Origin of the sequence: Shouchella xiaoxiensis, from assembly GCF_016907895.1 — a bacterium.
Taxonomy (GTDB): Bacteria; Bacillota; Bacilli; order Bacillales; family Bacillaceae_D; genus Shouchella; species Shouchella xiaoxiensis.
Window position 1 is genome coordinate 57,672 of sequence record NZ_JAFBCV010000014.1, and the last position, 57,671, is coordinate 115,342.

Here is a 57,671-nt window from a genome sequence, read left to right on the forward strand (position 1 = left end):
TTTAGGATTATCGTATTTAAAACAAGCTAGTCAGCAAAAAGATGCTGAAGCGGAACGGTTGATGCAATTAATCAATCAAGGGCAACCTGAGCAAATTGCATTTTCTTTATTTACAATGGAGCGCCCTTTGAGCAGAACAGTAGACAAAGAGCCGGACTGTCCGCTACGATAAAATAGAAAAAACGTCTCTAATAGGAAATTAGAGACTGTATAGACTTGAAATGACTGCGTTAATAAGGAGTGCAGAGAATGTCTGAAGAAATGATTTATGATGTAATAATAGCTGGAGCGGGACCTGCGGGCATGACGGCTGCAGTGTATACGTCGCGAGCAAATTTAAATACACTGATGCTAGAAAGAGGTATGCCAGGTGGTCAGATGGCTAACACGGAGGAAGTTGAAAACTATCCTGGGTTTGATCATATTCTAGGGCCTGACTTATCAAACAAAATGTTTGAGCATGCCAAAAAATTTGGCGCTGTTTATGCGTATGGCGACATTAAAGAGATTATTGATGAAGGTGAAACAAAACGCGTGATCGCTGGTTCAAAAGAATACAGAACGAAAGCTATTATTGTTTCTACTGGAGCAGAATATAAAAAGCTAGGTATTCCAGGAGAGCAGGAGCTAGGCGGACGCGGAGTTTCTTATTGTGCCGTATGTGATGGAGCTTTCTTTAAACAAAAAGAGCTTGTTGTTGTTGGAGGAGGAGACTCAGCTGTTGAAGAAGCTGTTTATCTGACACGATTTGCTTCGAAAGTGACAATTGTACACAGAAGAGACCAGTTAAGAGCACAGAAAATTTTGCAAGATCGTGCGTTCGCAAATGACAAGATTAATTTTGTGTGGAACAAAGTTGCGACCGAAATTAATGAAAAAGACGGCAAAGTCGGCGGTATTACGCTCGAAGATACTCAAACAGGAGAAACCTCTACAATGAGTGCAGATGGCGTATTTGTATACATTGGTATGCTGCCATTAAACGAGAGTGTGCGTAACTTACAAATAACAAATCAAGAAGGTTATATCGAAACAAATGAAGAGATGGAAACAAAAGTTGCAGGTGTTTTCGCCGCAGGTGATGTAAGAGAAAAATCACTTCGTCAAATCGTGACGGCTACAGGTGACGGATCAATTGCCGCACAAAACGTACAGCACTATCTTGAAAAATTGGAAGACAGTAAAAAAGCGGTGCAATAACCGTCATCATTTTTTAAAGATGCTGTAACCAATTTGCAACAGCTTATGGTTTATAATAAGTATTGTAATTGACCCCCTTTTTAATAGAGTAAGACCTTTGGACGCAGAGAACTTCTGCGTCCCTTTTTTTGTTTTATGTATGTAGTCAGACAGAAAAAGAGGCAAACGTTGTAGCCTAACACATTTACTTGTATACTATAGAATTAGATACGTGAGGTGATTAGACTTGCAACGAATAACAAATTGTATTTTAGCAACAGAAAGTCAATGCCTTATGTTACAAAAGCCTAGTCGTGGTTGGTGGGTAGCTCCTGGAGGTAAAATGGAGCCTACGGAAACCATAAAAGAAGCAGCGATTCGAGAATTTAATGAAGAAACAGGCTTACGTTTAATTGACCCTGTTTTACGAGCTGTGACGACAATGGTTATTGTTGATAAAGATCATCAGCTAATGAATGAGTGGATGATGTTTACCTTTAAGGCTTCCCAATTTAGCGGGACGATGTTTACAAAGTCACCAGAAGGAAAGTTAGTTTGGCAGGAACGTCATGCGCATGAACAATTGCCAATGGCTGAGGGCGATCATCTATTGTTTCGTCATGCCTTGTCTAGCGACGATATTCTTTACGGGACTTTTTACTATACAGAAGATTATCAACTAGTTAACTACCGGCTTGATTCAAAGTCAACGGACGGGAAGGTGGAGACTGAATGAAGCAAGCGGACGTCGAAATTGTCATTATAACCGGAATGTCAGGTGCTGGTAAGACTGTTGCAGTGCAGAGCTTTGAAGATCTTGGATTTTACTGTGTTGATAATTTGCCACCGGCGCTTTTACCTAAATTCATTGAATTGATTGAGGGCGGGGTCGATAAAGTCACTAAAGTTGCTTTAGTAATGGACTTACGTGGGCAATCGTTCTTTGATGAATTGTTTAAAGCAATTGATGAATTAAATGAAACGCCGGTTAATCGGTTAAAAGTACAAATTTTGTTTCTCGACTCAAAAGATGCAAAGCTTGTTCAACGTTATAAAGAAACAAGGAGAACACACCCTTTAGCAAAAGGTGGTTTACCACTTGATGGCATTCAACGGGAGCGTCAGCTGTTGGAAGATATGAAAGGGAGAGCACAGCAGATTATTGATACAACTGATTTAAAACCGGTTCAATTGCGAACGAAGATTATGCAGCGCTTTGCTTCAAGCGATCGCCAAGCTTTCACGGTTCATTTTGTCTCTTTTGGCTTTAAATACGGCATTCCAATTGATGCGGATCTCGTCTTTGATGTACGTTTTTTACCAAATCCCCACTATATAGAAGATTTAAAGCCGAAAACTGGTTTACAGTCTGAGGTTTCTTCTTATGTATTAAAATGGAAGGAAACAAACCAGTTAATTGAGAAGCTGATTGATTTGTTTGAATTTAGTTTGCCACATTATAAAAGAGAAGGAAAAAGCCAGGTTGTTATCGGTATTGGCTGTACGGGTGGACAACATCGTTCAGTAACATTAGCTGAGTATTTAGCGACTCACTTTTCAAAAAGCTATGACGCCCATGCGAGTCATCGTGATATTGACAAACGAAAGGCCATTCAGTCATGAGGAAAAAAGTGGTTGTAATTGGTGGCGGAACTGGTTTATCCGTGATCTTAAGAGGGCTAAAAACGTTTCCAATCGACATCACGGCCATCGTAACGGTAGCTGATGATGGGGGAAGTTCAGGTATTCTAAGAAAAGAACTTGATATTCCTCCTCCTGGTGATGTACGAAATGTCTTAGTAGCTCTAGCTGAGGTCGAACCACTTGTTGAAGAGTTGTTTCAGCATCGATTTGCAAGTGGTGATGGACTAAACGGGCACTCTTTAGGAAATCTATTATTAGCTGGAATGACTTCAATAACCGGAGATTTCCAACAAGGCATCGCTACAATTAGTCGGGTCCTCAATGTTCGTGGACGAGTGCTGCCTTCTGCAAACGCTAGTATTATTTTACATGCGGAGATGGAAGACGGCACACATGTTTCAGGCGAATCACAAATCCCACTTGCCAAAAATAAAATTAAGCGTGTTTATTTAACACCGTCTGATATTTCACCGTTACCTGAAACATTAAAAGCACTTGCTGAAGCGGATTTAATTGTGCTTGGTCCAGGATCACTTTATACGAGTATATTACCAAACTTACTCGTTCCAGGTATTGTTGAGGCAATCCATGCTTCGTCAGCAAGTAAAGCGTATATATGTAACGTCATGACGCAAATGGGTGAAACGGATGGATATAGCGCGTCGGATCACCTACAAGCACTGGTGTCACATTGTGGACCACATATTGTGCAAACGGTTTTAGTAAACGGAGAGCCCATTTCAGCCGATGTGTTGGATCGCTATCAGCTTGAACAAGCGAAACAAGTTGTTGTTGATAAACAAAGATTAGAAAGCATGGGTATATCGGTCATTGAGGATCGATTTGTGTTAGAATCAGGTCAGAAGTTACGACATGATGCTATGAAGGTATCGGAAGCACTAATGGATTTGATCGTTGAAAAAGTGCAAGGTATCTAAGGAACAGAGTTATTGCTAGGGTGGCATACGTTTGCAGTAAGCTACCCTTTTAATAGAGAGGGTGAGGGGCGTGTCTTTTGCAGCAAACGCCAAAAAAGAATTAACACAGCTTGAAATTACGCCATGTTGTTCAAAAGCTGAACTATCTGCATTAATTCGAATGAACGGTTCGTTGGCTCTCAATAATCAACAAATCAGTCTTGATGTATCGACTGAGAATGCAGCGATTGCAAGACGTATTTATACATTGATAAAATATGTGTATCCAACCATTCATATTGAGCTATTGGTTCGAAAAAAAATGAGACTAAAAAAGAATAATGTGTACCTCGTCCGTATTTCGAAAGATGCTAGGACATTGTTGAAAGATTTGGCGATTCTTGATGATCCATTTCAATTTATTCGCTCCATTTCACCTGAAATGATTAAAAAACCTTGTTGTAAGCGTGCTTATTTAAGAGGAGCTTTTTTAGCAGGCGGTTCAATTAATCATCCTGAAACATCCTCCTACCACTTAGAGATTTTTTCGCTTTATGAGGAACATAATCAAGCAATATGTGAATTAATGAACGAATTCTCGCTTTCTGCTAAAACATTAGAACGCAAAAAAGGATTTATCACTTATTTAAAAGAAAGTGAGAAGATAACAGAATTTCTTAATATAATCGGTGCACATCAAGCATTGCTTTATTTTGAAGACGTGCGCATTTTAAAGGATATGAGAAACTCTGTTAATCGTCTTGTTAATTGTGAAACGGCTAATTTGAACAAGACGGTTGGAGCAGCATTGCGACAAGTAGAGAATATTCGCTATATCGAAAAAGAAATAGGACTGGAACAATTGCCACCTAAGTTAATGGAGGTAGCAATATTACGTGTAAACCATCAAGATGTTACCTTAAAAGAGCTAGGTGAAATGATGACAGGAGCGAAAGTAAGCAAATCGGGAATCAATCACCGTTTGAGAAAAATTGATGAGTTTGCGGACAAGCTACGTAATGGAACATACGATCAAAAACAAACCAAATAGGGGGATTAAAAATGGCGCAAAAAGAAATTACGATACAGTTAAAAACAGGTCTTCAAGCACGCCCAGCAGCGTTATTCGTTCAAGAAGCAAATCGATTTGCTTCCGAGGTCTATATTATAAAAGATCATTCAAAAGTAAATGCCAAAAGCATTATGGGGCTTATGAGCCTAGCCTTGGGCAAAGGAACGGTTATCACATTGCAAACAGAAGGTCATGATGAGGAAGAGGCACTCGAAACGCTTGTTGCTTATGTACAAAATGAAAATTGATGATTAAAACATAGTAGAGATACTATGTTTTTTTGAAACGTAAGTTCGGTTTGAACCGTATAGATAGATGTAAGCTGGAGGAGGTTATCTCATGAGAAAAGAGTACGATGAAGACATTATAGATTATCGTGAAGAAAATGAGCCGGATGGGCGAGCGATTGCAATGCTTATCTATTTATTAAGCTTCTTTGCTCCAATTCTTGCCCCACTCTTAATTTGGCTGCTTGCCAAAAAAGAGTATGAGTTTGTTGACTTTCATGGTAAGCAGTATTTTAACTTTCTTATTTCCTACACCATCTATACATTCGCTTCATCAATACTAGTAATTGTGGGCATTGGCTTTATCCTTGTGCCAATTGTATCGATTATGATGATTGTTTTTACCATTATCGGTGCAGTGAAAAGTTACAGCGGTGAAGAGTATGTCATACCACTTACTATACGCTTTTTAGGATAATAAAAAGCCGTTATGATTTCTCATAACGGCTTTACTTATGCTTATTTAGAAGATGTTTCGAATACTTTATCAATCAAACCATATTCTTTTGCTTCTTCAGCAGACATAAACTTATCACGATCTGTATCTTTGGCAACGCGATCGTAAGGTTGACCTGAACGTTCTGCCATGATTTCGTTTAATTTTTGACGCATTTCAATGATACGACGGGCGTGAATTTCCATATCCGATGCTTGACCTTGCATGCCACCAAGAGGTTGGTGAATCATCACTTCACTGTTAGGTAATGCCATGCGCTTGCCTTTTGCACCGGCAGTTAGAAGGAATGCTCCCATTGAAGCTGCCATACCAATACAAATTGTAGATACATCCGGTTTAATAAACTGCATCGTGTCATAAATCGCCATGCCGGCTGTTATGGATCCACCTGGGGAATTAATATAAAGTGAGATATCTTTCTCTGGATCTTCTGCTTGAAGGAAAAGAAGTTGGGCAACAATTGAATTTGCAACGTTATCATCAATTCCACTTCCGAGCATAATGATTCGGTCTTTTAACAGACGAGAATAAATGTCATAGGCACGTTCGCCACGATTCGTTTGTTCAATTACTGTAGGAATTAAGTTCACAGGGGATTCCTCCTCAGATTTGTTTGATTAGCTTAAGAAACTATGTAGTCATCATACTTGAAAGGTCAACAAAGGTCAAACTTAACGCTTTACTTTGCAAGCTTTCTGCTATAAGTATTCAGGATATCAGTCAAAAAGCCCTGCTTTCATGATAGCCTAATTTAATTTGTTGTAAACCTAATTGCATCGAGCTAATATAGTATAAGAGAAAACTTTTTTAGTAAACGCTTACATTTAAACGGTTTCAGTTTGTGGTATGATAAGAGTTAGGGGGTGTTCATTGATGGAGATGGGTCTTTTTCAAAAACAAACAAACCAGTTGGTAATGACTCAAGAATTGCGGCAAGCAATTCATTTACTGCAATATTCTACAATGGATGTTTGGTCGTATTTGGAGGAACTTGCACTTGAAAACCCTTTATTAGAATTTGTTCATAATAAATATGAGCATATCGAATCTGAGCTACCTTCTTCTTTTTCCAGTGATGATAAACATGCGGCGCTTGAGAATGTTTCGGTCGAAAGCAAGAATTTGCGGCAACATGTGAAAGACCAGCTCATTCATTTTCATTTATCTGCAGAAGAAGAGCACTTTCTGGTTTATTTGGCAAATAACCTAAGAGAAGATGGTTATTTAATTGATTTTAAAGAACTGTGTACGCAAGGAAATCTTGATATAGATCATGGTGAACGCTTGTTGTATCTCATTCAATCACTAGAACCAACTGGGGTAGGAGCACGTTCTTTGGGAGAATGTCTGGCGTTGCAATTAGTAAAGAGAATAGATGTTCACCCATGCGCGATTGATTTACTATTAAATGATATTGAAGATCTTGCTTCTCGAAAGTGGAAGCAGTTAGCTAAAAAATATGATTGCACGCTACTGGACGTTCAAACGATTTATGATCAAATTAAAAAATTGGATCCAAAACCAGGCTTCGCTTATATGAGTGAACCGATTATTTATATTGAACCAGACGTATACATTACACTTGCGAATAATCAATTACAGGTTCATTTAAATCAAGCAGCGTTTCCGATGTTACGTATACAAGCTGAGTACAGAGACTTACTAGAGCAAGAAGAGAACTCAAGAGAATACGCCAGGCAGCAAAGAAACCAAGTGAACTGGTTAAAGAAAAGTTTAAAACAGCGAGAACAAACTATTTTAAAAGTTACTGAGGCAATTGTTAATGTTCAGCAAGACTATTTACTTGGAACTACAGGGGTCCTCAAGCCACTTACGTTAGTGGATATAGCTGAGGAATTGGGGATTCATGAATCAACAGTCAGTCGTTCTACCGTTAATAAATACGCGCAAACTCCAAGAGGGTTAGTTGAGTTAAAAACGTTTTTTAGTAGCACACTTTCAAAAGAGAATCAAGGATTAACTCACCACTCTGTTAAGAAGTGGATCAGTGAATTTATTCAAGCTGAAAATAAACAAAAGCCATTATCCGATCAACAGCTTGTAGAGCAATTAAAAAAGGAACAGCAAGTGACTGTTTCAAGACGTGTTATTGCAAAATACCGCGATGAACTTGGAATATTATCTTCAACCAAGCGTAGAAGATATGAGGAAAGGATTGTCTGATGGAACTTCATTTTTATACAAAGCAAGGTTGTCCCTTATGCGATAAAGGGTATGAGATTGTCAAAGAGATCGCCAATGAGTATTCATTAAGCGTAAAAATTCATGATATATACGAAAATGATAAATGGCTAGAAGCGTATCAGCTAATGATTCCCGTTGTGCAGTTGGAAGCGGTTGAACTCGATTATGGTATGTTAAGCAAACAAAAAATAAGCATGGAAATTGATAACGTTACTAAATAAAAATAGTTTTAGCTTGTCTCTCATTCACTTACTTGTTACAATAACGGCGTAGGTGAATTTTTTTGCTTTAATTGGGACATAATTTGTCACAGGTGGACATAAAAAGTCCCATGATTCTTTAGGAGGTGATTTCCTGCGTACGCTAGTGGACCTGCAAAAACAACTTGTTCCAGAGTTAATGGATACAATGGCTGAACGGTATAAACTGCTCCAATATATAAGGTTGATGCAGCCTATAGGGAGAAGAAGTTTGGCAACAAATTTGCAGAAGTCAGAACGAATTGTTCGTAGTGAGGTAACCTTGCTAAAAGATCAAGGGCTGCTCGATTTAAGCACTGCCGGCATGACGTTGACCGCATTTGGCGAATCCGTCTTTTTGGATTTAGAATCAACGATGGATGAACTATTAGGTCTTCACTTTCTTGAAGATCAGGTTCAGCAGAAATTAGGTGTGGCAAGAGTCATCGTTGTTGCTGGTAACAGTGATCAAGATGAATGGGTGAAACAAGAGCTTGGTCGCGCGTGTGTCAATGAATTAAAGCGTGTTGCGAAGCCGCAAGATGTGCTTGCTGTTATGGGAGGCACAACGCTTGAAATGGTTGCTAGAATGGCATCCCCAGACACAACGTTGGCAAGTACAACCTTTGTTCCAGCTCGAGGAGGGCTTGGAGAAAAGGTAGAGATTCAAGCGAACACGATTAGCGCGGAATTTGCTAGAAGGACTGGAGCGGCGTATCGATTGCTCCATGTTCCGGACCAATTAAGTGAAGATGCCTACCATTCACTAGTATTGGAACGGTCCGTAAAGGATATTCTAGAATTAATTACATCTTCAGCTATTGTCATGCACGGCATTGGAGATGCGAAACGAATGGCCACGAGAAGGGATTCGACTGAGCCGTTTATTGAAACACTGAAACGGGAACAAGCAGTAGCGGAAGCATTTGGTTACTATTTTAATTCAAGTGGTGAGATTATTCATAAGCAGCGAACGATTGGTCTTCAGCTGAATGAATTAGAAGGCAAACATGTTATTTCAATAGCTGGAGGACATTCAAAAGCGAATGCGATCCTTGCTTATATGAAAAATCGACCAAGTGATGTTCTCGTCACAGATGAAGCAGCGGCGAAAGAGCTGTTATCACACTAAGTATGTTAAAAGGGCAAACGCCTTTTTCATAAATGAATAAATTGCTAGGAGGAAGATGAAGAATGGCAACGAAAATTGGAATTAATGGATTTGGACGTATAGGACGTAACGTATTTCGCGCGTCTCTTAATAACCCGGATGTAGAGGTAGTTGCAATTAACGATTTAACAGATGCGAATATGCTTGCACATCTTTTAAAGTATGACACGGTTCACGGTGTACTTGATGTGAAGGTAGAAGCTAAAGATAATTCATTAGTTGTAGATGGCAAAGAAATTTACGTTTCAGCTGAGCGCAATCCTGCCGACATCGGTTGGGGAGATCGTGGCGTACAAGTTGTAGTTGAATCAACTGGTTTCTTCACGAAGCGTGCTGATGCAGCGAAGCATATTGAAGCAGGAGCTAAAAAAGTTATTATTTCTGCACCAGCATCTGATGAAGATATCACTGTTGTAATGGGTGTAAACGAAGATAAGTATGATGCAGACAACCACCATGTAATCTCTAATGCTTCTTGTACAACAAACTGCTTGTCTCCATTTGCAAAAGTATTAAACGACAAGTTTGGTATTCGTCGTGGTTTGATGAACACAGTTCACTCATACACAAACGATCAACAAATTCTTGATCTTCCACACAAAGATTACCGTCGTGCTCGTGCTGCTGCTGAGAACATTATCCCAACATCAACGGGAGCTGCTAAAGCAGTTGCGCTTGTTCTTCCTGAACTTAAAGGGAAATTGAATGGTGCAGCTATGCGTGTTCCAACACCAAACGTATCACTTGTTGATCTTGTAGCTGAACTTGATAAAGATGTAACGGCTGAAGAAGTAAATGCAGCGCTTAAAGAAGCAGCAGAAGGCGATCTTAAAGGCATTCTTGCATATTCTGAAGACCCACTTGTATCTCAAGATTACAACGGCAACCCGCATTCTTCTACGATTGACGCATTATCGACAATGGTAATGGAAGGCAACATGGTTAAAGTTATTTCTTGGTATGATAACGAGTCTGGTTACTCAAACCGTGTCGTTGACCTTGTTGACTACATCGCTAAAAAAGGACTTTAAGAATAAATAGACAGCATGAGGAGGTAGGCCATTCGCCTCCCTCCTTTGCGCTGTTTAGCTGACCTGTAGGAGGATAAATTCATGAATAAGAAAACGCTTAAGGATTATGATTTCAAAGGAAAAACCGTTTTCTGTCGTGTGGACTTTAACGTACCAATGAAAGATGGTGCAATTACCGATGAAACGCGTATTAAAGCGGCGATTCCTACCATTCAATACCTAACTGAGCAAGGTGCTCGAGTGCTGCTTGCTAGTCATTTAGGCCGTCCTAAAGGACAGGTTGTCGAGGAGCTTCGTTTATCTCCTGTTGCAGAGCGTTTATCTGAGATTCTAGGAAAAGACGTACAGGCAATTACAGAAGCTCACGGTACTGTTGCCAAAGAAGCAGCGGCTAATCTTCAAGATGGTGATGTAGCACTGTTAGAAAATGTACGCTTTTATGCTGGCGAAGAAAAGAATGATCCTGAATTAGCAAAAGCATTTGCAGAGCTAGCAGATGTTTACGTTAATGATGCGTTTGGCGCTGCTCATCGTGCGCATGCTTCAACTGAAGGCATCGCGCATCACTTGCCATCTGCTGCGGGATTTTTAATGGAAAAAGAACTTGATGTACTTGGTAAAGCTTTAAGTAATCCTGAACGCCCGTTCACAGCCGTAATTGGTGGTGCAAAAGTAAAAGATAAGATTGGCGTTATCGATAACTTGTTAGACAATGTCGATAATCTTATTATCGGTGGAGGACTTGCTTATACGTTTGTAAAAGCTCAAGGCCATGAAGTGGGTCAGTCGCTTTTAGAAGAAGATAAGATTGAGTTGGCTAAATCGTTTATGGAAAAAGCAAAAGCAAAAGGTGTTCAATTTTACATGCCTGAAGACGTCATAGTGGCTGATGATTTCTCAAATGATGCCAACATCAAAGAAGTGGCTATTACAGATATTCCAGCTGATTGGGAAGCACTTGATATTGGTTCAAAAACACGGGCTACTTATGCAGAGGTCCTAAAGCAATCCAAACTTGTTATTTGGAACGGACCGATGGGCGTATTTGAATTAGATGCTTTTGCAAATGGAACAAAAGCTGTTGGACAAGCATTAGCAGACTCAACTGATACGTATTCTGTTATTGGTGGAGGCGACTCAGCCGCTGCTGTTGAAAAATTTGGCTTAGCTGATCAAATGAGCCACATTTCAACTGGTGGTGGAGCGAGCCTGGAGTTTATGGAAGGCAAAGAGCTTCCTGGTGTTACAGCATTAACGGAAAAATAAGATCAGATAAGATGATCTCCTAAACTTTGAAGATGAGGTGAAGAAAAGATGCGTAAACCTATCATTGCTGGTAACTGGAAAATGAATAAAACATTAAGTGAAGCAACGGCATTTGTTGAATCTGTTAAAGAAGATATCCCGCCAAATGTAGCGGTCGACACAGTTGTATGTGCTCCTGCTCTTTTCTTAGAGAAGCTTGTAACAGCTACAAAAGACACGGATTTGAAAATCGGTGCACAAACAATGCATTTTGAAGAAAATGGTGCATTTACAGGAGAAATTAGTCCGCTTGCCTTACAAGATCTTGCGGTTTCATATGTCGTAATTGGACATTCAGAACGCCGTGAAATGTTTGCAGAAACAGATGAGTCTGTTAATAAAAAGGTCCATGCTGCGTTTGCACACAATCTTGTCCCAATTATGTGCTGTGGTGAAACGGACGAAGAGCGCGAATCAGGGAAAATGGAATCTGTTGTTAAAGCGCAAGTTGAAAAAGGTCTTGCTGGTTTAACAGAAGAGCAAGTGAAAAGTACGGTTATCGCTTATGAGCCAATTTGGGCAATAGGTACTGGAAAATCAGCAACTGAACAAGATGCCAATGAAGCTTGTGCATTTGTTCGAAATGTCGTTGCTACACAGTTTTCTCAAGATGCAGCAGACGCTATTCGAATTCAATATGGCGGAAGTGTTAAACCAGGAAATATTAAAGAGTACATGGCACAATCCGATATTGATGGAGCTTTAGTTGGAGGCGCAAGTCTTGAAGCTGATTCGTTTAAAGAGTTGGCGGGTGCAGCGAAATGAGTAAGAAACCAGTAGCATTAATCATTCTCGATGGTTTTGGACTTCGTGAAGAAGAAAAAGGTAATGCGGTTGCGCATGCAAAAAAGCCGAATTTTGACCGCTACTGGAACACTTATCCACATGCTACTCTTCGCGCTGACGGTGAATATGTAGGTCTTCCAGAGGGGCAAATGGGAAACTCGGAAGTTGGCCATTTAAACATTGGTGCAGGTCGAGTTGTTTACCAAAGCCTCACCCGTGTGAACGTGTCAATTCGTGATGGTGAGTTCTTTGAAAATGAAACGTTTTTAAACGCCATGACCCACGTGAAGCAAAAGCAATCTGCTTTGCATATTTATGGGCTCTTATCCGATGGTGGAATTCACAGCCATATTGAACATATTTATGCAATGCTTGATCTTGCAAAGCAACAAGGTGTTGAAAAGGTATATGTTCATGGTTTCCTTGATGGACGTGATGTAGGTCCAACATCAGCAGAAGTGTATTTACGTGGATTACAAGCGAAGTTTGATGAACTTGGTTTAGGTGAGCTTGCAACGGTTCACGGGCGTTACTATGCAATGGATCGTGACCAACGCTGGGATCGAGTAGAAAAATCTTACCGAGCGATGGCTTATGGAGAAGGTCCAACGTATTCAAGTGGAATAGAAGTGGTTGAGGATAGTTATCGAAATGACATTGTCGATGAATTCGTCATCCCATCTGTTATTACAAACGATGATGGGACACCGGTGGCCACCGTGAACGATGATGATGCTATTATTTTCTGTAATTTCCGTCCTGACCGAGCAATCCAGTTGTCTCAAGTATTTACAAATGAAGACTTCCGTGGCTTTGATCGAGGCAATTCTCATCCGAAAAACCTTCATTTTGTTTGTTTAACGAAATTCAGTGAAACGGTAGATGGCTTTGTTGCTTTTAAGCCAACAAACCTTGATAATACATTAGGGGAAGTTCTTTCACAACAGAATTACCGCCAGCTTCGAATTGCTGAAACGGAAAAATATCCCCATGTCACATTCTTTTTTAGCGGAGGACGCGAAGAAGAATTTCCAGGTGAAGAGCGAATTTTAATTAACTCACCGAAAGTCGCAACCTATGACCTGCAGCCAGAAATGAGTGCTTATGAAGTGACCGATGCCCTGCTTGCAGATATTGAAGCGGAAAAGCATGATGCGATCATCTTAAACTTTGCCAACCCAGACATGGTTGGTCACTCAGGCATGCTAGAACCGACAGTAAAAGCAATCGAGGCGGTTGATGAGTGTTTAGGACGCATTGTTGATGCCCTTACTGCAAAAGGCGGTGTAGCGGTTATTACAGCAGACCATGGTAATGCGGATGAAGTGATTACGCTTGAAGGGAATCCAATGACGGCCCACACAACAAATCGAGTTCCTGTGATTGTTACTGAAAAAGGAACGTCGCTCCGTGAGAATGGAGTCTTGGCAGATCTAGCGCCAACGGTCCTAGATTTACTAGGGGCTAACAAGCCAAAAGAAATGACCGGTTACACATTAAAACAATCTAATTAATAGGAGTGAAATCATATGACAATTATCTCTGACGTTTATGCACGCGAAGTGCTTGATTCACGTGGAAATCCAACAATAGAAGTAGAAGTACATCTTGAAACAGGTATCATGGGCCGTTCACTAGTACCGAGTGGTGCTTCAACTGGTGAGTACGAAGCAGTTGAGCTTCGTGACGGTGGCGAGCGTTACATGGGTAAAGGTGTTGAAAAGGCAGTAGCAAATGTAAATGAAACGATTGCACCTGAACTCGTTGGTGAAAATGTTCTTGATCAAATTGGCATTGACCGTTTAATGATTGATTTAGACGGAACAGAAAATAAAGGAAATCTTGGTGCAAACGCGATTCTTGGTGTTTCAATGGCGTGTGCTCATGCAGCAGCAGAGTCACTTGATATGCCTCTCTATGTTTACCTTGGTGGATTTAATGCAAAGCAACTTCCAGTTCCAATGATGAATATCATTAACGGTGGCGAGCACGCAGATAATAACGTTGATATTCAAGAATTTATGGTTATGCCAGTAGGCGCTGAAAGTTTCAAAGAAGCATTACGTATGGGAACTGAAATCTTCCATAACCTTAAATCTGTTCTTAAAGCAAAAGGCTACAACACAGCTGTAGGTGACGAAGGTGGATTTGCTCCCAACCTATCTTCTAACGAAGAAGCGTTATCAACAATCATTGAAGCAATTGAAAAAGCAGGTTATAAGCCTGGCGAGCAAGTACAGCTTGCAATGGATGTTGCTTCTTCAGAACTATTTAACAAAGAAGATGGCAAGTACCATTTAGCTGGTGAAGGTAAGGTCCTTACTTCAGCAGAAATGGTTGATTTCTACGAAGACCTTGTTTCTAAGTATCCAATCCTCTCAATTGAAGATGGTCTTGACGAAAATGACTGGGATGGTCACAAGCTTTTAACAGAACGTCTTGGTGATAAAGTTCAGCTTGTTGGTGATGATTTATTTGTAACGAATACGAAGAAGCTTGCTGAAGGAATTGAAAAAGGCATCAGCAACTCTATTCTTATCAAAGTAAACCAAATTGGTACGCTTACAGAGACGTTTGATGCAATTGAAATGGCCAAACGCGCAGGCTACACGGCTGTTATCTCACACCGCTCTGGTGAAACAGAAGATGCAACTATTGCTGATATCGCTGTTGCAACAAACGCTGGTCAAATCAAAACAGGAGCACCATCACGTACGGATCGCGTAGCGAAGTATAACCAACTTCTTCGCATTGAAGACGAGCTTGCTGATTTAGCTCAGTATAATGGCTTAAAGTCTTTCTATAACTTAAACAAATAAGCCTGATTTAATGTTAAAAAGGCACGAGAGGAATTCCTCTCGTGCCTTTTTGCTATGTTTCATAAGCTATTTCTCTTTAACGGTTGAACGTTTCACTAGTTCAGTTGTTAGCATGCAATGATTAGCAGGGCGTTCTCCATTGAGTAACTGAAAAATAATATGGGCTGCCATTGCTCCCGCTTCATACTTAGGTTGTTTCACCGTTGTTAAAGCCGGTTGCAAGTATCCAGCAAGCTGAATATCATCAAATCCGATGATTGATATGTCCTCGGGGATTTGGATGTTCTTTTCTTTAAAAGCTTCTAAGCCACCAATTACCATTTCATCATTGGCGTAAAAAAGGGCTTCCGGTAAATTACCTTGAGCAAGCAATAACTTCGTAGCATGGTAGCCACCTTCTTTAGTAAAGCCACCATTTAGATGCCATTTGGATTGATACGTTAAGTGAGCATCGTTGAGTGCTTGTTTGTAACCTTCTGTCCGTAAAATATTATCTCTTGAAGTAATTGGGCCACTAATAAAGCCTATCTCTTTAATTTCTTGTTCAATTAAATAAGAAGTTGCATTGTAGCCACCTTGCCAATTATCAACTTCGACGCAATAGATATTCTCATCTTTTAAAAATCGATCTAGCACAACGACAGGCATCCCTTGCTGTGCCGCTTGGAAAACGAGATCGTCTGTAATATTGTGCGCAAGCACAATCGCTCCGTCAACTCGTTTTTCCGTCAAAAACTTCGTTGCTGTCGATGAATCGCCACCAACTGAGCTACAGGCGACTAACCCATAGTGTTTTGAAGCGGTCACATCTTGAACGCCCTTAATCAATTCAGAATAAAATGGACCGGATAAATCACTTAATATGATGGCGATCGTATTTGTTTTCGTACGTTTTAGATCTGCAGCAAAACCATTCTTAGAATAATTTAGTTGTTTTGCTGCTTCGTGGACTTTCCGCTTCGTGCTGTCGCTAATCTTGTTGCTGTGATTGAGCGCATATGAGGCTGTTGAAAGGGCAACCCCCGCTAATTTTGCTACATCTTTTATTGTTGCCATCCGCAACCTCCAAATCACTTACTTTCAACCTTATTTATTTCTTATGATTATCTACTTAATACCTGAAACGTTAAAACCATCAACAATGTATTTTTGGAACAAAATAAATACAATTAAAATCGGTACTACCATAAATGTAGAACCAGCCATTTGTAGTCCGTAATTTGTGACATGCTGATCTTGTAAGAGAGCTAGTCCGACGGATAATGTATAGAGTGATTGATCACTTGCAATAATTAATGGCCAAATAAAGCTGTTCCATGAACCAATAAACGTAAGAATAATCTGCACGGCTAATATAGGTTTCGTTAATGGAATAATAAGCTTAAAGAAAATATAGAGTTCACCTGCACCGTCAAGTCGAGCAGCTTCAATTAAATCATCAGGAATCGTAACCATAAACTGCCTAATTAAAAAGATATTAAACGCAACAATGAGACCCGGCAAGACAATACCAGTCATTGTATTTGTTAACCCTGCCTCATTCAAAATAAGGTAGGTAGGGATCATTGTGACTTGACCAGGAATCATCATCGTAATCAGCACAACGGCAAACCAAAATTCTTTTCCTTTAAATTTAAATTTACCAAAACCATAGCCAGCCATTGTATTTAACAATAACCCACCCATAGAGAAAAAGACAATAATAAGGGTGTTCATTAAATAGATATCAAAGTTTAGATTTTGAAATAGATTGATGTAATGTTCAAAGGTTGGAGAGGCTGGAAATAATGTTGGTGGTGTTTGCAAGACTTCTCGATCATCTTTAAATGAACTTAAAAATCATCCATATAAAAGGAATCGATACAGCAATTCCTCCCAGTGTAAGAATTCCAATAATAATTGTTCGTTCAAATTTATTCTTTAATTCCAAAATGAACCCTCCTTAATCTTCAGATTTTCTAAATTTAAACTGTATAAGTGTAATCGTAATGATGAACAAAAATAGAATAAATGAAGCAGCTGCACCATAGCCGAATTGACTATATTGAAAGCCCTCTTGGTAAATAAGCAAAGCCATTGAATTTGTGCCATTCAAAGGTCCACCATTTGTCATGATAAACGGTTCTTCAAAAAACTGTAGCCAGCCGATTAGCGTGGTAACGGTAACAAAAAAAGTAGCAAATCGCATGGATGGAATGGTAATCTTAAAGAGTTTTTGAACTCGATTTGCACCATCAATATCTGCTGCCTCATATAGCGATTTAGGTACTGACTTTAATGCTGCTAAAAAAATCAGCATACTGACACCATTACTTTTCCAAACAGCGAGTGCAATAAGGGAAAGCTTTGCAATAAAAGGATCTTCTAACCACGGAACAGAAGCAACATCAATTAGTGAGAGCAAGTAATTAAACAAGCCATACTCTTGGTTATATAAGAACCCCCAAACAATGGCAATCGCCACGATGTTCGTAATGGAAGGCATGTAGTAAATAATACGGAATGTAGAAGAGAGCCACCGTCCAACAAAGTGGAGTAGGAGAGCGATTAAAAACGAACTACCAACCGCTAAAGGTACACCGATTAAAACATAGAAAAAAGTATTAAACATCGATTGTAGAAAGCGAGTGTCGCTAAATAACGCTATGAAATTGTCAATTCCTACAAATGATATCTGTGACCAATCTGCTAATTTTCTTAAATTCATATCGGTAAAGCTAACGCCAAAGGCAACAATAATTGGGAAAAAGGAGAACACAGCTAACAGCAAAACAGCAGGAGCAATAAATAAAAATGGGGTCATTTTCATTTTAAAACGATTCAATGATTTTCACCTCTTTAGTTAAATACAAGAAGGGTGCAGCTTCGTGCACCCTTTAATGGGAGTGTTATTCGCCTAAGATTCTGCTTACAGTTGCTTTATATTCCTCAATTGCCTGATCTATATCTTGGCCACCTCGATTTATCTGTTCTAGTGTCTTAATTAATTCTTGACCAAGTCGCTCAAATTCAGGGATAAGTGGGAGTGGCTGAGTTGCAGTCAATTGTTCACCAAAAGTACTTACCATGGTGTTATCCGCTAGTATTGGATTGTCCCAAGCATCCATTATTGCTGGAAGTTCACTGTTCTCTTCGTACCAGCGAACCTGTGTTTCTGGTTCGGCCATCCAGTTTAAAAATTCAAGTGATTGGTCTACTTTAGTAGAATTATGGAAGATTGAAAGATGAGCGCCGCCAATCATTGAATCGTTTGTTACAGCTTCTGGCATAACATGAACATCCCATTGACCTTCCAGTTCTGGAACACGCTCATTTAATGTGCGAATATCCCAGGGACCACTAATAAACATCGGCTTTGAACCTTCTTCAAATGCTTGGAAGAATTCCTTTCCCTCGCCCATTTGTGAAAGCTCTTCGTTGTAATACAAATGATGTAACCGAATCGCTTCTTCAAAAGCCGGGTCATCAAAATTGGCAGAACCAAGGTCTACATCGTAATTCCAACCTTGTTGCCATGCTAAAATAAATGGAAACTGAGGGTCTTCAGTTGGCAAATCAATGGCATATTGACCATCGCCTCGATCTGCTAATTGACGAGAGGCGTCAATCATGTCATCCCATGTGGTTGGGCCATCTGGATAGCCCACTTCCGCAAGCAAATCAGTTCGATAGTACAGGAGACGCGTATCTACATACCAAGGAACGCCAATAACTTGGTCTTCAAAATTTGTTGTGTCAATCGCGGACTCAAAAAAACGATCTTGACTAAGATTCTCATAATCAGCAAGGTGATCACTTAAATCAAGGAAAGTTCCTGCTTCTGCAAATTCAGCTACCCATGTTGTGCCGATTTGAAGAACATCTGGTCCATTTCCTGATGCTACGGCTGTAAGCAAACGATCATGAGCATTGCTCCATGGTATGGTTTGAACGTTTACAGTCATTCCTGTTTCATCTTCAAATTCTGATACAAAATCTTCTAAGCCGCCTGACATCGTCCAAACAGAAATTTCATTTTCGTTTGAGCTTCCACCTAATTCATTAGAATTACATGCTCCGAGCACAAAAACGGTTAAAGCGAGTGCCGAATACAACTTAATTTTATGTTTGTTCATAGTCAAATCCCCTTAGTGAAAACTAGTGTATTTTTAGTGAAACGTTTCTATTGATGATAGTATACAATGATTGAAATAGTTTTCAATAAATTTTAAAAAAACTTTTTAATCAACTATATCTACTTGTAATTAAAGGAAATAGTAATATGAATTGATTTATTCACTAACTGGTGAAACGTTTCGATATTTTATTCGTTATGAGTGATGATTTGTTCATGAAATAAGTGGCGTTGTATACTATAACTATCTTTTATACGTAGGAGCGATTTAGTAATGAAAGTGATTGTTGGGATAACAGGTGCGACAGGGGCACCTTTTGGTATAAAGTTATTAGAAGTGTTACAAAATAGCCAGGTTGAAACCCATCTTGTTCTATCAAAATGGGCAGCGGTAACAATAGCCCATGAAACGGACTATACAATTAAAGGTGTACAGGCTTTAGCAGATTATTCTTATTCATTTGATGATCAATCAGCTCGAATATCTAGCGGTTCTATGCGTATGGACGCCATGATTATTGCCCCTTGTTCAATGAAAACGCTCGCTTCAATTAGAAATGGAATAGCCGATAATTTAATTGCCAGAGCGGCAGATGTGATGTTAAAAGAACGAAAGCCTCTTGTACTAATGACGAGAGAAACCCCGTTAAATACGATCCATTTAGAGAACATGACTGATCTTTCTAGAATGGGCGTGACAATCTTTCCGCCGGTTCCGGCATTTTACAACCAGCCAGAGACACTTGAGGATATGGTTAATCATCTTGTTTATCGAGTGCTTGATCAAATAGGGATTGAACATCCTGACGCACAACGTTGGGATGGATTATAAAGTGAAGCATATACCTGATGAAATCGTTACTTATCTTAATGGAGAACAGCTAGAGAAAAAAAGCGATGTTGCGATGCACTTTGTGACAATTGATGATAATGGCTATCCCTATAAAGCAATGGTAAGCGTGGGAGAGGTGCTTTGTTTAACTGAAACTCAAATTCGAATGGCTCTTTGGCAAAAAACAAACACGGTTAATTATGTAATGAAATCCAAAAAAGCAACATTAATGGTGGTTATTCCGCCAACTGCCTATGATCTTCAGCTTGACGTCACATTTTTACGTTATGAGGAAGAGAGTGCTTTATTTGAAGCTACTGTAAAAAACGTCAAGAGTGATCGTGCGCCATATGCACAATTAACAAATGGTGTGCAGTACCAGTTGAAATCAGCTGGGCAGACAATTGAATTGTGGAAAAAAAAACTGAAACTCTTAAAGAGTTAACCTATTGTATCAACGTAAGCACTGTGATAAAATTAAAACATTGAATGTGTTCGTGGAGGTGTCTTGATGCAGCTGTTTCTAATGATTGCTTTAATAATTGTATCTGTTCTTCTTGTAACGAGTATCTTGTTACAACCAGGCCGTAGCTCAGGCTTAGCAGGAGCTATATCTGGTGGAGCAGAGCAGTTGCTTGGTAAACAGAAAGCGCGTGGACTTGATGCGGTTTTGCATCGTTCTACAATTGTACTTGCCGTGTTGTTTTTTGTTCTGACAGGACTTAATGCTTTCTACCTATAAGAATCGGTTATGTAGCGTCTGGAGACACATCCGGGCGTTTTTTTGTTTTTGTGTTTGAAATGAGTGGAAAAAAGGAAAACTCGCTTAATAGAGGTGATTAAACCATTGCGGTTAAATATACTAGATCAAATGCCTATTCCAACGAACCTAACAGCAGAAACACTAGCGATTCAAACGACATATTTGGTCCAAAAAGCCGAGCAATGGGGTTATGAACGGTATTGGTTTGCTGAACATCATGGCACGAAAGGATTAATTTCAAGTTCACCAGAACTTTGGATGGCCAGCATGGCAGCAAAAACAACAACAATTAAACTTGGGTCAGGTGGAATATTACTTCCACAATATAGTTCATATAAAGTAGCGAGTCAGCTTAATCAGTTAGCGGTTAGCTTTCCTGGAAGAATAGATGGTGGTTTGGGACGTTCGCCTGGAGGTACCGAAAAGATTAGGAGAGCGTTAGCAAACAACAAAGAGAGTGAACTAAATCAATTCTGGGACAAAGTGGATGATGTCATTAACTGGACACAAAACCATGCGTACAATGGTATAACGGCATCGCCATTTCCACAAACACCGCCTGATTTATTTGTTTTAGGCTTAGGAGAACGAAGTGCCATTCAAGCAGCAGAACGAGGTCTTGGTTTTGTCCATGGGTATTTTATTCAGCCAGTGCGTTTTAAAGAGGCTCATCTGGCCTACCAAAAAGCGTTTAATCGTCAAAAATTTAAAGCACCAGAGGCGCTAACGGCTGTTTTTGTGGTATGTGGTGAATCAGATGAACATGCTGAAAAACTTGCAGAGAGTCAAGATGTATGGCTTCTGCAAACTGAAAAAGGATTAGATAGTCGAATTCCTGCAGCGATTCCAAACCGATTAACTGAAAATGATAAAAACCGGATTCATTTGAACCGTAATAGAATGATTGTTGGCTCTTTAGCAACGGTTAAAGAGAAGTTAAATCGTCTTTCAGAACAAGCTAACTCTAATCAATTTCTTGTGCTCTGCAATCTATATGATTTTAATGAACGTATACGGTCGTATGAGCGGTTGGCAAATTTAATAACATCATAGAAAGAGGCGGTTCAGGTGATTGGATGCTTATGTATACATGGTTTTACAGGTGATCCATGGGAAGTTCAGCCTGTTGCTGATTCACTAGCTAAGCAAGATGACTGGCTCGTTTATACACCCGTATTGCCGGGACATGGAAAAAGCGCAACGGAATTGAAATCGGCTACGTATGAGGAATGGGTTTATGCGGTCGAGGTTGCAATTGAGGAGCTTGAAAAAAGATGCTCTACGCTGTATGTGATCGGTTTCTCAATGGGTGGAATGCTAGCAAGTTACATTGCGGCAAGGTATCCTGTAAATAAGCTTGTACTGTTGAATGCTGCGGCCCATTATGTAAATCCTAAACAATTTTTTAAAGATATGATTGGAACCATTCGTTTTCATATTACTGGTACACAGGAAGAAGACCAGCTAATTGAACTCTATGAGCAAAAGTTCAGAGAAACCCCTTTTGCCGCTGTTGGTCAATTTTTACAATTGATTCAAAAAACAAAGCCATATGCAAGCCGCATAAAGATTCCAACGCTCATTATTCAAGGTGAGTTAGACGGGCTTGTCCCGCTAAAATCAGCTTATCATCTATATGATGTCATCGAGTCGGAAGAAAAAGAACTACTAGTGATGAAACAATCACGACATATGATTTGTCATGGGTTTGAATCGGATAAAGTAATTAATGAGATCCAAACGTTTTTAACATCAAGTTAATGCAGAAAGGGCGAATAACAACATGAAGTTAGTAGCACCAAAACCATTTACTTTTAAAGCTGGAAAACGAGCAGTATTGCTCTTGCACGGCTTCACCGGAACAACGGCCGATGTCCGCATGCTCGGAAGATTTTTACAAAAAGAAGGCTATACTTGTTATGCGCCGCTTTATCGTGGACACGGGGTGCCGCCAGAAGAGCTTGTACAATATAGCCCAGAAGATTGGTGGGAGGATGTAGAGGCTGCTTACGCTCACCTTCAATCTGAAGGATATGATGAAATTGCCGTTTGTGGCCTGTCTTTAGGCGGGGTCTTTTCATTAAAATTGGGTTTTTCAAAACCAGTAAAAGGTATCGTCACGATGTGTGCGCCTGTTCGACCAAAAACAGAAGAAGCGATAAAAAAAGGCTTCCTGAAGTATTCACGCGAATATAAACTACTTGAAAAAAAAGCAATGGATCAGATTAAGAAAGAAGTTGCAAGCTTAGAAGAAACATCAATGGATGCCCTTTATAAACTTCGGGGATTGATGGATGAAGTTCGTACTGATTTAGATCTAATCTACGCTCCTTCATTTGTTGTACAAGCTCGGCATGATGAGATGATTGATACAGAGAGTGCAACCATTATTTATGATTCGATTGAGACCGACGATAAAGAAATAAAGTGGTACGAAAATTCCACCCATGTCATTACGCTTGGTGACGAAAAAGAACAATTACACAACGATATTTTGTTGTTTTTAAATGAATTAGACTGGTCAAACTAAAAAAAATTAAAGGAGTGAAACAATGTCTGGTCAACTAAATAAAGAAGATTTACTTGCTTTTTTTAATAATGAAGCAAAAAAACCTGTTTCGGTTGATGAACTTGAAGAGCACTTTTCAATCACTTCAAGTCAAGCTTTTAAAGAGTTGATTCATCAATTAAACGAGTTAGAAGAAACTGGGCAAGTCGTTCGAACACGAACAAATCGATACGGCACCCCAGATAAATTAAATTTAATTAAAGGAAGAGTTCAAGGTCACGCGAAGGGCTTTGCCTTTATTATCCCTGAAGAGGGTGATGAAGATGTTTATGTACCACAGGGATCTTTGCTTGGTGCAATGAATGGTGATATTGTTCTCGTACGAATTGATGAACGTTCAAACGGTTCACGCGCTGAAGGAAAGATAATTCGAATTGTCGAACGGAAAGTAACGGAGATCGTCGGAGAATATAAAGAGTTTCCATCCTATGCCCTTATTGTGGCTGATGATAAACGAGTTAGTGCTGATTTCCTTGTTACAAAAGGGAAAGAGAAAGGTGCTGCTGATGGTCACAAAGTCATTGCGACGATTACGAAATATCCAGAAGGGCGTTTTGGCGGAGAGGCAGAAATTAAAGAAGTCTTGGGTCATAAAAATGATCCGGGAATGGACATCCTTTCCATTATTTATAAATACAACATTCCGCAAAGTTTTTCAGAGGAAACGCTTGAGCAAGCAGAGCAGGTACCGGATACCATAGCAGAAAAGGATCTGAACAATCGTCGCGATTTACGTGAAGAAATCATCGTAACGATCGATGGTGCCGATGCAAAAGATTTAGATGATGCCGTTCAAGTAAAGAAACTCTCCAACGGTAATTACAAGTTAAGTGTACACATTGCCGATGTGTCTCATTATGTTCAGGAGAATTCACCAATTGACAAAGAAGCATCGGAGCGTGCAACAAGTGTATATCTAGTCGATCGAGTTATTCCGATGATTCCACATCGCTTGTCAAATGGAATATGCAGTTTAAACCCACAAGTTGATCGCTTGACGCTTTCTTGTGATATGGAAATTGATGAAAATGGCGGAGTGATTAGCCATGATATTTATCAAAGCGTCATTAACACGACAGAGCGGATGACGTACCGCGATGTGAATGAGATTTTGACCGATCAGGAAAGTGAACTAAGAGAGAAGTACGCACCCCTTGTTCCCATGTTTGAAGAAATGGAAGAGCTAGCGGCGATTCTTAGAAACAAGCGATTTACGCGAGGTGCAATTGATTTTGATTTTAAAGAAGCCAAAGTCCTTGTTGAAGAAGATGGTACGCCGAAAGAGGTTGTACTGCGTGAGCGCTCTGTTGCCGAAAAATTAATTGAAGAGTTTATGCTTGCAGCAAACGAGACCGTAGCTGAACATTTTCATTGGATGAAGCTTCCATTCGTGTATCGGATACATGAAGATCCTGACGCTGGTAAATTTGAATCGTTTCTTGAATTTATTACTGGTTTCGGCTATGTTGTCCGCGGAACGAGCAACACGATTCATCCTCGGGCGCTTCAGTCACTGTTAGCAGAAATCAAAGGTGAACCAGAAGAAACCATTATTAGTCGTGTCATGTTACGGTCGATGAAACAGGCGAAATACGATGTAAATTCTGTTGGACATTTTGGTTTATCAGCTGAATTTTACACCCATTTTACCTCTCCAATACGTCGTTATCCAGATCTACTTGTCCATCGTTTAATTCGCACTTACTTAATTCAAGGTAAAACCGATAAAAAAACGCAGGACAAGTGGCAGGAGCGCTTGCCTGGCTTGACTGCTCATGCCTCAGATATGGAGCGTCGCTCAGTAGATGCTGAACGTGATACAGATAACGTGAAGAAAGCACAGTATATGTCAGATAAAGTTGGTGAAGTTTATACGGGTATGATTAGCGGTGTGACCAACTTTGGCTTATTTGTTGAGTTAGAAAATACTGTTGAAGGGCTCGTTCATGTCAGTTATTTAACAGATGACTACTACCGCTACGATCAAAAGCATTATGCGATGATCGGTGAGCGTAGTGGAACGGTTTTTCGCATCGGTGATGAACTTGAAGTCAGGGTCGTTCAGGTAAATGTTGAAGAAGCCTCGGTTGATTTTGAAATTGTGGGTATGAAGCAACGTAAAGACCGCAAATCGAAAGCGAGACCGAAAGTAATTGAAGGCGGCGATCGTCGCAATGGAAAACCTAAAAGGCGGAAGTTAACAGGAGATCCCACTAAAGATGCAAAGCGTCCTTCAGGCGGGAAGAAGAAAAAGAAAGCCTTTTATGAAAATGCCCCAAAAGCAAAGCGTAAAAAAGGCAAGCGGAATAAAAATCAATCTTAACGTCTGAATGAGACTAAATAGGACCTTTGACTGTTCTTCTTAGAACAAGCTTGTTTAAATGTTTCTCTCCCTTTACACTAATTGGGGAAGGGAGAGAAGCAGCATGAAAACAGAATTTGGTATATTATTATTACGAGTTATAGCGGGGATAACATTTATCATCCATGGACTTGACAAGTTTAATGGAGGAATTGAAGCGACTGGTGAATTTTTTTCATCGGTTGGTATCCCAGCTCCCTTAGTAATGGCTAGCGTCGTGGCGATTATTGAAATCATTGGAGGCCTAGCACTAGTTCTTGGTCTTGGTACACGCATTTGTGGCGCTGTCTTTGCAATTGTTATGGGTGTTGCTCTTTTTACAGTGAAGCTCGATGCAGGCTTTTTAGGTGGGTTTGAACTTGATCTTGTCCTGCTTGCTGTCTCGATTTTGTTCATTTTAAATGGAAGTAATTTGCTTGCCTTGGATCAACTGTTCGGAAGAAAAAAGAAGCGCTTTGGATTTAAATAAATCAGTCATTCCTACGATGAAAAAGGAATTGAATAGAAAGATGTAGGTGGGACAATGTCTAATTCTGAAGGGAAAGTAGTCGCACAAAATAAAAAAGCGCGGCATGATTACTTTATTGAAGAAACATACGAAGCTGGAATCGTGTTAACTGGAACTGAAATAAAAGCGATTCGTGCTGGCAGAATGAACTTAAAAGAATCGTTTGCACGGATAAAAAATGGAGAAGCTTATTTGTTCAACGCTCACATTAGTGAATACGAACAAGGAAATCGCTATAATCATGAGCCAACTAGGCCTCGTAAATTGTTGCTTCATAAAAAACAAATTAATACGCTAATTGGGCAAACGCAGCAACAGGGCTATTCCGTTGTTCCTTTAAAAGTGTATATCAAAAATGGGTTTGCCAAAGTATTAATAGGGCTTGCTAAAGGGAAAAAGAACTATGACAAACGCGAGACGCTTAAACGAAAAGATGCAAAACGTGACATGGATCGCGCGATTCGAGAGCGAATGAAGGGCTAAAGCTTGATTTTTAAGCAATTTCTAGTATAATAAACAATTCAAGCGTTAGGCTTGGATTTACCAAAACCGGGGGACGTTTTGGATTCGACAGGGATAGGTCGTGCTTGCGTTGCGAGTCGAGGGGTCGGCCTCGTTAAAACGCACAAGCCAATTAACTGGCAAAGAAAACAACAACTTCGCTTTAGCTGCATAAGCTAAGCGGTCTCACCTCTCCATCGCCCATGTGGAGTGGCTGAGACTCAACTGAAGTGGGATACGCCTTGCTCCCTCCGCCTGAGGGAGCGGGAAGAGACCAATCAGGCTAGCTGCACAGAAGCCTGTCTTCGGGCTGACGTGTTAGCGAAATGCTAATACGAAGACTACGCTCGTAGAAGCGTAAGTGTCGTTGTCTCTGGACGTGGGTTCAATTCCCACCGTCTCCATATTAAGCTACAGTGTGTTATAAACACGCTGTAGCTTTTTTTATGAGTCATTGTGTAAACTGTTAGCGAGGATGTGATACAAAGATGACAAGTATTATTTTCGTAAGACATGCCCATTCAACTTATACAGCTGATGAAAGAAATAGACCTCTTTCAGCAGAGGGATTTCAAGCAGCACTGAACGTAAAGAACGTTCTAGAAGCCGTGAGAATTGATCGGTTTGTTTCAAGTCCCTACTTACGAGCAGTGCAAACCATTCAAGTTGCTGCAAACGCGAGAGGGATGGAGATTGAGGAAATAGAATTATTTAAGGAGCGGCTTTTAGCTGGCGCACCTGTAGATGATTTTAATTATGCCATCCAAAAAGTGTGGGAAGATGAGACTTTCGCATGGCCAGGTGGAGAATCAAACCAAGCAGCTCAAGCACGGGGTGCGTTTGCTTTAAAACAAATCTTGAATACCTATGCTGGAGAACAGATTGTTATCGGTTCTCACGGCAATTTAATTGCCTTAATTATGAATGCTCTTGAAAGCACGTATTCCTATGATTTTTGGAAGCGCTTAACGATGCCTGATGTATACAAGTTAGATTTCGTTGGAGAACAGTTGGATGCAGTTACACGCTTGTGGAGGGAATAACTGTAAGAAAAAAAGGATGTTCAAATCGAATCACAGTGTGTATAATTATAAAATATCTCGTTTTATTATACATTGTGAGGAGCAAGCAGCATGGAACGTTACAAACAAGAAAGCCATTTAGAAAAAAACCATAAGGTCCGTCATATTTTATTATTCTTACTTCCTTCTTTATTAGGAGTGCTTCTTTTTCTAGTTCCCATCAAAATTGATGATAGTTGGACCGTTATCATCGGCTATACATCTAGTTCAATTGAACAGGCGCTATCTGGCGTTCTACCTTCTTTTTTACTTGGCATTCTCATCATCTCTGGATTTATGTCTTTAGTTGCTTACTTTATTAAGCCTGCTTTTATTATGAATCAACCTTTCCTAAAAGGATTGTTTTATACGAGTCTCACATGGACATGCATTCGATTGCTCGGGGCAATCTTTGCTTTAATGGTCATGACTGGAACAGGATTTGAATTTATTTATGGCGGGGCAACTGGTGGGGAAGTTTTTACAAACTTATTACCAGTCCTTGCAGTTTGGTCAGTTGTAATGGGAATGCTTATGCCATTATTACTTGAGTATGGGTTAATGGAGTGGCTTGGAACACTTGCAAAAAAAGTGATGCGTCCTTTGTTTAACTTGCCAGGAAGAGCATCTGTTGATTCCCTTGCTTCATGGATGGGGAATAATATGATGAGTATTTTAATAACCATCAATCAGTATGAGAACGGCTACTATACGAAGCGTGAATCAGCTGTGATCGTCACGAACTTTACGATTACGTCGATTGCATTTAGTTTAATTATTGCTAGAATTTTAAACATAGAAGAACTTTTTGTCCCGTTTTATTTAACGGTACTTGTAGGTGTGTTTGTGGCAGCGCTAATTTGTCCACGTATTCCGCCATTATCCAAAATAAGCAATACGTATCACGGCGAACAACCCGGTGCAATTCAAGAAACAGTTAGTGAAGGTTCACTTTGGAAAAGTGCTTTTGGTAGAGGGGTAGAGAAAGCTAAGGTGGCTCCAAAGCTAGATCAAGTACTTAAGAAAGGCGCGTTTAACGCGCTTGATATTTGGTTTGGGATGCTACCGCTTGTCATGGCCATCGGTACAATCGCATTGATCATTGCAGAATTTACTCCTATTTTTACGTATTTATCGTATCCATTAGTACCCGTGCTCGAATGGGTGGCGATTCCTGAGGCGGCTCAAGCTGCTCCTGCTTTACTTGTGGGCTTTGCAGACATGTTTTTACCAGCTATACTAGGAGCAAGTATTGAAAGTGAATTAACGCGCTTTGTTGTTGGTGCCGTATCACTTATTCAGCTTGTTTATATGTCAGAAATTGGTGTGATGCTAATGCGTTCGAGTATCCCGATTTCGTTTTGGCAGTTACTCATTATCTTTTTACAACGTACGATCATTGCAATACCTGTTGTTGTATTGATCGCACACTTTATTATTTTTCTTTAAAAGGGGACAGCATGAATGTCACAAGAATGGAATAAACTCGCCGAAACAATTCCTTATCGTCTAGCACCAAGTATGGCAAAAGACCATCCGAACTTACCTGTTGTAAAAGAGGAAGGTTGTTATTATTACGGTGTTAACGGGGAGAAATATCTTGATTTCACCTCAGGAATTGCTGTAACAAATGTTGGTCATCGCCATCCAAAAGTTATTCAGGCGATTAAAGACGAATTGGATCATTTTACTCATGGTCCGATTGGTGTTATTCAATATGAGTCAATTTTAAACCTATCAAGTGAATTGGCAGAAATCATGCCTGGCGATTTAGATTGTTTCTTTTTTGGAAATAGCGGGACGGAAGCGGTGGAAGGTGCCTTAAAGCTTGCCCGTCATGTAAGCAAACGATCTTATATCGTCTCATTTATTGGTGGGTTTCACGGAAGAACGATGGGATCTTTAAGCGTTAGCACGTCAAAAGGAAAATACCGAAAGCATCAACCTGCTCAAGGCATGGCCTATCAAATTCCTTACTATAAACCAGGGCAACCAGTTGAGCAGGCGTTGGAAGAATTAGAGCAATCTTTCGCGACTTTGTTTGCACACCAAGTGTTGCCTGAAGAAGTAGCAGGAATTATTATTGAACCCATTCTAGGGGAAGGTGGCTACATCGTACCTCCTCGTGAGTGGTTGCAGCGGATACGTGAAATCTGTGATGAACATGGCATTTTATTAATCTTTGATGAAGTTCAGACTGGGTTCGGACGTACTGGTGAATGGTTTGCTGCTCAAGCATTTAATGTTATTCCGGACATTATGGCTGTTGCAAAAGGAATTGCCTCGGGTTTACCGTTAAGTGCAACTGTCGCCAACCATAAGTTAATGCAGCAATGGACGCTTGGTAGTCACGCAACAACGTTTGGAGGAAATCCGCTTGCTTGCGCTGCCGCAAGAGCTACAATCGCTATTATTAAAGAAGAAAAATTGCTTGAGAACGTAAAAAAAGTGGGTACCCACGCGTATGAGCAGTTAACGAAATTGAAACAAGCTTGGCCGTTGATTGGTTCGATCCGCCATTTCGGAATGATGTTTGGAATTGAGATTATTAATCCTGAAACAGGTCAAAAAGATGGAGAAACGGCAATGAAGATTCTTGACCTAGCATTAGAGGAAGGCGTACTCTTTTATTTCTGTGGAAATGAAGGGGAAGTATTGCGCATGATTCCTCCACTGACCATATCAACAGAAGAAATTGATGAAGGGTTAGTTAAATTATCAAACGCTTTAAAGCGTCTATAACATGGAAAAGAACAAGCGTTTATTTATGCGCTTGTTCTTTTTTGTGCACACAGGGATTAGTCATGAATATACTGACTAGATCATTGCTGAAAAAGTGGAGGGCGTGTATGTTAGACAAAACTAAAGTTTGTTTTATTACATGTGTGAACGATGAACACCTTTACCGACGCGCTGTAAGTCATATTGATATGCTGCACCTTCCAAGGGGATTTACAATTGAAAAAAAAGCAGTACGCGAGGCGGGTAGCATGACAAGTGGTTATAATCAAGCGATGAAAGAAAGCGATGCAGCTTATAAAGTGTATATTCATCAAGATACAATGATTATTAATCGCATGTTTTTATACGATTTATTATTTCTATTTCAACATCATCCAACATTAGGGTTGCTTGGCGTAATTGGAGCAAAAGATATTCCTGCTAATGGAGTCTGGTGGGACAGTTCTGAAAAAGCGGGGAAAATTTTAGAGAATCGTACGACCTATGGGTACTTATCATTTATTGAAGCCGATTATGCGTATCAACAAGCTGCAGCGATTGATGGTGTGTTAATGGCAACGCAGCACGACTTAGAATGGATCGAGGAATTCGATGGTTGGCATTTATACGACACGACTCAGAGTTTAGTATTTAAAGCAGCGGGTTATGAAGTCGGAATTGCTCATCAACCCCATCCGTGGGTGCTTCACGAATGTGGAACTGAGTTTGATCAAGCAGCATACGTAGCGAACATTGAGAGATTTAATAGATGGAGGAAGACATTAAAAAACTAGGCAAAGCCTAGCTTTTTAATGTGTCGGGTTTAATCCAAAGTTTTGTATAATCCACCCAGCCAAATGTATTTAGTACGACATCCATCATTTTTGGTGGAAAGATGGCAAACTGTTTTATACGATACAATGGGATCATAATAAATTGATTGACTAATTGATGTTCTAAGCTTTCAAGTAATGATAAAGAACCATCAACACGATCTGGTGAAAAATAGGGTGTATCATCCAATGCGAATACATTCTGTTGACCGTAAATAATTCCATGTACATGAAAGAAGGCGTTTAAATAAGTGTAACAAGAGTCATCATAAACAAGCTGCTCTCCTAAAAGGAGGTGCGCTTCTTTTTTTTTGTTCGAGTGAAAAGAGTCATAGGGAATTACGTGAATATCAATTGTTATACCTGCTTTAGTTAATTGTAATTGAATCCACTCGGCATCTGCTTCATTCCCTGCCCCCTCGTAACTATAAAGCTGCAGGATTTGACCATCGTATTTACTTGCTTCAAGAAGCTGCTTGCCTGTTTCTTTAGATCGCTCTAGAGTCGGAGAGGTTTCTGTTTCTAACCGGAGGCGAGTTGCTCGAACAAAGCGATTCCCTTTACATGAACGGATTAAATCTTCTGGTTCAAGAAGATGATAAATGGCTTCTCTGAGTAGCGTATCATTCATTGGTCCTTTTGTTGTGTTAAGAGTTAGGAGTTTGCAGCCCTGATCCATTTGATCAAATTGATTTAAGTTTGCGTTTGATTGAAGTTCATATGGGTAGTGATAAAAATTCAAACGGTTATCAGATGCTAATTCATATGCAGGTTGATTGTCATAAAGGTGAGGGAAAAAATACATCGTTACATCCTCAAGTAATGGTCTTGATAAAAAATAGCGATCAAACGCGATCATTGTAAGTTTTTGATTGGTATTTTGAACTAATTGAAATGGTCCTGTGCCAATAGGTAATCGATTTGTGCTATCCTCATGCAAGATTGAACAAGGAAGGGAAGCGAGTATATGTAGAAACATCGGGTGCGGACGACTAAACGAAAATTGGCAGGTGTATGCATTCATACAGGTTATGGTATCTAATGATTGCAAGCCCCAAAACGAATGAATTTCTTCGAAGCGCTTTTTAACATCAGCACTTGTGAACAAAGCACCATTATGAAAATAAACACTTTTGCGTAAGTAAAAGGTCCAAGTTGAAAATGTCTCATCGCATGTCCAATGATGTGCCAGCTCTCCTGAGAACTGCTTTTTCTCATTAAAATTGACCAAGCAATTAAATAAATGATGCATGATGTGATTCTCCGAACGCCGATCAACAAGTGCTGGATTTAATACCGGTATTGGACGATAAGATGGGAAACGTAAATGATCACCTAATTCCTGCGCATCACTTTGGACGAAATAAGCAGACATCCAAGCTAAAAAACGTTGTTGATCTTGTGGTGAACATGCTTGGATCTGTTGAATAGCTAAATCTACTGAACCTGCTTTAGCACGACTTTGCGCATCTTCATAGATAAGCATACTTACTGACTTAAGCAATTCAATCCTCGATGTATTTCCTCTGCCTTGGCCAGAAGTCCACTTAATCCAGTCTGCCCGCTCCATTTTTTTAATTAATAGTTTTGCATTCCGTTCAGAACATGCGAACACATTCGCGGCCTCTGTAACAGTAAAGGACTGTTCGCTTGATTCCTTGATAACTTTGGTTAATGCCTGGTAATGGTCTAAAAGATTCATTCGCAACTACCTCTCATAAAAGGGGAAAAATTATAATTTTTAGTTTACCCTTTTTATCCTCTTTTTTAAAGGAGAAAATGGAAGAAGTGAAATGAGGTGCGCATTGACATGTATAAAGTCTATATTGCAAGTTGGAATGAAGCAAAACGAAAGGAGATTAGAGCCGCACTTAGTCAAATACAAGGGAGACTTCAGCTCGTTGATTATAATGATGTTTATGATGTTGAAGAGACAGGAACTACTTTTGAAGAAAATGCACTGTTAAAAGCAAGACATCTAAGCAAGCATACACAAGGAATTATTGTGGCGGAAGATTCTGGTCTTGTGGTTGAAGCTCTTAATGGAGAACCGGGTGTGAAGACAGCAAGGTTTTTCAGCGGAACCGATCATGACCGTGCGCATGAGCTTCAAAGGAGAATGGCTTCTGTTTCAATTGAAAAGCGACAAGCTTATTTTCAAAGTGTTGTTGCTGTTCTATTTCCAGATGGGACGATTAAAACCACAAGTGGTGTTCTCTCTGGTTGGATTTCGACTGCTCCTATTCAAGCTAAAGCAGGGTATGATGGCTTGTTTTTGCTTTCAAATGGGAAGCGTCTTGCGCAGGCAGATGATGTTTATGCTTTTACTCATCGACAAATTGCTTTGGAACAAGCGAAACGTGAGATTAAACATTGGCTCGTAGGAAGGCACAAGCATGAGTAACGAGAAGAAGAAAGTTGTTGGGATTGCACTTATTACAGCTATTGCTGTTTTAGGAGATTCCATGCTTTTTATAGTGCTTCCTTTATATTATGAAGAGTTTGGTTTAACGAGCCTATGGCAAGTTGGCGTATTACTATCTGTAAACCGATTCATTCGATTACCGATTAATCCGTTAATTGGTTGGTTTTATACAAAGTTTCAGCTCCGAACGGGTGTTTTTATTTCGCTGGGTTTAACCATTTTAACGACCCTCTCCTACGGTTTTATAAAAGAATTTGTCATTCTAATTTTCATGCGAATTCTCTGGGGGGTTGCGTGGTCACTTCTAAGGCTTGGTGGAATGCTAACGGTGGTAAATGTTGCTGGAAATCATAACAGAGGAAATTTAATTGGCTTATACAATGGTCTTTGGGGTTTAGGCGGCCTTGGAGGTATGTTGTTTGGCGGTCTGTTCGTAGAACTGTGGAGTATAACAGGAATTGTTGTCTTATTCGCAAGTTTAAGTGTAGCAATGATCCCTATTGTTCATTGGCTAGTTCCTCTAAAAACAGAAGAAGAACGCACGTCTAATGATCAAGAGCAGCATGGCTGGCTAGATGGCTTTACGGTGATTGTATTTGGAACTGGGTTTATAAAGGGGTTTCTACTATTTGGGTTCTTTGCTTCAACGATTAGCATCGTGATCGACCAAGTGTATCAGCAGAACTGGTCTATTGGGGGCATACTCATTTCTTCTGCTGCCATTGCCAGCATTATTCAAGCCATTCGATGGGGGTGGGACCCATTTCTAGCACCGTGGTTTGGTCGACTTCTCGATCAATCAAAAAGGCCTCAACTTTATCTTATTTTCGTCCTATGTATCATTGCCAGTTTATTTATGGTCCAGCAACAACGATGGTCGCTCATCGTTTTACTTATTGCTTTACTCATTTTTCAGTTATGTTCTACTTTTTTTGTCACGATGGTTGATACATTTGCAGCAACGATTGCTGTGAAAAATCCGGTTAAGGTTGTGACGATCCATACGGTCATGGTTGATTTCGGAGCGGCAATGGGTCCGCTATTTTCTTTATACGTAATTGATCTCTATGGTCTCCAAGTGATGTTTTCAATTGCTGCCCTTTTAGCACTGGTGGTTGCAGCAATATGGACGGTGTATTTCATTTTCCACAAGCGCACTTTCACTGAGAATGATTCGAAATCATAACTGGTCTATGCCCTGAATAAACTGGCATTGGAGGTGGATAGATGGAACGGAAGCCGAAGAAACCGAATCGAAAAGCTGAACAGGTCGAACAATTTAGCAGAAACAACTACAATCAAAAATTAACTACGAATCAAGGAACAAAAATAGCGAATGATGAAAATACATTAAAAGCTGGTGAGCGTGGACCAAGTTTGTTGGAAGATTTTATAATGCGAGAGAAGTTAAGTCATTTTGATCGGGAACGAATTCCAGAACGTGTAGTTCATGCCAGAGGCTACGGTGTTTACGGAAATTTTAAAGTATATCAATCGCAAGAGGCGCTAACAAAAGCAGATTTTTTACAAAATCCTAACGTCGAAACGCCTGTTTTTCTCCGCTTTTCTGAAGTTGCAGGATCAAAGGGCGCTGCTGAAACGGTGCGTGATGTGCGAGGGTTTGCTGTGAAGTTTTATACTGAAGAAGGGAATTTTGATTTAGTTGGTAATAATATCCCCGTTTTCTTCATTCAAGACGGGTTGAAGTTTCCTGATTTAATCCATGCAGTTAAACCAGAGCCAAACAATGAAATTCCACAAGCGGCAACTGCCCATGATACATTTTGGGATTTTATCGCAAATAATCCTGAATCAACTCATATGATGATGTGGATTATGAGTGACCGAACCATTCCTAAGAGCTTTAGAACAATGGAAGGGTTTGGGGTTCACACGTTTAAGCTTGTTAATGCCAGAGGAAACGTACATTTTGTTAAGTTTCACTGGAAACCTAGATTAGGGGTTCATTCTCTTGTTTGGGATGAGTCTCAGAAGCTTGGGGGCATTGACCCCGATTTCCATCGTAGAGACATTTGGGAGCTGATTGATTCAGGAGGCGAGGCGGTCTGGGAACTTGGCATTCAGGTCATTGAAGAAAAAGATGAATTTATGTTCGACTTCGATATATTAGATGCTACCAAGCTTTGGCCGGAGGAAGATGTTCCTGTTCGAATTATTGGCGAAATGCGTCTGAATCGTAATGTTGAAAATGTGTTTGCGGAAACCGAGCAAGTAGCGCTTCATCCAGGAAACATCGTTCCAGGGATCGATTTTACAAATGATCCACTTTTGCAAACACGTTTATTCTCTTATACGGACACTCAAATGTATCGGGTCGGAACAAATCATCAAGAATTGCCAATTAATGCACCAATTTGTCCTTTCCATAATAATCAGCGAGATGGGGCGATGCGATACATTGTAGATCAAGGAAATGTTGCCTATAAAAAGAATTCGATATGGAATAACACACCGAAAGAAGTTCCTCCCTCACAAGGAGGATTTGAAACGTATCCAGAAACGGTGAGCGGAAAAAAAATTCGCAAAACCGCACCTAGCTTCGCGGACCACTACTCGCAGGCGAGGCTGTTTTGGAATAGCATGAGCCACTGGGAGAAAGACCATATAGCAAATGCGTTTAGTTTTGAACTTGGAAAAGTAAAAAGCAAGGATGTAAGGCAGCAAGTTGTTACCCAAATTGGCAAAGTGAGCAACGCCCTTGCTTCAGCAGTAGCGGAGCAAATCGGAGTGAATAAAGCGAATGTAAAAGAATCTTCAGTGACAAAATCATCGCCAGCTTTAAGTATGGCTAAGACAAAGAAGATGGTAGAAACGTTAAAAGTAGGTGTCTTAGTCGCAGATGGGTTTGATGATGCCATGACGAAGGACATTTTGACTCGATTGCAGCAGGCAGACGTTCGCCTCGTTATTATTAGTGAAAAGCAACAAGCTGTAAAAGGAAAGAATATGAACAGGTTAGAAGTAAATGATAGCTTTTTAACAGCCTCTCCTCTTTTGTACGACGCTCTTCTTGTCGTAGGTGGTGAGAATTTAGATGAGTACACAAAAGCTGAGATGAAAAGCTATGTTCGAGAACAATATATGCATTATAAGCCGATTGCGTTTTTAAAACAGGCAGCTTTTATTGCTAAAGAATTGGGGATAGAAGGAGGTCTCGGAGTTCTTGTTGAAACAAGAGAGAATAAAAGTCAGTTTACGCAAGAGTTTTTAACCAACTTAGCGCAACAGCGTTTTTTTTCGAGAAAATAAGGATAAAGAGGCGGAGAATAATATACTTCGTCTCTCTTCTTTTAGTGGAGGTAAACATGATCTTTTTTGATTTAGATGATACATTGCTTAATCATGAAGAAGCAGAACGCAAAGGCGCTCTTTTGTTTAGAAATCATTATGATCAATTAAAGAATCGGACGGAGTTAACGTTTGAGCAACAATGGAAAACTGCATCGGCTCATTACTTCAGGCATTATTTAAACGGCAAAATCAGTTTTGAAGAACAGAGGATAGAGCGAATACGAGCCATTTTTTCAGATTCAATAACCACCAAAGAAGCAAGAGAACGGTTTGAGGTCTACATCGGCTATTATGAGAAAAATTGGAGTGCGTTTTCAGATGTACATAAATGTTTGCAGCGGATTTCAAAAGTAACGAAAATTGGTGTGATTACAAATGGAAAAAGAGAACAGCAAGTTAAAAAAATCCAGGCAATTGGATTAAGCTCGATGATTGATTTCCTAATTTGTTCTGATGATATTGGACAAGCTAAACCTTCTGTTAACTTGTATCATCATGCGTGTAATCGAGTTGGAAAAGACCCAGCAGTTTGTTTATATGTAGGTGATAATTTGAAAACCGATGTGTATGGAAGTTTGAATGCAGGAATGGAGGCGATTTGGTTGAATCGTAAACGAAAACCAGTTCCGATGTCTGTCAACGCTATTGTTTCTCTGTCTGAGTTGTCGTATTAAATGTAAATAAGAGAGCACTTTGCTCTCTTATTTACTCAAGAATAGGGTAATTGATTCTTATCCGTTGAATGCTGTTGGTAGCTTTGTTGAATTTGCGTGTCTTGAGTGGGGCTTAAGCTGTAAAGTCCTTTTCTAAACATCGTCTCATAGAGCGTACGTTGCATTTGTGAAGCTTCGTTGTTTGCTTGGTGAATCGTTTGATAATAAGCTTCATGACTCGCTTCATGTTCTGCTATCGAGTAAGAAACGGTTATATACTTCTCCGTTGAAAGCATATCGGTAATAAAATCTTGATCGGTCATACTCGTCGTTGTTGGCAACGGTATTTTTTGGTTTTGAATAGTATTTTGATTCACGCTGTCCACTCCTTATTGATATGTTGGTGCTTGCCCAGGTTGATTGAGCATACTTAATAACTGGTCATAATGACGTTGGTGCATCTGCCCTGCAGCATCAATCGCTTGCTTGATCTCTTGATCTTGACAATGTTGCGCATAAAAATGAGCCTTTTTGGCAGCTGTTAAATTCCAAGCCATCATGTCATTAATGTAATTTAAATCTTTACCAGTAAGTACGGCTGGGGCTTCTTGCAAATGAGCTGATGTTTGTGCCTGTGTTGATTGAGCTTGTGGTTGTTCTTGATTCATATTTAATCCTCCTTAGATGTTGACAGGTTTAAAGGTAGTATTTGAAAGACTGCATCTTTTATACAGAAGAAAAAAGGAAGAATTTGCAGAAGATTTGTATTGCAAACGCTATCATTATTCGTTATAGTTAAAGAAAGCTTGAGAAAAGCGATTTTTTATTGCTCAAAAAATGAATGAGTATTCATTCGTTTTTCATTTTGAGAGGAGGATGACAGAAAGAATGTCACGTCATATTCGGAAAACGGCTGTTATTGGAGCAGGTGTAATGGGAGCGAGTATTGCTGCTCATCTAGCGAATGCAGGGATTCCTGTCCTGTTATTAGATATGGTCCCTAAAGGTCAAGAAAGTGGTCATGCTGCTGTTGCAACTCTTGAAAAGAAACAAGTTCGAAATCAATTAGCGGATAACGCAGTAAAAAAATTAAAAAAGCAGAAGCCAGCTCCACTGGCATCACCTAGTAGTCTCGCGTTGATTGAGACTGGAAATTTAGAAGATGATTTAAGTCGTCTTAGTGAAGTTGATTGGGTCATTGAAGTAATCATTGAAAATCTAGATGCAAAAAAACAACTGTTTGAGAAGATCGATCAGGTTCGTAAAAAAGGATCGATTGTTACCTCAAATACATCGGGAATTTCAATTAAGGCGATGGCGGAAGGACGCAGCGCTGATTTCAAAGAACATTTTCTCGGGACGCACTTTTTTAATCCACCAAGGTACTTAAAATTAATTGAATTAATACCTTTGGAAGATACAAAGAAAGACGTCATTTCGTTCATTCGTCAGTTCGCAGAAGAGAAACTAGGTAAAGGGGTTGTAGAGGCAAAAGACACACCCAATTTTATTGCGAATCGAATTGGAACTTATGGCCTTCTAGTTACTGTTCATGAGATGGTGAAAAACGGATATACGGTTGGAGAAGTAGATTCTGTCACAGGTCCGTTAATTGGGCGACCGAAGTCTGCAACGTTTCGAACGCTTGATGTTGTTGGTTTAGATACGTTTTTACATGTTGCCAAAAACGTTTACGACGAAACAGAAGGTGACGAACGAGCGATGTTTGACCCACCTCAATTTATGAAGAGCATGGCAGAAAACGGCTGGATTGGTGCTAAAAGCGGTCAAGGGTTTTATCTTAAAAAAGATGGTGCGATTACACAATTAAATCCAGAAACAATGGAGTATGAGCCGAGAAATAAATTAAAAGCACCATCAATCGATCGAACAAAAGCAATAAAATCGAAAAAAGAAAAACTTAAAACGGTTGTATTTGCAGATGACAAAGCAGGGAATTTACTTTGGGCCATTATAAGTCCAGTCCTTGTTTACACAGCTGAAAAAACGTTTGAAATTGCCAACGATATACAGGCAGTTGATGAAGCCATGCGCTGGGGTTTTGGATGGGACTTGGGACCTTTCGAGCTTTGGGATGCATTAGGATTCAGACAAACGGTTGAAAAAATACAAACAGATGGTCACGTTTTACCGAATTGGGTAATTGACATGTATGAAGCAGGTAGAGAGTCGATCTACCAAAATGGTCAGTTCTATGATCAATCAGGAGATAAGCCTGTTAGAAAACATGAGAAACATCTTTCTCTTAATGTTCTAAAACAAAATCATACCATTAGTAAAAATACAGGGGCTTCATTGATTGATATTGGGGACGATGTGGCTTTACTCAAGTTTACTTCGCCGAACAACTCCATTGGTCTTGATGTTATTCAAATGATTAATAAAGCTATTGATGAAACGGAAGCGAATTACAAAGGGCTTGTTATTGGTAATGAAGGCAGAAACTTCTGTGTTGGTGCAAACTTAATGATGATGTTAATGGAAGCACAGGATGATAACTTCTATGAACTGGATATGGTTGTACGTCAGTTTCAGAAAATGACTTCGCGAATCCGTTATGCCAACGTGCCTGTAGTTGTAGCTCCTTATCAAATGACGCTTGGTGGCGGCTCTGAAATAAGTTTGCCAGCTGCGAGCATTCAAGCAAGCCATGAAACCTATATGGGACTAGTAGAGGTTGGTGTTGGCTTAATTCCAGGTGGAGGTGGGAACAAAGAGCTTTACCTCCGCAATCTTGAGCGCTTTGGTGACAAAACACCTGCACAATTGCAACAAGCAGCGCGTGAAACTTTTGAAAAAATAGCAACTGCAAAAGTATCTACTTCAGCTGCAGAAGCTCGTGACAATGGTTTCTTATCTAGCAGAGATGCGATTGTAATGAATGACTTATTCGTTAACTATGAAGCGAAGCAAAAAGTGATTTCCCTTTCTGATGGTGGCTATCAAGCACCAGGCAAAAAGAAAATCCCTGTTACAGGCGAAGCTGGCTATGCCACGCTAATGCTAGGTGCAGAAATGATGAAGTGGGGCGGTTATGCATCTGAGCATGATCTAAAAATCGCTAAGAAATTAGCATTTGTTATTTCAGGTGGACGACTAAGAGAAGGTACGCTAGTTGATGAACAGTATTTACTCGATTTAGAAAGAGAAGCGTTCTTAAGCTTAATTGGAGAACCGAAATCACAGCAACGTATGCAATATATGCTTTCAAAAGGAAAACCACTACGTAACTAGGAGGGACTATTCGTGAGAGAAGCCGTTATTGTATCTGGCGCGAGAACGCCAGTTGGAAAGGCAAATCGAGGCGCTTTTGCGCATGTTCGTTCGGATGATTTAGGAGCGATTGCCGTTAAAGAAACAATCCGACGTGCGAATGGCGTCGATCCTACTGATATCGAAGACGTCATTATTGGATGCGCAATGCCTGAAGCAGAACAAGGTATGAATATGGCGCGTAATTTAAGTGTGCTAGCAGGAATTCCTCAATCGGTCCCTGCTGTAACGATCAATCGCTATTGTGCATCTGGTTTACAAACAATTGCTTACGGGGCAGAAAGAATTATGCTTGGTCAAAGCAAAATGATTATTGCCGGTGGAGCAGAGTCAATGAGTATGATCCCTATTGGCGGTCATGTCATTAAACCCAATCCTAAACTAATTGATGAAGCACCTGAATACTATATGTCAATGGGCTATACCGCTGAAGAGGTAGCAAGACAGTATGACATCAGCCGATCGGATCAGGATGCATTTGCAACCGAAAGTCACCGTCGCGCAGCTGAAGCCATTTCAACTGGAAAATTTAACGATGAAATTGTTTCGGTTACTGTTAGTGAGCAAGTTCTCGGTGAAGATGGAAAAGTGAGCCTGCAAGAAAGAGAAATCGCTGTTGATGAAGGAGTTCGTGCTGATACATCCGTTGAATCTCTTGCAAAATTAAAACCAGCTTTTCAGCTAAAAGGAACGGTCACTGCCGGAAACTCATCACAAATGAGCGACGGGGCAGCCGCAGTTCTTCTGATGGATAAAGAAGAAGCACTTGATCGAGGATTAAGTCCACTCTTAAAATTCCGTAGCTTTGCAGTTGCAGGTGTTGCACCAGAAGTAATGGGGATTGGTCCAATTGAAGCGATTCCAAAAGCGGTTCGTCAGGCAGGTCTTCAGCTTGAAGATATAGGTTTGTTTGAATTAAATGAAGCTTTTGCTTCACAAGCCGTAGCGATCATCCGCACATTAGGCATTGATCATGAAAAAGTTAATGTTAATGGTGGAGCTATTGCACTAGGGCATCCTCTTGGATGCACAGGTTCTAAATTGACGCTATCACTTGCTCATGAGATGAAACGACGTGGTGAACAGTTTGGTGTTGTCACGATGTGTATTGGTGGAGGCATGGGCGCAGCAGGAGTATTTGAATTAATTTAATCGTGAGAGGATGTTAATGATGAGTGAGACAACTGAAAAATTGCTTAAAGGTGGAAGTTTTTTACTAGAGGATATTGAAGCCTCGCAGTATTTTGCTCCTGAAGATTTTTCCGAAGAGCAAATCATGATCGCCCGCACGACAGAAGGTTTCGTTGAGAAAGATGTAAAACCATATGTTGAAGCAATTGAAAACCATGAATTTCAACATACGACAAGATTGCTCAAAAAAGCGGGAGATCTTGGTTTACTAGGTGCAGATGTACCTGAAGAGTACGGTGGCATCGGTCTTGATAAAATTAGTTCTTCATTAATCTCTGAACGGTTTAGTCGTGCTGGAGCATTTGGATTAAGCCATGGTGCCCACGTAGGGATTGGAACGCTACCAATCGTTTTCTTCGGATCACATGAGCAAAAGAGTAAATATTTACCTGGATTAGCAACAGGAGAAAAGTTTGCCGCTTACGCATTAACCGAGCCTAGTTCTGGGTCTGATGCTTTAGGAGCAAAAACAACAGCTATTTTAAATGAAGAAAAAACGCATTATGTGTTGAATGGAGAAAAACAGTGGATTACGAACTCTGCTTTTGCTGATGTATTTGTGGTCTACGCAAAAGTTGACGGAGAGAAATTTACTGCCTTTATCGTAGAAAAAGAGTTTGACGGCGTGTCAACAGGACCAGAAGAAAAGAAAATGGGTATTAAAGGATCATCTACACGTACACTAATCTTAGAGGATGCTCAAGTTCCTGTAGAGAATGTGCTTGGAGAAATTGGACGCGGGCATATTATTGCCTTCAATATTTTGAACATCGGTCGTTATAAGCTAGGTGTGGGCTGCATTGGTGGCTCAAAAGCAGCACTTGAGCTTGCTGCTACGTATGCAACAGAACGGAAGCAATTCAAAACGCCAATTGCATCATTTACACTTATTCAAGAAAAATTAGCATCTATGGCAACGGCTATTTTTGCCAGTGAAAGCGCTATTTATCGTACAGGTGGTTTAATTGAGGCCCGCTTTGCAAGCTTAACTGAAGAAGAGCAAAAAGATGGTCGCGCCGTTGCGAATGCGATTGCCGAGTATGCGATAGAATGCTCATTAAACAAGTTTGATGGTTCAGAAACGCTTGATTTTGTTGCAGATGAAGCGGTGCAAATTCATGGCGGTTATGGCTTTATGGCTGAATATGAAGTTGAGCGAATCTACCGTGACTCTCGTATTAACCGTATTTTTGAAGGAACAAATGAAATTAACCGGATGCTTGTACCTGGAACTTTAATGAGAAAAGCATTAAAAGGCGAATTGCCATTCTTGGAAAAAGCAACGGCATTACAAGAAGAATTAATGATGCTTATGCCACAAGAAATTGAAGAAGAGCCATTAGCGCAAGAAAAGTACCTACTTTCAATGGCTAAGAAAATCTTTTTGATGATCGCAGGAACTGGCGCGCAGAAATATGGTCCAGAACTTGAAAAAGAACAAGAGGTTCTTGCTGTAGTTGCTGATATTGTTAACGACATTTATTCGCTTGAGTCAGTTGTTCTACGTACCGAAAAAGCAATTGCTTCAAGTTCTGTTGAACAACAAAAGCAAAAACTACTAATGACTGAAGTGTTTGGTCAAGAGGCGATTAATCGAATTGAAGCCAATGCGAAAAAAGCGTTGATTCACGCAGAGGAAGGCGACACGTTACGCACAATGCTATCTATGTTACGCAAGCTAACGAGACATAACCCTGTTAATGTTGTTGCAAAGAAGCGTGAAATTGCTCAAGGTGTCCTTGCTTCAAAAAAATATGTTGTTTAATTTAGTTACACTTTGAGGGTTATCCCTCAAAATAATATAGCTCCTCTCGCAAGGAGTGTTCTCCTCATTAAGGAAACAGCGATTCGCTGTTTCCTTTTAAAGTTGTATTGGCGACTCTGTCTATGTCACAATAAAGGTCAGTGATATACAGAAGGAGGTCTTTAAATGTCAGTTAAACTATACGAATATCCGAAATGTGGAACGTGTCGAAATGCGAAAAAGTGGCTTGAACAAAACGATGTGACGTTCGAGGCTGTTCATATTGTCGACCAAACACCTTCAAAAGAGCGAATAAAAGAATTGCATCAAAAAAGCGGGCTAGAGCTAAAATCATTTTTTAACACAAGTGGTAAAAAATACCGAGAACTTGATTTAAAAAACAAACGTGATTCAATGTCAGAAGACGAACAATACGAGCTTCTTGCTTCAGATGGAATGCTAATTAAACGCCCAATTGTAACAGATGAAACAAGCGTTACTCTTGGTTTTAAAGAAGAACAATTTAAGCAGACTTGGATATAAGTAGAAAAAAACAATTCTAATAATAAGAATCGCTCTTTTCTAAGAAACATTCTTCTTTTCGAGAAGGCATTTTTCATGTATGATTACAAGCGTACAAGTTATTTGTTGGAGGGATAGTATGAGTAAATTACCTAAGGAACTAAAATATTCGGAAGAACATGAATGGGTCAAAACAGAAGGTGACAAAGTCCGTATCGGAATTACTGATTTTGCTCAGTCAGAATTAGGGGATATCGTTTTTGTTGAGTTACCAGAAGTTGGTGACGAGATTGAAGCGGACGAGCCTTTCGGAAGCGTTGAGTCTGTAAAAACGGTTTCTGAACTGTATGCTCCTATTAACGGCCGTGTTGTTGAAGTCAACGAAGATCTTGATGATTCGCCTGAATTTGTTAATGAATCGCCATATGAAAAAGCGTGGATGATTGTTGTAGAACCAACAAACTCTGGTGAGATTGATAAGTTAATGTCTGCCGAAGAATACAGTGAAATGATTAATGAAGAAGACTAAAAGCCTGCCAACGCAGGCTTTTTTTTGTTGGCTGATCTTCCCTAGCATAGCGTAATACGCCATAACGCATTCTATAAATAGACATTGAGCTAAAGGGGAGATCGAAGTGGAGAAAGTCAATGTTACTCAAAAGGTTGTCGCAAAGTATGAAGAGGGGCATTTAAAGCTTTATTTGGACGGTGCTTGGATTGGTGAAGTCATTGAAACCAATCAAGGACTTCAACATACGATGAATGCAGGATTTTCATTTGAGGAAGATCAGATTTTCCAAATGCAAAATGAGAGTTGGAATGAAGTTAAGTCGTTTATTGAAGATAGTTGGCACTAAAAAGAGCTACCCAATTTAGTGGTTATTTCGTATAATTAATTAGAGAGGCGAAATAACTGCTAAATGGGGTTACATAATGGCTTTAGTACATACAAAATTATTACGTCCAGTAAGTGGGTACAGCCGGACGATTCGTTATTTCTTTTTATCATCAATGGCCTTCAATTGCGCAATGGGTATATTTATGGTGATGTACCCGTTTTATGTAAGAGAACTTGGGTTTAGTGATGCTTTAAATGGAAATATAATTGCCATTCAAGCAGGTGCAACCGCTATAGCTTTGTTACCAGCAGGGTTGCTTGGTGATAAGTACGGGCGGAAACAAATGATCTTAATTGGTGCCGCGATGCTTGCTGTTAGCTTTTTTATTCGAGCAATAGGCATTTCAGAATGGATATTGCTGCTTGGAGCGGGTTTAACAGGGTTCTTTTTTGCTTTTTTGCAAGTATCCGCAATTCCATTATTAGCTGAACATTCAAAAGACAAGCAACGAGTTAAATTATTTGCGCTCCACGCCGCGATCATGATGGCAGCCAATGTGATTGGACATTTATTTAGCGGATTGATGGCAGATGCTTTACATCAGTTTACTTCATTAACAATGCTTGATGCTGTTCGTGTAACATTATTGCTCGCATTTTTGTTAGCATTACTTTCCTTTATTCCTCTTCTTCAGGTAAAGGAGACCGTACAAACAAAGAAAGTGCAAAAAGTGGCGCAAGGTTTAAACCATCGTCCAAGAAAGCAGGAATGGAAGCTAATCTGCTTGTTTGCAGGATCAAGCTTAATGATTGGATTTGGCTCTGGTTTAGTTATCCCTTATCTGAACTTGTACTTTAACGATCGGTTTGATTTAAGCTACTCGGCAATTGGTCTTGTATTGTCATTGGGGCAAGCAATGACGGTATTTGCCATGTTAATAGGGCCGCGTGTTGTTGATCGGTTTGGTGAGGTTAAAGCGGTATTTATACTACAAATGGGTTCCATTCCGTTCTTATTGCTAACTGCCTTTACAAATGTGCTTTGGTTTGCCATTATTGGTTTTTTATTTAGACAAGCTTTAATGAATGCTGGTAACCCCATTCAAGCTGCGCTTGTGATGAAGCTAATCCATCCGAATATGCGTGGTACAGCCAATTCGGTTACGCAAATGGTGTTTCAACTTGGATGGGCATTGATGGGTCCCGTTTCTATGAGTATCGTTGCGCTGTATGGTGCATATACTGGGTATGCGGTTGTCTTTTGTATTACTGCTTTCCTTTATGTTGCAGGCTCAGTTTTTTTCTTACTTGTCTTTCGGAACAGGGAACCCCTTGTACAAGAGTCTCAATCGGCTTAACGGTTGACGGCTGGAATGACCCGTGCTATGATTTCATTACTTTAAATGAACGATTAACAACATACTCTTATCCAGAGTGGTGGAGGGACTGGCCCGATGAAACCCGGCAACCGCAAGCTTATGCTTGAAGGTGCTAAATCCTGCAAAGCGCGTGCTTTGAGAGATGAGATGATTGAGGATACTTCCCTTTCTGTCATCCGGCAGAAAGGGTTTTTTGATTGGAGGAAACATAGCGTGATTACGTTAAAAGGAATAAGTAAAACGTACAAGACAAAAAATACAACCGTAAAGGCTGTTGACCAAGTCAATTTAACGATTGCCGAGGGACAAATATATGGTGTAATCGGATACAGTGGGGCTGGCAAGAGTACATTAATTCGCTTGCTAAATGTTCTTGAAAAACCAACTACGGGAACTGTGGTAGTAGATGGCACAGAACTAACGAATTTGCCAAAAAAAGAGTTGCGGAAAGAGCGTCAAAAAATTGGAATGATCTTTCAACACTTTAATTTACTATGGTCACGAACGGTTAGAGAAAATATCTCTTTTCCACTAGAAGTTGCGAAGCTGCCAGCACAGGATCGAAAAAAAAGAGTTGAGGAATTAATTGATTTAGTTGGTTTAAGGGGAAGAGAAGATAATTACCCTTCTCAATTAAGTGGTGGTCAAAAGCAGCGCGTTGGCATCGCTCGAGCACTTGCTAATAATCCAAAAGTGTTATTATGCGATGAAGCTACCTCAGCTCTTGACCCTAAAACAACAAACTCGATACTGGATCTATTAATCGATATTAATCAGAAACTAAACTTAACAATTGTTTTAATTACACATGAAATGCATGTCATTCAAAAGGTTTGTCATGAAGTAGCTGTGATGGACAATGGTCAGATTGTTGAACAAGGGGCAGTTCATGAAGTTTTCAGGAGACCAGAGAAGAGCATGACGAAAGAATTTGTAAAACAATTGTCGCAATCAAATGACGAAGAACCTTTATGGGATGAAATAAAAGTGAACGAAGGTGAAAAACTTGTTTCGCTAACCTTTGTCGGTAATCCAGCAGAAGAATCACTTGTGACAGATGTTATTCGTCGTTTTCCGATTGATATTTCCATTTTACATGGAAACATCGCTAAGCTTCAGCAAGGATCTTACGGTAAATTGTATTTCCGCTTAGCGGGATCTGATTTTCACATTGAACAAACGCTTGATTATATCCGTTCAAAAGAAGTTGAAGTGGAGGTGATTGAGCATGCTTGATCAATTATTTCCGAACGTGGTCTGGGATTCATTTTGGAATGCTGTAAGTGAAACGTTATACATGGTTGTCATTGCTACAGCATTCACGTTTGTAATTGGGATATTGTTAGGCTTGTTGCTCTATCTAACAGCTAGAGGGAACCCTTGGCAAAATTCTATTGTTTATGGAATTGTTGGCGCGATTGTCAATGTGTTTCGAGCGATTCCATTTATCATTTTGATTTTATTACTCTTACCTATAACAAAGTTCATTACAGGAACGATTTTTGGTCCGTCTGCTGCTTTACCAGCTCTTATTATAGGGGCAGCGCCATTCTATGCTCGGTTAGTGGAAATTGGTTTAAGAGAAGTTGATCGTGGTGTCGTGGAGGCTGCTGAGGCAATGGGTTCTTCTAATCGTCATATTGTTTTTAAAGTGTTGTTGCCTGAATCAATGCCAGCACTTGTATCAGGAATTACGGTTACAACGGTTGCTTTAATTGGCTTTACAGCAATGGCTGGTATTATTGGTGGCGGTGGCCTTGGTACTTTTGCATACCAACAAGGCTTTCAACGAAACGCAGGTGACGTTATGATGATCGCAACAATTGCGATCGTGGCGATTGTATTTCTATTTCAATGGATTGGGGATTTTATCACCAATCGATTAGATAAAAGATAAAACAAAAAGGAGAGAAACAATGATGAAGACATTTCTAAGAACAATAGGTGTAGTTGGTGTATCGTTCGCGCTCGTAGCATGTGGGACTGCCGACGAAGAAGAAAACAATTCTACTGGTGGCGATGGTGAAGGAGAAGGCGAGGAAGAACTTACAACAGTAAGCATAAGTGCTTCAAACGTGCCTCACGCCGAAATTTTGGAGTTTGCAAGTTCACAGTTAGCTGAAGAAGGTATTGAACTAGACATTCATATCGCCAATGATTATATTTTTCCAAACGTTGGGCTAGACTCAAATGAATTTGATGCGAACTATTTTCAACACCGCCCTTATTTAGAATCACAAATTGCGGAGAATGGGTTTGATTTTACAGAAGCAGGAGCAATTCATTTAGAGCCAATGGGGTTGTACTCACAGGAACATGACAGCATTGATGCGATTCCTGACGGAGCAACGGTCTTAATGAGTAATTCTGTAGCTGACCATGGTCGTGTGTATTCGCTTCTTCATGAAGCAGGTCTGATTACGCTTGAAGAGGGACCTGGAGTTGATGTAACAGAGCAAGATATTAGTGAAAATCCGAAAAACCTTACGTTCCAAACATCTGGGGTTGATGCAGAGTTACTTCCTACTGCATACGAACAAAATCAAGCAGACATTATTGCTATCAATTCAAACTATGCAATTGGTGCAGGTTTGTCTCCATTGGAAGATTCCCTCTATATTGAAGAAGGGGATGAAAACAATCCGTATGTAAACTTAATCGTTGTTCGAACAGGCGATGAGGATCGTCCGGAAATTCAAACCCTTGTTGACGTTCTTCAATCGGAAGAAGTTCAGTCCTTTATTGAAGATGAGTATGCAGGGGCGGTTGTTCCAGTACAATAAAATAGGTGAGGCGGCGCAAAGGCGTCGTCTCTTTTTTATGGATATGGCTGGCGCTGAGGGTAACATACTTGTAAACTAAAAGAGCGTAAGGAGGTAGGGGAATGGAACGTAAAAAAAAGGACATGCGTTACTTATGTTATCCGTATATGAGAGAAAGCGCTGCTACGGTTGATTTTGAGATTCGAACAGATTCATTAGCTGTCCGCATTGGAGCTGCTTCTGCTTTAGTCAACGCATTTCCTAATTTAAAGCAACACTTAATCAGGTTAACGGAAATGGCTTATCATGTTAATGGATCAGTCCGAGGCAACTTGGCTGTGACTGAGAGAGACTTAGAGGAGTTAAGCCTGCTTTATGATCAATATGTAGGAGAAACAAAAGAAGAGCTTAATCAATTTGTTTTACCGCTTGGTTCAAATGAGGCAAGTTCGCTACATATCGCTAGAAGTGAAGCAAAAAAATCAGTTAGAGCCCTACATAAAGTTAGCCAAGAACGAGATGTACCGAACGTATTATTTGATTATATTCATTTATTGGCGAACGTTCTTTTTGTAATGGCCGTTTATGTAAATAAACAATTAGGTATAGCGGAAATTCCGTTTAAAAGTAAATCGTACCCGAAAAAAAGGAGAGAATCAGAAAATGATTAAAAAAACCATTGTCCCATTAACGCTAATAGCGCTTTTAGCGGCCTGTGGAGATACAGATGAAGATACACAGCCAAATGAGAGTGAGCAAGGCGAAGACAGCAATAGCTCAGACTCATATACCGTTACAGACGATCGTGGGGTTGAAGTAACTTTTGATGAAAAGCCAACGACAATCGTCTCGTTAATCCCCAGCAACACGGAAATTATTTTTGCATTAGGCGAAGGGGAGAATGTTGTTGGTGTGACAGATACAGATGTGTACCCTGAAGAAGTTGCCGACATAGAAGTTGTTGCTTCATTTGAGGACATTAATATTGAACGATTACTTGAACTCGATCCTGATGTCATTATAGGTTATACCTATTCTGGAGGCGACCAGATGGCTCCTCTAGAAGATGTTGGGCTGCCCGTTTTTGCAATTGATTCTGCAACAAGCTTTTCCGATGTATTTGACGATATTGATCGAATTGCAGAAGTATTACATGTGGAAGATAGCGCCCAGCCTTTAATCGAGAGGATTCAAGCACAGCTTGATGAAGTAGCTGACATTGTTTCCGAAGTTGACGAGAAGCAAATTTACTTCGAAATTAGTCCGTCACCAGAGCTCTTTACCCCTGGCTCAGAAACATTTCAACATGAAATCATTGAAGCAGCCGGCTTAGAGAATGTTTTTAGTGATCTGGCTGATTGGGCGGGAATAAGTGAAGAACAAGTCATTGAACGTAATCCTGAATTAATTGCAACGACTGTTCATTACGTGGATGATTCGGTTGAAGAAATAAAACAACGTTCTGGCTGGGATTCGATCGACGCAGTGATTAATGATGATGTTTATTTATTGTCTGCTGATATAATGGATCGTCCTGGTCCGCGCATCGGGGAAGCAGTCCAGGAGCTTGCTGAAACTGCTTATCCTAATTTGTTTGAATAAAAAAATCTAAGTATGGCTTTTCCAATCTCGTTCATACTAACGTTAACTTGCTTTTAGAAGGAGAGATGAAGTTTGAATCGGGAAGGTCATACATCGACGGAACACCATATGATGCAATATAAAAAAGGCGTAGGCTCGTTTGAAGAAAAAATGCCAATCTTTGCGGAAAAATACAATGAGTTTACGGAACAGTGTTTTAATGAAGGCGCGCTTTCAAAAAAGCATAAGCACTTGATTGCATTAGGGATGAGCATCCATGCACAGGATGAATATTGCATTATTTATCATACAAAAGGCTGTTTAGATAACGGTTGCTCAGAGGAAGAACTGCTTGAAACAGTCTCTGTTGCGACGGCGTTTGGAAGCGGAGCGGCACTTAGTCAAGGGGCAACTTTAGTGCAGGAAGCGTTTAGAGAATTAGGAAACGACCTTCAATAGAAGAGGAATAGGAAGCATTATTCTGTCTGAGGGGTTTTAGATATACTCAGTCGGGTAACCAGTAATAGAGTAGCCTATATGCTACTCTATTCGTTTTGCATGACGCAAACGCTTCATGCTACGATTACGGTGTTGGAAAAAAAGAGACCCAACGCTTTTAAACAAGAGAGGATGAGAAACGATTACGAACATGCAACTTTCCTACACGAGTGAAATGGAAAAAGGATTACAGCAAAGACATGGTATCAGCTATGCGGAATACGAGAGCAGTTTAGACAAACGGCTAAAGATCGAGCAAGAGCGAACAAATGAACATGATGCATGTAATCGGCTTGTTCAGTCGATTCAATCACAAACTCCTTAACGATAAAAACAACTCAAAGCCTGGCGCAACTAGCGTTAGGCTTTGTTTTTAAGATTAAGCACGTATTTCTAATTCAGGCTCCTTGAAGTGTAAGGACATTTGTTATAAAATTAGAATGAGAATAGATTAATAATCATTAAAAAAAGCATGCAAGTCTGCTCAAACAAGCGGGCTTGCTTAATTCATGGAGGGAATACACATGTCTGTACCTAACTTAAAGATTGAGAATCTACACGTTTCAATTGACGATAAAGAGATTCTAAAAGATTTTAATTTGGAAATTAACGGTGGCGAAATCCACGCAATTATGGGACCTAACGGAACGGGTAAGTCTACATTAGCTTCTGCAATTATGGGTCATCCGAAATATGAAATTACGAGTGGTTCTGTCACGATGGATGGCGAAGATGTATTAGAAATGGAAGTTGATGAGCGCGCACGTGCAGGTATGTTCCTTGCAATGCAGTATCCAAGTGAGATTAGCGGTATTACAAATGCGGACTTCATGCGTTCAGCAATTAATGCAAACCGTGAAGAAGGCGACGAACTTTCTCTAATGAAGTTTATCCGTAAAATGGACGAGAAGATGGATGTTCTTGATATGGATCAATCTTTCGCACAGCGTTATCTAAACGAAGGGTTCTCTGGTGGTGAGAAGAAGCGTAACGAAATTCTTCAACTACTAATGCTGGACCCGCGCATTGCGATCCTAGATGAAATTGATTCAGGTCTTGATATTGATGCATTAAAAGTCGTTGCTGAAGGTGTAAACCAAATGCGTGGCGAGAACTTCGGTTGCCTAATTATCACGCACTACCAGCGTCTACTTGACTATATCACTCCAGATAAAGTACACGTAATGATGCAAGGTCGCATCGTTAAATCAGGTGGAGCAGAACTTGCTGAGCGTCTTGAAGCAGAAGGCTATGACTGGATTAAAGAAGAGCTTGGAATTGAAGATGAGCGCGTCGATGCGGGTCAAGAAGCATAAGGTTAATCAGTCAACGCTTTAACGATAAAACAGCAAAGGATGGTACGTATGTCAGTAGAGACAAATACAATTATCGGTACCGAAGAATTAATTAGTCGGTCCGAAGCAAATAATGAACCAAAATGGCTAACGGAACTACGTGTATCTACATTAAATAAAGTAGATTCACTAGAATTACCTAAGCCTGATAAAACAAAAATCCATAATTGGGATTTCATTTCGTTCAATCAAGCGATTGGGCAAAAGAGTACTGTTGCAAATGTGGACGAGCTTGCTGCTGAAATTCGTGCATACATTGATGAAGACGCAACTGGAAACAGCTTATTGGTTCAAGATAACGCCTCAACGGTTTATCAAACAAACGCCGCTGAATTAGCGGACAAAGGTGTCATTTTCACGGACCTTGCTACTGCATTCGTAGAGCATGGTGATTTGATTAAAAAATATCTGTTTTCAGAAGCTGTATCTACTGATGAGAATAAGCTGACTGCAATGAATGCGGCGTTAATGAATGGTGGAGCATTTGTTTATGTTCCTAAGAACGTTCATGTTGAAGTACCTCTTCAAGCGCTCTATGCCGTTTCAGATGAGAATGCAGGATTATTTAACCATGTCTTGATCGTCGCTGAAGCGAATAGCTCCGTAACGTATGTTGAAAACTATGCGGCTTATGGTCAAGGTGCTAAAGTGGCAAACATTGTTGCGGAAGTTTATGTCGGTGCAGGTGCACGCGTTTCCTTTGGTGGAGTTGATACGCTTAATGAAACAACGACTACGTATGTTGTGCGACGTGGTCATGTAGATCGTGATGGTCGAATTGAGTGGGCACTTGGTCAAATGAACGATGGTGATACAGTTGCCGACAACACGACTTATTTAATGGGCGATGGCTCATTTGCGGATGCGAAGCTAGTTACTATTGGTACAGGTGAGCAAAAGCAAAACTTTACGACATTAATTAAGCACTATGGTAAGCATTCAGAAGGATATATCTTAAAGCATGGAGTTATGACTGGCAGAGCTTTAGGCATCTTTAACGGTATTTCAAAGATTGAAAAGGCCGCTACTAAATCTCATGGTGAACAAACGGAACGTGTGTTAATGCTTGGTGAACGTGCACGTGGTGATGCCAACCCGATCTTACTCATCGATGAGGACGATGTAACGGCTGGACACGCAGCTTCAGTTGGCCGAATTGATCCGCTGCAAATGTTCTATCTCATGAGTCGCGGTATTTCTAGAGTTGAAGCAGAGCGTCTAGTTATTCATGGTTTCTTAGAGCCAGTTGTTGCCCAGCTTCCTGTTGAGTCAGTTCGTAAACAAATGCGTAATGTGATTGAAAGAAAGGCGAAGCGATGAATGCATATGAGATAAAGAAGCTGTTTCCGCTCCTTGATCAACAGGTGAATGGAAATCCTCTTGTCTATCTCGATAGTGCGGCTACTTCTCAAAAGCCGATTCAAGTCATTGAGAAACTTGATGATTATTATCGCCGGTATAACTCAAATGTCCATCGGGGGGTGCACACTCTCGGTACAATGGCGACAGACGAGTATGAAGGCGCTAGAGATAAAGTCCGAACGTTTCTTAATGCAACAAGTTTGGAAGAAATCATCTTTACTAGGGGTACAACGACTGCGTTAAATCTTGTTGCTCGGAGTTACGGTGATGACTATGTCCACGAGGGTGATGAGATTGTTATCACGCCGATGGAGCATCATTCAAACGTTATTCCGTGGCAGCAGCTTGTGAAAAGAACAGGGGCGGTATTAAAGTACATCCCCTTGCAAGCGGATGGAACGATTGATCTTGTAGATGTCGAGAAAACCGTAACAGAGCGGACTAAGATTGTTTCAATTATGCATGTTTCAAACGTGCTCGGTACGATTAACCCAATCAAAGAAATTGCAAAAATTGCTCATAAGCATGGCGCAGTTATCGCAGTTGATGGGGCTCAAGGTGCTCCTCACATGAAAGTTGATGTACAAGAGCTTAACGTTGATTTCTATGCCTTTTCTGGTCATAAAATGGGTGGACCAACAGGTATTGGTGCCCTTTACGGTAAGAGAGCGCTTTTGAATAAAATGGAACCAATTGAATTTGGGGGCGAAATGATTGATTTTGTTGGCCTTCAGGATTCAACGTGGAAAGAGCTTCCTTGGAAATTTGAAGGAGGTACGCCAATTATTGCCGGAGCAATAGGTATGGGTGCTGCAATTGATTTTGTGACCGATTTAGGGTTTAATGAAATTGAGCAACATGAAAAAGTATTAGTTGATTATTCATTTGAACGATTGGCTGATTTGAACGATTTGACAATCTTTGGACCGAAACATCGTGCCGGTGTCGTTACATTTCAGCTAGGTGACGTTCATCCCCATGATGTGGCGACGGTTCTTGATGCAGAAGGAATAGCTGTTCGTGCAGGGCATCATTGTGCGCAGCCATTAATGAAATGGCTTAACGTTGTCGCAACAGCTAGAGCTAGTTTTTATGTCTATAATACAAAAGAAGATATTGATGCTCTAGCAAATGGATTAGTCAAAGCAAAGGAGTACTTTAGCGATGTCTTCTCGTGATTTAGATACGCTTTATCGCCAAGTGATTATGGATCACTACAAGAACCCACGTAATCGCGGGGAAATTGAAGGCGATGTAAGAACGATAAACTTGAACAATCCGACATGTGGGGATCGTGTTCAAGTTCAGATGGAAGTAAAAGACGGAAAGGTTGACCGCGCTTTGTTCACAGGAGAAGGTTGCTCAATTAGCCTTGCTTCTGCGTCAATGATGACACAAGCTGTAAAAGGGTTATCAATTGATGAAGCTTTAGCATTATCAACACTTTTCTCAAATATGATGCAAGGAAAAGACTATGACGACGAGGCATTTGATTTAGGTGATATTGAAGCTCTTTCAGGAGTAACAAAATTCCCAGCACGAATTAAATGTGCAACGCTTGCTTGGAAGGCGCTTGAAAAAGGGCTTGACGAAAATCAGTCTTCATAAAAATAGGAGGGATTTCGAATGGCAAAAAAAATGCCAGATATCGGAGAATACAAATACGGGTTTTCGGATCGTGATGTGTCTATCTTTCGTTCAGGTCGAGGGCTGACAAAAGAAATCGTAGAAGAGATTTCTCGAATGAAAAGCGAACCACAGTGGATGCTTGACTTCCGCTTGAAATCACTTGAGCAGTTTTATAAAATGCCAATGCCTCAATGGGGTGGAGACCTCTCTGAGCTAAGCTTTGACGATATTACTTATTACGTAAAGGCGTCTGACAAAACGGAGCGCTCTTGGGATGAAGTGCCAGAAGAAATTAAAAACACATTTGATAAGCTTGGAATTCCTGAAGCAGAACAAAAATACCTTGCCGGTGTATCTGCGCAGTATGAATCCGAAGTTGTTTATCACAACATGAAAGAAGACTTGGAAGACCTGGGCGTTATCTTTAAAGATACGGATACAGCTTTAAAAGAGAACGAAGATATCTTTAGAGAACACTTTGCTTCTGTTATTCCAGCTGCCGATAACAAATTCTCAGCATTAAACTCAGCTGTATGGTCTGGTGGTTCATTCATCTACGTACCAAAGGGTGTTAAAGTTGATACACCACTGCAGGCTTATTTCCGAATCAACTCTGAAAACATGGGTCAGTTTGAGCGAACATTGATTATCGCTGATGAGGATAGCTCTGTACACTATGTAGAAGGTTGTACAGCTCCAGTTTATACAACAAATTCACTTCACAGTGCGGTTGTTGAAATCATTGTTAAAGACAATGCCTATTGCCGTTACACAACGATTCAAAACTGGGCACCAAACGTATTTAACCTTGTAACAAAGCGCGCTGTAGCAGATAAAGGGGCAACAATGGAGTGGGTTGATGGAAACATTGGCTCTAAGCTTACGATGAAGTACCCTGCTGTTATCATGCGTGGCGAAGGTGCAAAAGGAACGATTCTTTCAATTGCGATTGCAGGAAAAGGACAGCATCAAGATGCTGGAGCAAAAGTAACGCATCTTGCGCCGAACTGTTCATCGACGATTGTTTCTAAATCAATTTCAAAACAAGGCGGTAAAGTAACGTACCGCGGTATTTGTCACTTTGGACGTAAATCAGACGGTTCAAAATCTAAGATTGAGTGTGACACACTTATCATGGATAACGAGTCGACATCTGATACAATTCCGTATAATGAGATCTTGAACAACAACATTACGCTTGAACACGAAGCGACTGTCTCAAAAGTATCAGAAGATCAGCTCTTCTATCTAATGAGTCGCGGTATTGGTGAAGAAGAAGCAACTGAAATGATCGTAATGGGCTTCATTGAGCCATTTACGAAAGAACTTCCAATGGAATATGCGGTTGAAATGAACCGTTTAATCAAGTTCGAAATGGAAGGTTCAATCGGTTAATTAGTAGAAAAGAAGCCTTGGCATGCCGAGGCTTCTTTTGTTTTCTACGAGTTGCAGGATCTATAGATATTGGGACTAGACATTTGTATCTGCCTAATTCTCAATTTGAAACACTTTCATTTCATTTAACTCCTTTTTACGTTAAACTAACAGAAACATGATTCAGGAGGCATCTCTGTGATTTATATAGGTTTAACCGGTTGGGGCGATCATATGGATTTATACGAGGGTGTTAAGCCGGCAGAAAAGCTCCAAACGTATGCTGGATATTTTCCGATAGTAGAGCTTGATTCCACTTTTTATGCTGTGCAGCCGGAATCAGCGATGCGGAAATGGGTGAAAGAAACGCCACAAA

At 40.2% G+C, this 57,671-nt stretch carries 59 protein-coding genes, 1 other RNA gene, 2 pseudogenes and 1 riboswitch (2 of these 63 cut by a window edge); of the genes and pseudogenes, 54 read left to right on the forward strand and 8 right to left on the reverse strand.

Annotation, left to right across the window (positions count from 1 at the left end; translation table 11 throughout):
* The 8 genes from JOC54_RS18255 to JOC54_RS18290 all read left to right on the forward strand — a co-directional run.
* Positions 1–172, forward strand: the final stretch of a protein-coding gene (locus JOC54_RS18255; protein WP_204468094.1) for a tetratricopeptide repeat protein. Its footprint begins 908 nt before the window's first position; the window shows 172 of its 1,080 coding nt (coding positions 909–1,080); the start codon falls outside the window, past its left edge; it ends in the stop codon at positions 170–172.
* A 77-nt stretch (positions 173–249) separates the two neighbouring features.
* On the forward strand, positions 250–1,200 hold the full coding sequence (trxB, locus tag JOC54_RS18260) for a thioredoxin-disulfide reductase (RefSeq protein WP_035420544.1): 951 nt from the start codon (positions 250–252) through the stop codon (positions 1,198–1,200).
* Between the two features lie 226 nt (positions 1,201–1,426).
* Entirely contained in the window at positions 1,427–1,915 is a 489-nt protein-coding gene (locus JOC54_RS18265; RefSeq protein WP_204468096.1) for an 8-oxo-dGTP diphosphatase, read from the forward strand.
* Positions 1,912–2,802 (forward strand): RNase adapter RapZ, encoded by an 891-nt coding sequence (gene rapZ, locus JOC54_RS18270; protein WP_204468099.1) that lies wholly within the window; start codon positions 1,912–1,914, stop codon positions 2,800–2,802. The genes JOC54_RS18265 and rapZ overlap by 4 nt, the downstream gene beginning before the upstream one ends.
* Positions 2,799–3,761: a gluconeogenesis factor YvcK family protein gene (locus JOC54_RS18275; RefSeq protein ID WP_204468101.1), complete on the forward strand. Its 963-nt coding sequence runs from the start codon at positions 2,799–2,801 to the stop codon at positions 3,759–3,761. The genes rapZ and JOC54_RS18275 overlap by 4 nt, the downstream gene beginning before the upstream one ends.
* A 70-nt stretch (positions 3,762–3,831) precedes the next feature.
* On the forward strand, positions 3,832–4,791 hold the full coding sequence (gene whiA / locus JOC54_RS18280) for a DNA-binding protein WhiA (protein ID WP_035420540.1): 960 nt from the start codon (positions 3,832–3,834) through the stop codon (positions 4,789–4,791).
* Positions 4,792–4,802: 11 nt separating this feature from the next.
* A complete protein-coding gene (locus tag JOC54_RS18285) occupies positions 4,803–5,060 on the forward strand; it encodes an HPr family phosphocarrier protein (RefSeq protein WP_204468102.1) in 258 nt (85 codons plus the stop codon).
* A 91-nt stretch (positions 5,061–5,151) separates the two neighbouring features.
* A complete protein-coding gene (locus JOC54_RS18290; protein ID WP_054793238.1) occupies positions 5,152–5,517 on the forward strand; it encodes a DUF4870 domain-containing protein in 366 nt (121 codons plus the stop codon).
* Positions 5,518–5,558: 41 nt separating this feature from the next.
* On the opposite strand, the pseudogene clpP reads toward JOC54_RS18290, so the two are convergent.
* Positions 5,559–6,152: pseudogene (clpP, locus tag JOC54_RS18295) on the reverse strand (ATP-dependent Clp endopeptidase proteolytic subunit ClpP); the annotation flags it as partial.
* Between the two features lie 277 nt (positions 6,153–6,429).
* Between clpP and rpoN the strand changes: the two are divergent.
* The 8 genes from rpoN (at position 6,430) to eno (ending at position 15,112) form a co-directional block, all read left to right on the forward strand.
* Entirely contained in the window at positions 6,430–7,740 is a 1,311-nt protein-coding gene (gene rpoN / locus JOC54_RS18300; RefSeq protein WP_204468104.1) for an RNA polymerase factor sigma-54, read from the forward strand.
* Entirely contained in the window at positions 7,740–7,982 is a 243-nt protein-coding gene (locus tag JOC54_RS18305; RefSeq protein WP_204468106.1) for a glutaredoxin family protein, read from the forward strand. Before rpoN ends, JOC54_RS18305 begins: the two co-directional genes overlap by 1 nt.
* A gap of 133 nt (positions 7,983–8,115) precedes the next feature.
* The gene (locus JOC54_RS18310; RefSeq protein ID WP_054793243.1) at positions 8,116–9,132 is read left to right on the forward strand and encodes a sugar-binding transcriptional regulator; all 1,017 of its coding nucleotides are present in this window, start codon (positions 8,116–8,118) and stop codon (positions 9,130–9,132) included.
* A 62-nt stretch (positions 9,133–9,194) separates the two neighbouring features.
* Positions 9,195–10,202, forward strand: coding sequence for a type I glyceraldehyde-3-phosphate dehydrogenase (gene gap / locus JOC54_RS18315; protein ID WP_035420536.1), 1,008 nt, complete (start codon positions 9,195–9,197; stop codon positions 10,200–10,202).
* A gap of 81 nt (positions 10,203–10,283) precedes the next feature.
* Positions 10,284–11,468 (forward strand): phosphoglycerate kinase, encoded by a 1,185-nt coding sequence (locus JOC54_RS18320; RefSeq protein WP_204468108.1) that lies wholly within the window; start codon positions 10,284–10,286, stop codon positions 11,466–11,468.
* Positions 11,469–11,516: 48 nt separating this feature from the next.
* Positions 11,517–12,272 carry a triose-phosphate isomerase gene (gene tpiA, locus JOC54_RS18325; protein WP_204468110.1) on the forward strand — a complete coding sequence of 252 codons (756 nt, stop codon included), beginning with the start codon at positions 11,517–11,519 and terminating at the stop codon, positions 12,270–12,272.
* On the forward strand, positions 12,269–13,807 hold the full coding sequence (gene gpmI / locus JOC54_RS18330; RefSeq protein WP_204468112.1) for a 2,3-bisphosphoglycerate-independent phosphoglycerate mutase: 1,539 nt from the start codon (positions 12,269–12,271) through the stop codon (positions 13,805–13,807). Before tpiA ends, gpmI begins: the two co-directional genes overlap by 4 nt.
* A gap of 15 nt (positions 13,808–13,822) precedes the next feature.
* A complete protein-coding gene (gene eno / locus JOC54_RS18335; RefSeq protein ID WP_035420531.1) occupies positions 13,823–15,112 on the forward strand; it encodes a phosphopyruvate hydratase in 1,290 nt (429 codons plus the stop codon).
* A gap of 66 nt (positions 15,113–15,178) precedes the next feature.
* Here the strand turns inward: eno and JOC54_RS18340 are convergent, their stop codons facing one another.
* The 4 genes and pseudogenes from JOC54_RS18340 to JOC54_RS18355 form a co-directional block, all read right to left on the reverse strand.
* Positions 15,179–16,168, reverse strand: a complete 990-nt coding sequence (locus tag JOC54_RS18340) for a LacI family DNA-binding transcriptional regulator (protein ID WP_204468114.1) — start codon at positions 16,166–16,168, stop codon at positions 15,179–15,181.
* Positions 16,169–16,219: 51 nt separating this feature from the next.
* A pseudogene (locus tag JOC54_RS18345) lies at positions 16,220–17,042 on the reverse strand (carbohydrate ABC transporter permease).
* 12 nt (positions 17,043–17,054) lie between these two features.
* Entirely contained in the window at positions 17,055–17,936 is an 882-nt protein-coding gene (locus tag JOC54_RS18350; protein WP_204468116.1) for a carbohydrate ABC transporter permease, read from the reverse strand.
* Between the two features lie 64 nt (positions 17,937–18,000).
* The gene (locus JOC54_RS18355) at positions 18,001–19,227 is read right to left on the reverse strand and encodes an extracellular solute-binding protein (RefSeq protein WP_204468118.1); all 1,227 of its coding nucleotides are present in this window, start codon (positions 19,225–19,227) and stop codon (positions 18,001–18,003) included.
* Between the two features lie 273 nt (positions 19,228–19,500).
* Here JOC54_RS18355 and JOC54_RS18360 point away from each other — a divergent pair, with 273 nt between their 5' ends.
* The 14 genes from JOC54_RS18360 to JOC54_RS18425 all read left to right on the forward strand — a co-directional run bounded on the left by JOC54_RS18360 (position 19,501) and on the right by JOC54_RS18425 (position 31,337).
* Positions 19,501–20,058, forward strand: coding sequence for a non-oxidative hydroxyarylic acid decarboxylases subunit B (locus JOC54_RS18360; protein WP_204468120.1), 558 nt, complete (start codon positions 19,501–19,503; stop codon positions 20,056–20,058).
* 1 nt (position 20,059) lies between these two features.
* A complete protein-coding gene (locus tag JOC54_RS18365) occupies positions 20,060–20,503 on the forward strand; it encodes a hypothetical protein (RefSeq protein ID WP_204468122.1) in 444 nt (147 codons plus the stop codon).
* Between the two features lie 66 nt (positions 20,504–20,569).
* Positions 20,570–20,800 carry a preprotein translocase subunit SecG gene (secG, locus tag JOC54_RS18370; protein ID WP_035420522.1) on the forward strand — a complete coding sequence of 77 codons (231 nt, stop codon included), beginning with the start codon at positions 20,570–20,572 and terminating at the stop codon, positions 20,798–20,800.
* A gap of 105 nt (positions 20,801–20,905) precedes the next feature.
* Positions 20,906–21,874, forward strand: a complete 969-nt coding sequence (locus JOC54_RS18375; protein WP_204468125.1) for an LLM class flavin-dependent oxidoreductase — start codon at positions 20,906–20,908, stop codon at positions 21,872–21,874.
* Positions 21,875–21,889: 15 nt separating this feature from the next.
* Entirely contained in the window at positions 21,890–22,582 is a 693-nt protein-coding gene (locus JOC54_RS18380) for an alpha/beta hydrolase (protein ID WP_204468129.1), read from the forward strand.
* Positions 22,583–22,604: 22 nt separating this feature from the next.
* A complete protein-coding gene (locus tag JOC54_RS18385; RefSeq protein ID WP_204468131.1) occupies positions 22,605–23,351 on the forward strand; it encodes an alpha/beta hydrolase in 747 nt (248 codons plus the stop codon).
* Between the two features lie 22 nt (positions 23,352–23,373).
* On the forward strand, positions 23,374–25,713 hold the full coding sequence (gene rnr, locus JOC54_RS18390; protein WP_204468134.1) for a ribonuclease R: 2,340 nt from the start codon (positions 23,374–23,376) through the stop codon (positions 25,711–25,713).
* Positions 25,714–25,816: 103 nt separating this feature from the next.
* Entirely contained in the window at positions 25,817–26,221 is a 405-nt protein-coding gene (locus tag JOC54_RS18395) for a DoxX family protein (RefSeq protein ID WP_204468136.1), read from the forward strand.
* Positions 26,222–26,275: 54 nt separating this feature from the next.
* Positions 26,276–26,743: an SsrA-binding protein SmpB gene (gene smpB / locus JOC54_RS18400; protein ID WP_035420515.1), complete on the forward strand. Its 468-nt coding sequence runs from the start codon at positions 26,276–26,278 to the stop codon at positions 26,741–26,743.
* 69 nt (positions 26,744–26,812) lie between these two features.
* Positions 26,813–27,168: a transfer-messenger RNA gene (gene ssrA, locus JOC54_RS18405) on the forward strand.
* Positions 27,169–27,249: 81 nt separating this feature from the next.
* A complete protein-coding gene (locus tag JOC54_RS18410; RefSeq protein WP_204468139.1) occupies positions 27,250–27,804 on the forward strand; it encodes a histidine phosphatase family protein in 555 nt (184 codons plus the stop codon).
* A gap of 90 nt (positions 27,805–27,894) precedes the next feature.
* Complete coding sequence (locus tag JOC54_RS18415; protein ID WP_204468140.1) at positions 27,895–29,271, forward strand: YjiH family protein; 1,377 nt, start codon at positions 27,895–27,897, stop codon at positions 29,269–29,271.
* Positions 29,272–29,286: 15 nt separating this feature from the next.
* Complete coding sequence (locus JOC54_RS18420; protein WP_204468141.1) at positions 29,287–30,564, forward strand: aspartate aminotransferase family protein; 1,278 nt, start codon at positions 29,287–29,289, stop codon at positions 30,562–30,564.
* Positions 30,565–30,671: 107 nt separating this feature from the next.
* Entirely contained in the window at positions 30,672–31,337 is a 666-nt protein-coding gene (locus tag JOC54_RS18425) for a glycosyltransferase family protein (RefSeq protein ID WP_204468143.1), read from the forward strand.
* A 7-nt stretch (positions 31,338–31,344) separates the two neighbouring features.
* Here JOC54_RS18425 and JOC54_RS18430 read toward each other — a convergent pair whose 3' ends face one another.
* Positions 31,345–33,078: an ABC transporter substrate-binding protein gene (locus tag JOC54_RS18430; RefSeq protein WP_204468145.1), complete on the reverse strand. Its 1,734-nt coding sequence runs from the start codon at positions 33,076–33,078 to the stop codon at positions 31,345–31,347.
* A 108-nt stretch (positions 33,079–33,186) separates the two neighbouring features.
* Here JOC54_RS18430 and JOC54_RS18435 point away from each other — a divergent pair, with 108 nt between their 5' ends.
* Genes JOC54_RS18435 through JOC54_RS18450 form a run of 4 tightly spaced genes read left to right on the forward strand, consistent with a single transcriptional unit; the run spans position 33,187 to position 37,787 of the window.
* A complete protein-coding gene (locus tag JOC54_RS18435; RefSeq protein ID WP_204468147.1) occupies positions 33,187–33,780 on the forward strand; it encodes a non-canonical purine NTP pyrophosphatase in 594 nt (197 codons plus the stop codon).
* Positions 33,773–34,987, forward strand: a complete 1,215-nt coding sequence (locus tag JOC54_RS18440; protein ID WP_204468149.1) for an MFS transporter — start codon at positions 33,773–33,775, stop codon at positions 34,985–34,987. Before JOC54_RS18435 ends, JOC54_RS18440 begins: the two co-directional genes overlap by 8 nt.
* Before the next feature lie 41 nt (positions 34,988–35,028).
* A complete protein-coding gene (locus JOC54_RS18445; protein ID WP_204468150.1) occupies positions 35,029–37,071 on the forward strand; it encodes a catalase in 2,043 nt (680 codons plus the stop codon).
* A gap of 56 nt (positions 37,072–37,127) precedes the next feature.
* A complete protein-coding gene (locus tag JOC54_RS18450; protein ID WP_204468152.1) occupies positions 37,128–37,787 on the forward strand; it encodes an HAD family hydrolase in 660 nt (219 codons plus the stop codon).
* Between the two features lie 35 nt (positions 37,788–37,822).
* On the opposite strand, the gene JOC54_RS18455 is transcribed toward JOC54_RS18450, so the two are convergent.
* Together JOC54_RS18455 and JOC54_RS18460 are read right to left on the reverse strand one after the other, a co-directional pair.
* Positions 37,823–38,143, reverse strand: a complete 321-nt coding sequence (locus JOC54_RS18455) for a spore coat protein (protein ID WP_367617825.1) — start codon at positions 38,141–38,143, stop codon at positions 37,823–37,825.
* A gap of 12 nt (positions 38,144–38,155) precedes the next feature.
* Entirely contained in the window at positions 38,156–38,434 is a 279-nt protein-coding gene (locus tag JOC54_RS18460; RefSeq protein ID WP_035420502.1) for a YvdQ family spore coat protein, read from the reverse strand.
* 220 nt (positions 38,435–38,654) lie between these two features.
* Between JOC54_RS18460 and JOC54_RS18465 the strand changes: the two genes are divergently transcribed.
* The 20 genes from JOC54_RS18465 to JOC54_RS18560 form a co-directional block, all read left to right on the forward strand.
* Entirely contained in the window at positions 38,655–41,021 is a 2,367-nt protein-coding gene (locus JOC54_RS18465; RefSeq protein ID WP_204468154.1) for a 3-hydroxyacyl-CoA dehydrogenase/enoyl-CoA hydratase family protein, read from the forward strand.
* Between the two features lie 12 nt (positions 41,022–41,033).
* Positions 41,034–42,212 carry an acetyl-CoA C-acetyltransferase gene (locus JOC54_RS18470; protein WP_035420500.1) on the forward strand — a complete coding sequence of 393 codons (1,179 nt, stop codon included), beginning with the start codon at positions 41,034–41,036 and terminating at the stop codon, positions 42,210–42,212.
* A 19-nt stretch (positions 42,213–42,231) separates the two neighbouring features.
* Complete coding sequence (locus JOC54_RS18475; protein WP_204468157.1) at positions 42,232–44,016, forward strand: acyl-CoA dehydrogenase FadE; 1,785 nt, start codon at positions 42,232–42,234, stop codon at positions 44,014–44,016.
* 165 nt (positions 44,017–44,181) lie between these two features.
* Positions 44,182–44,538, forward strand: a complete 357-nt coding sequence (locus tag JOC54_RS18480) for an arsenate reductase family protein (RefSeq protein WP_204468160.1) — start codon at positions 44,182–44,184, stop codon at positions 44,536–44,538.
* Positions 44,539–44,656: 118 nt separating this feature from the next.
* Positions 44,657–45,046 carry a glycine cleavage system protein GcvH gene (gene gcvH / locus JOC54_RS18485; RefSeq protein ID WP_035420930.1) on the forward strand — a complete coding sequence of 130 codons (390 nt, stop codon included), beginning with the start codon at positions 44,657–44,659 and terminating at the stop codon, positions 45,044–45,046.
* Positions 45,047–45,152: 106 nt separating this feature from the next.
* Positions 45,153–45,374 (forward strand): DUF2553 family protein, encoded by a 222-nt coding sequence (locus JOC54_RS18490; RefSeq protein ID WP_235194670.1) that lies wholly within the window; start codon positions 45,153–45,155, stop codon positions 45,372–45,374.
* Between the two features lie 76 nt (positions 45,375–45,450).
* On the forward strand, positions 45,451–46,713 hold the full coding sequence (locus JOC54_RS18495; RefSeq protein ID WP_204468162.1) for an MFS transporter: 1,263 nt from the start codon (positions 45,451–45,453) through the stop codon (positions 46,711–46,713).
* A gap of 64 nt (positions 46,714–46,777) precedes the next feature.
* A riboswitch (SAM riboswitch) is annotated at positions 46,778–46,883 on the forward strand.
* A 64-nt stretch (positions 46,884–46,947) separates the two neighbouring features.
* Complete coding sequence (locus JOC54_RS18500; protein WP_035420994.1) at positions 46,948–47,970, forward strand: methionine ABC transporter ATP-binding protein; 1,023 nt, start codon at positions 46,948–46,950, stop codon at positions 47,968–47,970.
* Complete coding sequence (locus JOC54_RS18505) at positions 47,963–48,631, forward strand: methionine ABC transporter permease (RefSeq protein ID WP_204468164.1); 669 nt, start codon at positions 47,963–47,965, stop codon at positions 48,629–48,631. Before JOC54_RS18500 ends, JOC54_RS18505 begins: the two co-directional genes overlap by 8 nt.
* A 19-nt stretch (positions 48,632–48,650) precedes the next feature.
* Positions 48,651–49,517, forward strand: a complete 867-nt coding sequence (locus JOC54_RS18510) for a MetQ/NlpA family ABC transporter substrate-binding protein (RefSeq protein ID WP_367617826.1) — start codon at positions 48,651–48,653, stop codon at positions 49,515–49,517.
* Positions 49,518–49,618: 101 nt separating this feature from the next.
* The gene (locus JOC54_RS18515; protein ID WP_204468167.1) at positions 49,619–50,167 is read left to right on the forward strand and encodes a cobalamin adenosyltransferase family protein; all 549 of its coding nucleotides are present in this window, start codon (positions 49,619–49,621) and stop codon (positions 50,165–50,167) included.
* Entirely contained in the window at positions 50,160–51,098 is a 939-nt protein-coding gene (locus JOC54_RS18520; RefSeq protein WP_239586820.1) for an ABC transporter substrate-binding protein, read from the forward strand. Before JOC54_RS18515 ends, JOC54_RS18520 begins: the two co-directional genes overlap by 8 nt.
* A 72-nt stretch (positions 51,099–51,170) precedes the next feature.
* A complete protein-coding gene (locus JOC54_RS18525; RefSeq protein ID WP_204468169.1) occupies positions 51,171–51,536 on the forward strand; it encodes a carboxymuconolactone decarboxylase family protein in 366 nt (121 codons plus the stop codon).
* A 190-nt stretch (positions 51,537–51,726) separates the two neighbouring features.
* A complete protein-coding gene (locus JOC54_RS18530; RefSeq protein ID WP_162831873.1) occupies positions 51,727–51,900 on the forward strand; it encodes a YuzK family famiily protein in 174 nt (57 codons plus the stop codon).
* Between the two features lie 199 nt (positions 51,901–52,099).
* The gene (gene sufC, locus JOC54_RS18535; protein ID WP_054793263.1) at positions 52,100–52,891 is read left to right on the forward strand and encodes a Fe-S cluster assembly ATPase SufC; all 792 of its coding nucleotides are present in this window, start codon (positions 52,100–52,102) and stop codon (positions 52,889–52,891) included.
* A gap of 48 nt (positions 52,892–52,939) precedes the next feature.
* Positions 52,940–54,250 carry a Fe-S cluster assembly protein SufD gene (gene sufD / locus JOC54_RS18540; RefSeq protein ID WP_204468171.1) on the forward strand — a complete coding sequence of 437 codons (1,311 nt, stop codon included), beginning with the start codon at positions 52,940–52,942 and terminating at the stop codon, positions 54,248–54,250.
* On the forward strand, positions 54,247–55,470 hold the full coding sequence (locus JOC54_RS18545) for a cysteine desulfurase (protein ID WP_204468174.1): 1,224 nt from the start codon (positions 54,247–54,249) through the stop codon (positions 55,468–55,470). Before sufD ends, JOC54_RS18545 begins: the two co-directional genes overlap by 4 nt.
* Positions 55,457–55,900 (forward strand): Fe-S cluster assembly sulfur transfer protein SufU, encoded by a 444-nt coding sequence (sufU, locus tag JOC54_RS18550; protein ID WP_204468176.1) that lies wholly within the window; start codon positions 55,457–55,459, stop codon positions 55,898–55,900. The genes JOC54_RS18545 and sufU overlap by 14 nt, the downstream gene beginning before the upstream one ends.
* An 18-nt stretch (positions 55,901–55,918) precedes the next feature.
* Positions 55,919–57,316 carry a Fe-S cluster assembly protein SufB gene (gene sufB, locus JOC54_RS18555; RefSeq protein WP_035420940.1) on the forward strand — a complete coding sequence of 466 codons (1,398 nt, stop codon included), beginning with the start codon at positions 55,919–55,921 and terminating at the stop codon, positions 57,314–57,316.
* A gap of 177 nt (positions 57,317–57,493) precedes the next feature.
* Positions 57,494–57,671 carry the start of a DUF72 domain-containing protein gene (locus tag JOC54_RS18560; protein ID WP_204468178.1) on the forward strand. The gene runs 668 nt beyond the window's last position, so only the first 178 of its 846 coding nucleotides appear in the window; its start codon is at positions 57,494–57,496; its stop codon lies beyond the right edge, outside the window.

Bases quoted from the DNA above. Each gene is read 5' to 3' on its own strand.
- trxB (WP_035420544.1), top strand. From the start codon at position 250: ATGTCTGAAGAAATGATTTATGATGTAATAATAGCTGGAGCGGGACCT.
- rapZ (WP_204468099.1), top strand. From the start codon at position 1,912: ATGAAGCAAGCGGACGTCGAAATTGTCATTATAACCGGAATGTCAGGT.
- JOC54_RS18275 (WP_204468101.1), top strand. From the start codon at position 2,799: ATGAGGAAAAAAGTGGTTGTAATTGGTGGCGGAACTGGTTTATCCGTG.
- JOC54_RS18285 (WP_204468102.1), top strand. From the start codon at position 4,803: ATGGCGCAAAAAGAAATTACGATACAGTTAAAAACAGGTCTTCAAGCA.
- JOC54_RS18290 (WP_054793238.1), top strand. From the start codon at position 5,152: ATGAGAAAAGAGTACGATGAAGACATTATAGATTATCGTGAAGAAAAT.
- rpoN (WP_204468104.1), top strand. From the start codon at position 6,430: ATGGAGATGGGTCTTTTTCAAAAACAAACAAACCAGTTGGTAATGACT.
- JOC54_RS18305 (WP_204468106.1), top strand. From the start codon at position 7,740: ATGGAACTTCATTTTTATACAAAGCAAGGTTGTCCCTTATGCGATAAA.
- gap (WP_035420536.1), top strand. From the start codon at position 9,195: ATGGCAACGAAAATTGGAATTAATGGATTTGGACGTATAGGACGTAAC.
- JOC54_RS18320 (WP_204468108.1), top strand. From the start codon at position 10,284: ATGAATAAGAAAACGCTTAAGGATTATGATTTCAAAGGAAAAACCGTT.
- tpiA (WP_204468110.1), top strand. From the start codon at position 11,517: ATGCGTAAACCTATCATTGCTGGTAACTGGAAAATGAATAAAACATTA.
- gpmI (WP_204468112.1), top strand. From the start codon at position 12,269: ATGAGTAAGAAACCAGTAGCATTAATCATTCTCGATGGTTTTGGACTT.
- eno (WP_035420531.1), top strand. From the start codon at position 13,823: ATGACAATTATCTCTGACGTTTATGCACGCGAAGTGCTTGATTCACGT.
- JOC54_RS18340 (WP_204468114.1), bottom strand. From the start codon at position 16,168: ATGGCAACAATAAAAGATGTAGCAAAATTAGCGGGGGTTGCCCTTTCA.
- JOC54_RS18355 (WP_204468118.1), bottom strand. From the start codon at position 19,227: ATGAACAAACATAAAATTAAGTTGTATTCGGCACTCGCTTTAACCGTT.
- JOC54_RS18360 (WP_204468120.1), top strand. From the start codon at position 19,501: ATGAAAGTGATTGTTGGGATAACAGGTGCGACAGGGGCACCTTTTGGT.
- secG (WP_035420522.1), top strand. From the start codon at position 20,570: ATGCAGCTGTTTCTAATGATTGCTTTAATAATTGTATCTGTTCTTCTT.
- JOC54_RS18385 (WP_204468131.1), top strand. From the start codon at position 22,605: ATGAAGTTAGTAGCACCAAAACCATTTACTTTTAAAGCTGGAAAACGA.
- rnr (WP_204468134.1), top strand. From the start codon at position 23,374: ATGTCTGGTCAACTAAATAAAGAAGATTTACTTGCTTTTTTTAATAAT.
- JOC54_RS18395 (WP_204468136.1), top strand. From the start codon at position 25,817: ATGAAAACAGAATTTGGTATATTATTATTACGAGTTATAGCGGGGATA.
- smpB (WP_035420515.1), top strand. From the start codon at position 26,276: ATGTCTAATTCTGAAGGGAAAGTAGTCGCACAAAATAAAAAAGCGCGG.
- JOC54_RS18410 (WP_204468139.1), top strand. From the start codon at position 27,250: ATGACAAGTATTATTTTCGTAAGACATGCCCATTCAACTTATACAGCT.
- JOC54_RS18415 (WP_204468140.1), top strand. From the start codon at position 27,895: ATGGAACGTTACAAACAAGAAAGCCATTTAGAAAAAAACCATAAGGTC.
- JOC54_RS18420 (WP_204468141.1), top strand. From the start codon at position 29,287: ATGTCACAAGAATGGAATAAACTCGCCGAAACAATTCCTTATCGTCTA.
- JOC54_RS18425 (WP_204468143.1), top strand. From the start codon at position 30,672: ATGTTAGACAAAACTAAAGTTTGTTTTATTACATGTGTGAACGATGAA.
- JOC54_RS18430 (WP_204468145.1), bottom strand. From the start codon at position 33,078: ATGAATCTTTTAGACCATTACCAGGCATTAACCAAAGTTATCAAGGAA.
- JOC54_RS18435 (WP_204468147.1), top strand. From the start codon at position 33,187: ATGTATAAAGTCTATATTGCAAGTTGGAATGAAGCAAAACGAAAGGAG.
- JOC54_RS18440 (WP_204468149.1), top strand. From the start codon at position 33,773: ATGAGTAACGAGAAGAAGAAAGTTGTTGGGATTGCACTTATTACAGCT.
- JOC54_RS18445 (WP_204468150.1), top strand. From the start codon at position 35,029: ATGGAACGGAAGCCGAAGAAACCGAATCGAAAAGCTGAACAGGTCGAA.
- JOC54_RS18450 (WP_204468152.1), top strand. From the start codon at position 37,128: ATGATCTTTTTTGATTTAGATGATACATTGCTTAATCATGAAGAAGCA.
- JOC54_RS18460 (WP_035420502.1), bottom strand. From the start codon at position 38,434: ATGAATCAAGAACAACCACAAGCTCAATCAACACAGGCACAAACATCA.
- JOC54_RS18465 (WP_204468154.1), top strand. From the start codon at position 38,655: ATGTCACGTCATATTCGGAAAACGGCTGTTATTGGAGCAGGTGTAATG.
- JOC54_RS18475 (WP_204468157.1), top strand. From the start codon at position 42,232: ATGAGTGAGACAACTGAAAAATTGCTTAAAGGTGGAAGTTTTTTACTA.
- JOC54_RS18480 (WP_204468160.1), top strand. From the start codon at position 44,182: ATGTCAGTTAAACTATACGAATATCCGAAATGTGGAACGTGTCGAAAT.
- gcvH (WP_035420930.1), top strand. From the start codon at position 44,657: ATGAGTAAATTACCTAAGGAACTAAAATATTCGGAAGAACATGAATGG.
- JOC54_RS18495 (WP_204468162.1), top strand. From the start codon at position 45,451: ATGGCTTTAGTACATACAAAATTATTACGTCCAGTAAGTGGGTACAGC.
- JOC54_RS18505 (WP_204468164.1), top strand. From the start codon at position 47,963: ATGCTTGATCAATTATTTCCGAACGTGGTCTGGGATTCATTTTGGAAT.
- JOC54_RS18510 (WP_367617826.1), top strand. From the start codon at position 48,651: ATGATGAAGACATTTCTAAGAACAATAGGTGTAGTTGGTGTATCGTTC.
- JOC54_RS18515 (WP_204468167.1), top strand. From the start codon at position 49,619: ATGGAACGTAAAAAAAAGGACATGCGTTACTTATGTTATCCGTATATG.
- JOC54_RS18520 (WP_239586820.1), top strand. From the start codon at position 50,160: ATGATTAAAAAAACCATTGTCCCATTAACGCTAATAGCGCTTTTAGCG.
- JOC54_RS18530 (WP_162831873.1), top strand. From the start codon at position 51,727: ATGCAACTTTCCTACACGAGTGAAATGGAAAAAGGATTACAGCAAAGA.
- sufC (WP_054793263.1), top strand. From the start codon at position 52,100: ATGTCTGTACCTAACTTAAAGATTGAGAATCTACACGTTTCAATTGAC.
- sufD (WP_204468171.1), top strand. From the start codon at position 52,940: ATGTCAGTAGAGACAAATACAATTATCGGTACCGAAGAATTAATTAGT.
- JOC54_RS18545 (WP_204468174.1), top strand. From the start codon at position 54,247: ATGAATGCATATGAGATAAAGAAGCTGTTTCCGCTCCTTGATCAACAG.
- sufU (WP_204468176.1), top strand. From the start codon at position 55,457: ATGTCTTCTCGTGATTTAGATACGCTTTATCGCCAAGTGATTATGGAT.
- sufB (WP_035420940.1), top strand. From the start codon at position 55,919: ATGGCAAAAAAAATGCCAGATATCGGAGAATACAAATACGGGTTTTCG.